The organism is Pseudomonas agarici, from assembly GCF_900109755.1.
GTDB classification, from domain to species: domain Bacteria; phylum Pseudomonadota; class Gammaproteobacteria; order Pseudomonadales; family Pseudomonadaceae; genus Aquipseudomonas; species Aquipseudomonas agarici.
This window is the reverse complement of record NZ_FOAR01000028.1, coordinates 1-57,671: the sequence shown is the minus strand read 5'-3', so window position 1 is coordinate 57,671 and position 57,671 is coordinate 1. Positions and strand designations below refer to the sequence as shown.

At 60.6% G+C, this 57,671-nt stretch carries 45 protein-coding genes, 1 rRNA gene and 2 pseudogenes (1 of these 48 running past the window's edge); 21 read left to right on the top strand and 27 right to left on the bottom strand.

Going from position 1 to position 57,671, the window contains the following annotated elements; all coding sequences use genetic code 11:
* A protein-coding gene (locus BMX68_RS21255; protein WP_017130395.1) for an HD domain-containing protein crosses the window boundary here: on the bottom strand, nt 1-86 show its beginning. Its footprint begins 574 nt before the window's first position; 86 of the gene's 660 nt are visible here — the first part of the coding sequence; it begins with the start codon at nt 84-86; its stop codon lies off the left edge, out of view.
* A gap of 693 nt (nt 87-779) precedes the next feature.
* On the opposite strand from BMX68_RS21255, the gene BMX68_RS21250 reads away from it, so the two are divergent.
* Nucleotides 780-2,132: a Fic family protein gene (locus BMX68_RS21250; RefSeq protein ID WP_026013009.1), complete on the top strand. Its 1,353-nt coding sequence runs from the start codon at nt 780-782 to the stop codon at nt 2,130-2,132.
* Nucleotides 2,133-2,318: 186 nt separating this feature from the next.
* On the opposite strand, the gene BMX68_RS21245 is transcribed toward BMX68_RS21250, so the two are convergent.
* Nucleotides 2,319-3,242, bottom strand: a complete 924-nt coding sequence (locus tag BMX68_RS21245; RefSeq protein ID WP_017130397.1) for a LysR family transcriptional regulator — start codon at nt 3,240-3,242, stop codon at nt 2,319-2,321.
* Nucleotides 3,243-3,451: 209 nt separating this feature from the next.
* Here BMX68_RS21245 and BMX68_RS21240 point away from each other — a divergent pair, with 209 nt between their 5' ends.
* The 8 genes from BMX68_RS21240 to BMX68_RS21205 all read left to right on the top strand — a co-directional run bounded on the left by BMX68_RS21240 (nt 3,452) and on the right by BMX68_RS21205 (nt 10,535).
* On the top strand, nt 3,452-4,720 hold the full coding sequence (locus BMX68_RS21240) for a 3-isopropylmalate dehydratase large subunit (protein WP_026013010.1): 1,269 nt from the start codon (nt 3,452-3,454) through the stop codon (nt 4,718-4,720).
* Complete coding sequence (locus BMX68_RS21235; RefSeq protein ID WP_017130399.1) at nt 4,717-5,232, top strand: LeuD/DmdB family oxidoreductase small subunit; 516 nt, start codon at nt 4,717-4,719, stop codon at nt 5,230-5,232. Before BMX68_RS21240 ends, BMX68_RS21235 begins: the two co-directional genes overlap by 4 nt.
* 49 nt (nt 5,233-5,281) lie before the next feature.
* Nucleotides 5,282-6,181, top strand: coding sequence for a transporter substrate-binding domain-containing protein (locus BMX68_RS21230; RefSeq protein ID WP_017130400.1), 900 nt, complete (start codon nt 5,282-5,284; stop codon nt 6,179-6,181).
* 136 nt (nt 6,182-6,317) lie between these two features.
* Nucleotides 6,318-7,523 (top strand): pyridoxal phosphate-dependent aminotransferase, encoded by a 1,206-nt coding sequence (locus tag BMX68_RS21225; RefSeq protein WP_017130401.1) that lies wholly within the window; start codon nt 6,318-6,320, stop codon nt 7,521-7,523.
* A gap of 115 nt (nt 7,524-7,638) precedes the next feature.
* The gene (locus BMX68_RS21220) at nt 7,639-8,382 is read left to right on the top strand and encodes an amino acid ABC transporter permease (RefSeq protein WP_017130402.1); all 744 of its coding nucleotides are present in this window, start codon (nt 7,639-7,641) and stop codon (nt 8,380-8,382) included.
* Nucleotides 8,382-9,065 (top strand): glutamate/aspartate ABC transporter permease GltK, encoded by a 684-nt coding sequence (gltK, locus tag BMX68_RS21215; RefSeq protein ID WP_017130403.1) that lies wholly within the window; start codon nt 8,382-8,384, stop codon nt 9,063-9,065. Before BMX68_RS21220 ends, gltK begins: the two co-directional genes overlap by 1 nt.
* Nucleotides 9,062-9,796: an amino acid ABC transporter ATP-binding protein gene (locus BMX68_RS21210; RefSeq protein WP_017130404.1), complete on the top strand. Its 735-nt coding sequence runs from the start codon at nt 9,062-9,064 to the stop codon at nt 9,794-9,796. Before gltK ends, BMX68_RS21210 begins: the two co-directional genes overlap by 4 nt.
* A 31-nt stretch (nt 9,797-9,827) precedes the next feature.
* Entirely contained in the window at nt 9,828-10,535 is a 708-nt protein-coding gene (locus BMX68_RS21205; protein ID WP_017130405.1) for an RraA family protein, read from the top strand.
* A 95-nt stretch (nt 10,536-10,630) separates the two neighbouring features.
* Here the strand turns inward: BMX68_RS21205 and BMX68_RS21200 are convergent, their stop codons facing one another.
* The 4 genes from BMX68_RS21200 to BMX68_RS21185 all read right to left on the bottom strand — a co-directional run bounded on the left by BMX68_RS21200 (nt 10,631) and on the right by BMX68_RS21185 (nt 16,482).
* Nucleotides 10,631-11,176, bottom strand: a complete 546-nt coding sequence (locus BMX68_RS21200; RefSeq protein WP_074862579.1) for a hypothetical protein — start codon at nt 11,174-11,176, stop codon at nt 10,631-10,633.
* A gap of 1,312 nt (nt 11,177-12,488) precedes the next feature.
* Nucleotides 12,489-14,897, bottom strand: coding sequence for a CHASE2 domain-containing protein (locus BMX68_RS21195; RefSeq protein WP_017130407.1), 2,409 nt, complete (start codon nt 14,895-14,897; stop codon nt 12,489-12,491).
* A gap of 35 nt (nt 14,898-14,932) precedes the next feature.
* Entirely contained in the window at nt 14,933-15,910 is a 978-nt protein-coding gene (locus tag BMX68_RS21190) for a FecR family protein (RefSeq protein ID WP_017130408.1), read from the bottom strand.
* 302 nt (nt 15,911-16,212) lie between these two features.
* A complete protein-coding gene (locus BMX68_RS21185) occupies nt 16,213-16,482 on the bottom strand; it encodes a hypothetical protein (RefSeq protein ID WP_017130409.1) in 270 nt (89 codons plus the stop codon).
* Nucleotides 16,483-16,677: 195 nt separating this feature from the next.
* Between BMX68_RS21185 and BMX68_RS21180 the strand changes: the two genes are divergently transcribed.
* Complete coding sequence (locus BMX68_RS21180) at nt 16,678-17,397, top strand: response regulator transcription factor (protein ID WP_017130410.1); 720 nt, start codon at nt 16,678-16,680, stop codon at nt 17,395-17,397.
* 85 nt (nt 17,398-17,482) lie between these two features.
* On the opposite strand, the gene BMX68_RS21175 is transcribed toward BMX68_RS21180, so the two are convergent.
* Complete coding sequence (locus BMX68_RS21175) at nt 17,483-18,994, bottom strand: YdgA family protein (protein ID WP_026013012.1); 1,512 nt, start codon at nt 18,992-18,994, stop codon at nt 17,483-17,485.
* Between the two features lie 366 nt (nt 18,995-19,360).
* On the opposite strand from BMX68_RS21175, the pseudogene BMX68_RS26675 reads away from it, so the two are divergent.
* The 4 genes and pseudogenes from BMX68_RS26675 (at nt 19,361) to BMX68_RS21155 (ending at nt 25,977) form a co-directional block, all read left to right on the top strand.
* Nucleotides 19,361-22,009, top strand: a pseudogene (locus BMX68_RS26675) (type VI secretion system Vgr family protein).
* Nucleotides 22,006-24,026, top strand: a pseudogene (locus tag BMX68_RS21165) (T6SS effector phospholipase Tle3 domain-containing protein). Before BMX68_RS26675 ends, BMX68_RS21165 begins: the two co-directional pseudogenes overlap by 4 nt.
* Nucleotides 24,023-25,699 (top strand): type VI lipase adapter Tla3 domain-containing protein, encoded by a 1,677-nt coding sequence (locus BMX68_RS21160; protein WP_017130415.1) that lies wholly within the window; start codon nt 24,023-24,025, stop codon nt 25,697-25,699. Before BMX68_RS21165 ends, BMX68_RS21160 begins: the two are co-directional and overlap by 4 nt.
* A gap of 8 nt (nt 25,700-25,707) precedes the next feature.
* A complete protein-coding gene (locus BMX68_RS21155) occupies nt 25,708-25,977 on the top strand; it encodes a PAAR domain-containing protein (RefSeq protein WP_017130416.1) in 270 nt (89 codons plus the stop codon).
* A 44-nt stretch (nt 25,978-26,021) separates the two neighbouring features.
* On the opposite strand, the gene BMX68_RS21150 is transcribed toward BMX68_RS21155, so the two are convergent.
* From BMX68_RS21150 to BMX68_RS21080, 15 genes are all read right to left on the bottom strand, one after another.
* Complete coding sequence (locus BMX68_RS21150) at nt 26,022-26,657, bottom strand: NADH:ubiquinone oxidoreductase subunit 2 (protein ID WP_017130417.1); 636 nt, start codon at nt 26,655-26,657, stop codon at nt 26,022-26,024.
* Nucleotides 26,658-26,759: 102 nt separating this feature from the next.
* Entirely contained in the window at nt 26,760-28,208 is a 1,449-nt protein-coding gene (locus BMX68_RS21145; RefSeq protein WP_017130418.1) for an efflux transporter outer membrane subunit, read from the bottom strand.
* Complete coding sequence (locus tag BMX68_RS21140; RefSeq protein WP_017130419.1) at nt 28,205-29,104, bottom strand: efflux RND transporter periplasmic adaptor subunit; 900 nt, start codon at nt 29,102-29,104, stop codon at nt 28,205-28,207. The genes BMX68_RS21145 and BMX68_RS21140 overlap by 4 nt, the downstream gene beginning before the upstream one ends.
* On the bottom strand, nt 29,101-29,310 hold the full coding sequence (locus tag BMX68_RS21135; protein ID WP_017130420.1) for a DUF1656 domain-containing protein: 210 nt from the start codon (nt 29,308-29,310) through the stop codon (nt 29,101-29,103). The genes BMX68_RS21140 and BMX68_RS21135 overlap by 4 nt, the downstream gene beginning before the upstream one ends.
* Nucleotides 29,307-31,391 (bottom strand): FUSC family protein, encoded by a 2,085-nt coding sequence (locus BMX68_RS21130; protein WP_026013014.1) that lies wholly within the window; start codon nt 31,389-31,391, stop codon nt 29,307-29,309. The genes BMX68_RS21135 and BMX68_RS21130 overlap by 4 nt, the downstream gene beginning before the upstream one ends.
* The gene (locus BMX68_RS21125) at nt 31,388-31,801 is read right to left on the bottom strand and encodes a MarR family winged helix-turn-helix transcriptional regulator (protein ID WP_039792164.1); all 414 of its coding nucleotides are present in this window, start codon (nt 31,799-31,801) and stop codon (nt 31,388-31,390) included. Before BMX68_RS21125 ends, BMX68_RS21130 begins: the two co-directional genes overlap by 4 nt.
* A gap of 419 nt (nt 31,802-32,220) precedes the next feature.
* On the bottom strand, nt 32,221-32,466 hold the full coding sequence (locus tag BMX68_RS21120; protein ID WP_017130423.1) for a DUF2789 domain-containing protein: 246 nt from the start codon (nt 32,464-32,466) through the stop codon (nt 32,221-32,223).
* 189 nt (nt 32,467-32,655) lie between these two features.
* Nucleotides 32,656-33,630, bottom strand: coding sequence for an aspartyl beta-hydroxylase (locus tag BMX68_RS21115; RefSeq protein ID WP_060783258.1), 975 nt, complete (start codon nt 33,628-33,630; stop codon nt 32,656-32,658).
* Nucleotides 33,618-34,406, bottom strand: coding sequence for an aspartyl/asparaginyl beta-hydroxylase domain-containing protein (locus BMX68_RS21110; protein WP_026013015.1), 789 nt, complete (start codon nt 34,404-34,406; stop codon nt 33,618-33,620). Before BMX68_RS21110 ends, BMX68_RS21115 begins: the two co-directional genes overlap by 13 nt.
* Nucleotides 34,403-35,002: an adenylyl-sulfate kinase gene (cysC, locus tag BMX68_RS21105; protein ID WP_017130425.1), complete on the bottom strand. Its 600-nt coding sequence runs from the start codon at nt 35,000-35,002 to the stop codon at nt 34,403-34,405. The genes BMX68_RS21110 and cysC overlap by 4 nt, the downstream gene beginning before the upstream one ends.
* Nucleotides 34,986-36,500 carry a TolC family protein gene (locus BMX68_RS21100; protein WP_039792160.1) on the bottom strand — a complete coding sequence of 505 codons (1,515 nt, stop codon included), beginning with the start codon at nt 36,498-36,500 and terminating at the stop codon, nt 34,986-34,988. Before BMX68_RS21100 ends, cysC begins: the two co-directional genes overlap by 17 nt.
* 78 nt (nt 36,501-36,578) lie before the next feature.
* A complete protein-coding gene (locus BMX68_RS21095; RefSeq protein ID WP_017130427.1) occupies nt 36,579-42,566 on the bottom strand; it encodes an Ig-like domain-containing protein in 5,988 nt (1,995 codons plus the stop codon).
* 121 nt (nt 42,567-42,687) lie between these two features.
* A complete protein-coding gene (locus tag BMX68_RS21090; RefSeq protein WP_026013016.1) occupies nt 42,688-43,533 on the bottom strand; it encodes a sulfotransferase family protein in 846 nt (281 codons plus the stop codon).
* Between the two features lie 125 nt (nt 43,534-43,658).
* On the bottom strand, nt 43,659-43,904 hold the full coding sequence (locus BMX68_RS21085) for a hypothetical protein (RefSeq protein WP_026013017.1): 246 nt from the start codon (nt 43,902-43,904) through the stop codon (nt 43,659-43,661).
* On the bottom strand, nt 43,901-44,080 hold the full coding sequence (locus BMX68_RS21080) for a hypothetical protein (protein WP_017130429.1): 180 nt from the start codon (nt 44,078-44,080) through the stop codon (nt 43,901-43,903). Before BMX68_RS21080 ends, BMX68_RS21085 begins: the two co-directional genes overlap by 4 nt.
* A 184-nt stretch (nt 44,081-44,264) precedes the next feature.
* On the opposite strand from BMX68_RS21080, the gene BMX68_RS21075 reads away from it, so the two are divergent.
* A complete protein-coding gene (locus tag BMX68_RS21075) occupies nt 44,265-44,855 on the top strand; it encodes a phage tail protein (protein WP_017130430.1) in 591 nt (196 codons plus the stop codon).
* Nucleotides 44,856-44,932: 77 nt separating this feature from the next.
* The gene (locus BMX68_RS21070) at nt 44,933-45,244 is read left to right on the top strand and encodes a DUF6916 family protein (protein ID WP_017130431.1); all 312 of its coding nucleotides are present in this window, start codon (nt 44,933-44,935) and stop codon (nt 45,242-45,244) included.
* Here the strand turns inward: BMX68_RS21070 and BMX68_RS21065 are convergent.
* From BMX68_RS21065 to BMX68_RS21050, 4 genes are read right to left on the bottom strand one after another with little or no spacing between them, the layout of a single operon-like run.
* The gene (locus BMX68_RS21065; protein WP_017130432.1) at nt 45,237-45,731 is read right to left on the bottom strand and encodes a GNAT family N-acetyltransferase; all 495 of its coding nucleotides are present in this window, start codon (nt 45,729-45,731) and stop codon (nt 45,237-45,239) included. The genes BMX68_RS21070 and BMX68_RS21065 overlap by 8 nt on opposite strands.
* Before the next feature lie 29 nt (nt 45,732-45,760).
* Nucleotides 45,761-47,857: a site-2 protease family protein gene (locus BMX68_RS21060; RefSeq protein WP_017130433.1), complete on the bottom strand. Its 2,097-nt coding sequence runs from the start codon at nt 47,855-47,857 to the stop codon at nt 45,761-45,763.
* Nucleotides 47,857-49,179: an efflux RND transporter periplasmic adaptor subunit gene (locus BMX68_RS21055; RefSeq protein ID WP_017130434.1), complete on the bottom strand. Its 1,323-nt coding sequence runs from the start codon at nt 49,177-49,179 to the stop codon at nt 47,857-47,859. Before BMX68_RS21055 ends, BMX68_RS21060 begins: the two co-directional genes overlap by 1 nt.
* The gene (locus BMX68_RS21050; protein ID WP_017130435.1) at nt 49,176-49,958 is read right to left on the bottom strand and encodes an efflux RND transporter periplasmic adaptor subunit; all 783 of its coding nucleotides are present in this window, start codon (nt 49,956-49,958) and stop codon (nt 49,176-49,178) included. Before BMX68_RS21050 ends, BMX68_RS21055 begins: the two co-directional genes overlap by 4 nt.
* A 411-nt stretch (nt 49,959-50,369) precedes the next feature.
* Between BMX68_RS21050 and BMX68_RS21045 the strand changes: the two genes are divergently transcribed.
* The 5 genes from BMX68_RS21045 to BMX68_RS21025 all read left to right on the top strand — a co-directional run bounded on the left by BMX68_RS21045 (nt 50,370) and on the right by BMX68_RS21025 (nt 57,465).
* Nucleotides 50,370-51,053: a GntR family transcriptional regulator gene (locus tag BMX68_RS21045; RefSeq protein ID WP_017130436.1), complete on the top strand. Its 684-nt coding sequence runs from the start codon at nt 50,370-50,372 to the stop codon at nt 51,051-51,053.
* Nucleotides 51,054-51,822: 769 nt separating this feature from the next.
* Nucleotides 51,823-52,599, top strand: coding sequence for a DUF3050 domain-containing protein (locus tag BMX68_RS21040; protein ID WP_026013018.1), 777 nt, complete (start codon nt 51,823-51,825; stop codon nt 52,597-52,599).
* Nucleotides 52,596-53,525 (top strand): diiron oxygenase, encoded by a 930-nt coding sequence (locus BMX68_RS21035; RefSeq protein ID WP_017130438.1) that lies wholly within the window; start codon nt 52,596-52,598, stop codon nt 53,523-53,525. The genes BMX68_RS21040 and BMX68_RS21035 overlap by 4 nt, the downstream gene beginning before the upstream one ends.
* A gap of 14 nt (nt 53,526-53,539) precedes the next feature.
* Nucleotides 53,540-56,974: an amino acid adenylation domain-containing protein gene (locus BMX68_RS21030; RefSeq protein WP_017130439.1), complete on the top strand. Its 3,435-nt coding sequence runs from the start codon at nt 53,540-53,542 to the stop codon at nt 56,972-56,974.
* A 23-nt stretch (nt 56,975-56,997) separates the two neighbouring features.
* Nucleotides 56,998-57,465, top strand: a complete 468-nt coding sequence (locus BMX68_RS21025; protein WP_017130440.1) for an SRPBCC family protein — start codon at nt 56,998-57,000, stop codon at nt 57,463-57,465.
* A gap of 122 nt (nt 57,466-57,587) precedes the next feature.
* Here BMX68_RS21025 and rrf read toward each other — a convergent pair.
* Nucleotides 57,588-57,671, bottom strand: a 5S ribosomal RNA gene (gene rrf / locus BMX68_RS26780); the annotation flags it as partial.

Here is a 57,671-nt window from a genome sequence, read left to right as displayed (position 1 = left end):
TGCGAGCCATCTCCACTGTCCTCAGGAAGATGCGTCAGCAGATCGGTGGCCAGGCTTTGATACGGAAAAAACAGGTTATCAGTCACTTTTACCTCTCTCGGCGAGTGGCGAGAACGTAAGGTTGTTGGCGCTTATTGAAAACTGCCCCCCTGCCGATTGAAAATTGACCCAGGGGGGATTGCTGATTTTTGCCCCAGCAATTGTGGATAAGCGTAGCAGCAGTGTACCGGTTGAAGACGCATCAAGCCCCATCGCATGGATGCATGCAGCAGGGCGCTTATGGCACGGATCAAAACGGCTCATCGTCCTCGATATCATCTCCGTCCTTACGTGCGTATATCGGCCCACCGTGACCGCCTATTTCGGTAGGGGCGTGACCGATTTCCGCCTGTTCCGAAACAGCCGGTCACGCCCTTACCGAAATGACCAATCACGTGGTTAGCGAAATACCCTCCACTGCGTTGCGCATGACTTGACGCGCGGCCACCCTCAGTCCCATTTCGGGGAATCGAAGGATGGCGGTGCCGCGAGTAGCCATGCGTAATATCAAAGTGAAGTGCTGGGTATTCCAAGCCCGCGAGTTGCCTCAGTGAATTGCCTCGCTGACCTTCGAAGTCATTTCGGCGGTTAGCGGAGTTAGGGTTCAGTGAGATCGCCTCACACCGCTGGCCTTTCGAGGCGCTTATGAACCGTCGAGCTCACCATTTCAAAATCTACAAAAATTGAAATGCATGGAATGTAGATGTATGCTCATTTCAAATTCAGGGAAAATTGAAATCATGATCAAGTCGCCGCCAAAAGCGATCCTTAATCCCTTCGGCCGCATCATCAAGGAGCATACCGATCAGATTGGAGCCTATCTGGAGGTCGGTCAGGTCTTAGACGGCCAAGGCCGCTATCTGCCTTTCGACAAAATGCGCTTTCGATTTCCAAAGGAGCTGGACCAGGCACTTGCGTGGTCGGTAGTAAAAAGCGCGAGAAACAAGCAACTGGCTTCTGTGATTAGCCTGGGGCAGCCGCCACAAGTGTGTAACTTCCTCTATACCCCAGCAATGCATATTGCCGTATCGGCTTGTGACCAGAATACGACTACAGCAGCGTTAGAGTGGATGTGCTCCAGCATTGGAGAAACGAAACAGTTGCAATATTTGCTCAATGATCTGGTTGAGGATGAAGCTATTAGCAGCAGCCAATTAGAGGGTGCTGCCACTACCACGAAAGTCGCCAAGGATTTATTGAGCAGAAAGCGTGGCCCAAGAACGCCCGATGAAAAAATGATCATCGGAAACTTTAAAATGATGCAACATGCCTGGGAATGCCGTAACAAAGACTTATCGCTAAAACTAATTACTGACCTACATCAAGTCGGGGTAGAAGGTATAGATGATGAGCGGTATTATCCGGGCGTATTTCGTAGCGATGACAACGTAGTCGTGGAAGACGGAGAAGGAAACGTAGTTCACCAGCCTCCTCCTGCCGAACATTTGAAGGCGCGACTACAAAAGATTATTGAATGGGTTAACACTAACCATACCGATATCAGCAACCAGAATTACATCCACCCGATGATAAAGGCGATCATATTGCATTTTATCGTAGGCTACGAGCACCCCTTCCACGATGGGAATGGCCGGGTAGCAAGGTCGCTGTTCTACTGGTACCTGTTTAAAAAGGGGTTTGGCGGCTTTCGGTACATCGCTATTAGTACGCTGTTGAAAATTGCACCTATAAAATACGGGAAGAGCTATCTGTACACCGAAACTGATGAGATGGACTTGACGTATTTTATCGATTATCAGTGTCGCGTGATTGCTAGAGCGATTAGGCAATTCAAGAAAAATTATGACGATGCTGTGGCATCAATCGATGCCTTTAACACATTCTTGTACGAGTCCGGCCTGTTTGGAAAATTGTCAGAAAAGCAACGAGTCGTTTTTAACGTTGCTAGATCTGGTAATAATAGATTATTTACAGTTAACAACGTTAAAGAAAACCTCAACTGCGCGTACAATACAGCTGCGACGGTATTGAATGGTTTGGTTGGTCTGAAACTGTTCCGCAAGGCCAAACAAGGAAACGAATGGGTCTATTCAATGATTGAGCCTAAGCAGATCCTAAAATCTTGGACCTGAGTCGGCCAGATAACTACACCTCCTCTTAATTTTTTGTGTGTGGTACACAACCAAACGTCCTCCTGCAAGCCTCAAATACACACAACACATAACAACGCTTGAAATTTGAGCGGCAAAGGAAGAAACGTACTTTCTTCCCGGCCAGTGACTTGATACACCCATCGATATTGTCGTTGGATCCCGGCTTCACTGGCTGAGCCCCATGGGGTCGAAGCTGGGCTTGGAAAAGTCGCAGTGCAGGATGCAGAGTTGGGCGATCTGCGCGCTAAAGCCGGCAATGCTGTCTTCGCCCAGGTACACCGCGTTGTACTGAATCAGTGGGCTGGGTTCGTCCAGGGTGATCTCACGCAGTAGGTTCTTGCGCGCTAAATCGCTGAAATACAGCGATGGCAAGTAGCTGACACCGAAGCCGAGTATGGTCAGGGTCGCCAGGGAGATCAGGCTGTTACCGGCGTACACCTTGCGAATTCGGGCGGTTTTCTCCTTAAACCAGGCGTCGTAGACCACGTCCACACCGGAACGACCGGTCTGCGTCAGGATCGGGTACTGCGCCAACTCATCGAAACTCAGGCGCTCGCCCTGGTTGTCGATCAGGTCGGGACGGCACATCCACGACAACCGCATTTCCTGAAGCGGCACCGCCACCACTCGATCTGCCGAGAACACCTTGGGCACTATCACCAGGTCGACTTGGCCAGCCTGGAGTTTTTCGACCAGGTTGATGCTCAGGTCGATCTCCGGTTCGAAAGAGATATCCGGGTAGCGCTCACGAAACGCCTGTACCAGTTGTGGTAGCCAGGTCAGGGCGATCAGCTCGGTGACGCCGACTCGGAAGCGTTTGACCTGGGCCGATTCCTTGCCCATGCGCGCGAGCAGGCGGTCGCGGTTGCGCAACATTTCCTCTGCTTGCTCGACGAATTCGAGGCCGTCGTGGGTCAGCTTCACCCGTCGTTTGGAGCGGTCGAACAAGGCCTTGCCGAGGAAGATTTCCAGCTCCGAAACCCGTTTGGAAATGGCCGACTCGCTGGTGTGCAGGCGCTCTGCCGCGGCGGCGAAGGTCCCCAGGCGCGCGCCCCAGAATACCGCTTCCAGTTGTTTGAAACTGAGCATGGCAGAGCGTCCTGAAGCATAGAGAAGGGATGACTCTAACATGAATAAAAGTAGTCATTCATGCTGATATTTAATCACTTTTACTCTTTGCCAGTAAAATCCATACTCCACCTCGTACTCACCGTTTGGTCTCGGCCAAGGGTGTATTGAGTCAGTGAGTGGCCTTAGGCGCTCCTTGTATTACTGCTATCGCTTGAAGGGGCTGGTCCTTGAACGGATTGACTATCGCCGAAAAAATTCTCTCACGCTCTCTGGGCCGAACGGTCGAAGCGGGCGAATTAGTGATCTGCCAGCCCGACTTTGCCATGGGCACCGATGGGTCGATTCCCATGGCCCTGGATTACCTCAAGCAAATGACTGGCGGGCTACTGCGCAAGCCCCGTTACCCCGAGCGCCTGCTGTTTGCCCTGGATCATTACGGCGCAGCCTCGGGCACCAAGGCTTTGGGCTTGCAGGAGCTGGCCCGGGACTATGCCAAGGCCCATTGTGTGGCGGTGGCCGATGTTGGACAGGGCATTGGGCATCAACTGGTCATGGAGTTGGGCCACGCCCGGCCAGGGCGGATAATGGTCGGTGCCGACTCTCACAGTACTTCCTATGGTGCCTTTAACGCCTTCGCCACCGGCATAGGCTCCTCCGACCTGGCGGGCATCCTGCTCTGTGGCCAGGTTTGGTTCAAAGTGCCGGCGAGCATTCGTGTGGTGCTGCACGGGCGGCTCACACCAGGGGTTGCGGCCAAGGATCTGGCTCTGCATCTTGCTCGTCACTTGCGCGCCGACGGCGCCAACTATTGTGCTCTGGAGTTTGCCGGGGTCGGGGTCGGCAGCCTGGATATGGACGACCGCATTGTGCTCGCCAACATGGCGGTGGAGATGGGCGCCAAGGTCGGCCTGTTCCCCTGTGATCAGTTGACTCACCAGTGGCTGGCTGCCCTGGGTGTGACCGATTACCAACCCGTCGAGGCCGACGCCGATGCTCGCTACCTGAGCAGTCTGGAGGTCGATCTGGGCCAGGTGCGAGCACAGGTCGCGCTGCCGCATAGGGTCGATAATGTAATCGATGTGCGCGATGTCAGCGCCACCAAGGTGGATATGGTCTACCTGGGCACCTGCACCGGTGGCCGGGTGAAGGACTACCGCGAGGCGCTGGTCGAATTGCAGGCCAGGGGTGGTATCGCTAAAGGTGTGCAACTGGTGGTCACCCCGGCCTCCGAGGCGGTGCGTGCGCAATTGGCCAGCGAGGGCCTGTTGGCGGCCTTCGAGCAAATGGGCGCGACCATACAGCCGCCCGGTTGTGGTTCCTGTTGCGGTACCTGCGGGGTCATTCCGGCCTCGCAAAGCACGGTGCTGTCCACCGCCAACCGTAATTTCAAGGGCCGCATGGGCAACGCCGAGGCCGCTATCTATCTGGCGTCACCACGGGTCTGTGCCATCGCTGCGGCCACGGGTGAGCTGAATGCCGAGGGAGTCCCTGTATGAGTTTGTTACCCATCAATGGCCGAGCCCGAGTCTTCGCCGACGACATCAACACCGACTACATCATCTCCTCCCATCGTAAGAAGGAGACCATCGATCCTCAGGTGCTTAAACAGTACCTGCTTGAGGACGCCCAGCCAGGTTTCGCCCGGACCCTGGGTAAAAGCGACATTTTGGTGGCAGGCAAGAACTTCGGTTGTGGCTCGGCCATGGAGGTGGCGGTCACGGTGGTGCTGGCGGCGGGTATTCGCGCAGTGGTGGCCCAGAGCTTTTCCCGTACCTATCTGCGTAATGCCCTGAACAATGGACTGATGCCGGTAGTGGCTGACACCCGGACGATTGTCGAAGGTTCGCCGCTGAGTTTAAGACTGGATGAGCAGGGCCGTTTGCTGCTGGAGCATGGCCAGGCTGAACCGATTGTTTGTGAGCCGTTGCCCGCCTTCGTGCTGAGCATGCTCCAGGCCGGTGGGCTGGTGGCCTACCTGAAAGACCAAGGGAGTTTGCTAGCTTCGTAAAGGGATAGATTGTGGTGCATGACCAATAATTAAAACAAAGGTGATCAAGATGATGCGCAATGCAATAGCCGTTTCCCTCGCCATGCTCTGTAGCTTCGGCGTCGCGGCCGAGGAAATTGGCAGTACCCTGAGCAAGATCAAGACCGATGGCGTGATGGTGTTGGGCTATCGTGAATCGTCGGTACCCTGGTCCTATATCGACAGTAACAGCAATCAGGTAGTGGGCTACGCCCGAGACATCAGCCTGCAGGTGGTGGAGGCAATCAAGAAGAAGCTCAACTTGCCGGAGTTGCAATTACGCTCGATCCCGATTAACGCGCAAAATCGTATTTCCTTGATGCAGAATGGCACTCTGGACTTGGAGTGTAACGCCACCACCAACAATGCCGAGCGACGCCGCCAGGTAGCGTTCTCCACCACCATTGCAATCACCGAAACCCAGTTGCTGACGCGCAAGGACTCGGGGATCAAATCCCTTAAAGACCTCGATGGCAAGTCCGTGGTGGTTACTGCGGGCAGCACCTCGGAGCGTTTCATGCGCCTCTATGTGCAAGAGCACAACATGAAGACCAACGTGATCAGCGCCCGGGACCATTCGCAGTCGTTCGTCATGCTGCAAACCAACCGTGCAGCGGCCTTCTTTATGGACCGTGACGTGCTCGCGGCGCTGTTGAGCAAGGCCAAGGACTCCGATCAATACGCCCTGACAGGTGAGATGCCGACCAAGGAAACCCTGGCCTGCATGATGCGCAAGGACGACCCGCAGTTTAAGGCGCTGGTCGATGCCACCATCACGCAATTGCACCTCAGTGGCGAGACCGAGCGCCTGTACCACAAATGGTTCCTCGAACCCATCGCGCCGGACGGCATAGTGCTCAACACGCCGGAGAGCGACGCGATGAAAGCGCTGTTCGCTCACCCCAGCGACAAGACCTTCGAAGACGAGTAACACCACGCTTTGCCCTGGCTAGCGACCGCGTTAGCCATCGATTCCATCCGAGCCTTGCCCGGCGCCCTGCCTTTGTCGCGCGCCATGGCTTCGCTCGGTCTGTAAAAGCCAATGGGCTGTCCCTGGAGCATGCATTATGTTGAAAATTGCCGACCGCATTAATCGAATCAAACCCTCGCCCAGCTCCATGGCTGGCCAGTACGCCCGCGAGCTGAAGGCTGCCGGTAAGGACATTCTCGGGCTGCTTTCCGGCGAGCCGGACTTCGACACCCCGGACAATATCAAGCAAGCTGCCTCCCGCGCCCTGGCCGAGGGCAAGACCAAGTACACCGACGTGGCTGGCACCCCCGAGCTGCGTGCGGCCATCACCAGCAAGTTCAAGCGCGAGAACCAGCTTGAGTACACTGCCAACGAAATCATCGTCAGCACCGGCGGCAAGCAGGTCATTTTCAACGCGCTGATGTGCACGGTGCAGGCTGGTGATGAAGTACTGATCCCGTCACCTTATTGGGTGTCCTACCCGGATATGACGCTATTGGCAGAGGGCACGCCGAAGTTCGTTGCCTGCCACGCGGAGAATGCCTTCAAGCTGCGCGCCAAAGACCTGGAGGCAAGCATCACGGAGCGTACCCGGTGGTTGATCCTCAATGCACCGAACAACCCCAGTGGCGCCCTGTACACCGAAGAGGAGATGCGTGAACTGACCGATGTGTTGCTGCGTCATCCCCACGTATGGGTGATGACTGACGATATATACGAGCATCTCGTCTATGACCAGCGCCGCTTCGTTACCCCGGCCCAGGTCGAACCCCGGCTCAAGGATCGCACCCTGACCATCAACGGGGTTTCCAAGGCCTATGCCATGACCGGTTGGCGAATCGGCTATGCCGGCGGCCCCGCGGCCCTGATCAAGGCCATGGTCAAGCTGCAGTCGCAGAGCACCTCCAACCCGTCCACCGGCGCCCAAGCCGGCGCCCTCGAAGCCCTGACAGGCCCACAGGACTTCCCCCGCGCATCGCGTATTGAGTTCCAGGCGCGGCGTGACTATGTGGTCGCGCGGCTCAATGCGATCCCCGGCATCCGTTGCCACAGTCCGGAAGGGGCCTTCTATGTGTTCCCTCGTTGCAGCGCCTTGTTCGGCTCTAAAACCCCAGCGGGCAAGGTCATTAACAATAGCGATGACTTCGTTATCTACCTGCTCGAAGAAGTTGGGTTGGCGGTGTTGCAGGGCTCGGCCTATGGTGTTGACGAGCACTTTCGCATCTCCTTCGCCACCTCCATGGAGGCCCTGCGCGAAGGCTGCGATCGCTTGGAGAAGGCTTGTTCGCGACTTATATATTGAGGGGCAGAGCCGCTTCGCCTGATATCCACTTGGGCCTGTGTTGATCCCGCCCAAAGCTCATTAGCGACAGATACGTCCGAGTCCTGTGTAGTACCCGGGCGCGCAGAGAACAGCGATGAATTATAACTGGCACTGGGGCGTTTTTTTCAATGAGGCCTGGCCCGGCCAAACCTATCTCGATTGGGTGCTTTCCGGTCTGGCGGTGACCGTATCCGTAGGCTTGCTAGCCTGGTGCATCGGCCTGCTGCTGGGGATTGTAATGGGTGTGTTACGCACCGTGCCCAATCGCTGGGTATCTGCCGTAGCGGCTGCCTATGTGGAGCTGTTTCGCAACATTCCACTGCTGGTGCAGCTGTTTATCTGGTACTTCGTGGTGCCGGAGCTGTTGCCCCTGAGTTGGGGAACGCAGATCAAGAGCATCGACCCCTTCCTGCAGCAGTTTTTTGCTGCGGTATTGTGCCTGGGTATGTACACCTCGGCGCGTATCTGTGAGCAGGTGCGCGCCGGCATCGAGTCCCTGCCTCCCGGCCAGCGTAATGCCGGCCTGGCCCTGGGCATGACGCTGCCACAAACCTATCGCTATGTGCTGTTGCCGGTGTCGTTGCGGGTGATTGTGCCGCCGCTGACCTCCGAGTGTATGACGGTGTTCAAGAACTCGGCCGTGGCCTCGATGATCGGCCTGCTGGACCTCACCGCCCAGGGCCGGCAGTTGGTGGATTACACCTCCCAGCCCTATGAGACCTTCACCATGGTCACCGTGCTTTACATCATGGTCAGCGGCTCGGCGATGCTGGTGATGCGCGCGGTCGAGAAGCGCACGCGTATTCCCTCCCACGTTCGCTCGCAGGAGCGCAGCTGATGAGCTATCAGTTCGATTTTTCGTTTCTTGTCGGCAACAACCTGAACTACCTGGCACAAGGCCTCTGGGTGTCGTTGCAGATCACCATAGTAGCCTTACTGGCTGGTTTGGTCTGGGGCACCGTACTGGCGCTGATGCGCCTGTCGAGCTCGCGCCTGATCTCTGGTTTCGCCACGTTGTATATCAACCTGTTCCGCTCGGTGCCACTGGTGATGGTGCTGCTGTGGTTTTTCCTGGTGGTGCCACAACTGCTACAGAGCGTATTGGGCCTGTCGCCCTCCACCGACGTGAGGATGATCTCGGCGCTCGTGGCCTTCTCGCTGTTCGAGGCGGCTTACTACGCGGAAATCATTCGTTCGGGCATCCAAAGCGTCTCCAAGGGCCAATTGGCTGCGGCCTACGCGTTGGGCATGACCCATCGCCAAGCGATGCAGCTGGTGATACTGCCCCAGGCGTTTCGCAATATGGTGCCGATGCTGCTGACCCAGGCCATTGTGCTGTTTCAAGACACGGCCCTGGTGTATGTCAGCGCCCTGTCGGACTTCTTCGGTACCGCTTACAGCATTGGCGAGCGTGGTGGACGCATCGTCGAAGCGCTGCTATTGGCCGGCGCGGTGTATTTCGTCTTGTGCTTCTGCGCCTCGCTATTGGTTAAATTTTGCCGCAAGAGAACCGCGCTATGATCGAATTAACAAATATCAGCAAATGGTACGGCCCCTTTCAGGTGCTCAAGGATTGTTCCACTCGCGTCAATAAGGGCGAGGTGGTGGTCGTCTGCGGGCCTTCAGGTTCCGGCAAGTCAACCCTGATCAAGTGCGTCAACGGCCTGGAGGCGTTCCAGCAGGGCGATATCCTGGTCGACGGCACCTCGGTGGCGAAAACCGGCTCGGACCTGCCCAAGCTACGGGCACGCGTGGGCATGGTGTTTCAGAACTTCGAGTTGTTCCCTCATCTGAGCGTGCGTGACAACCTGTCTCTGGCGCAAATCAAGGTGCTCGGCCGTTCTCGCGACGAGGCCATGGAGCATGGCCTGGCCTATCTCGACCGTGTTGGGCTGCGCGCTCACGCCGAGAAATTCCCTGGGCAACTGTCCGGTGGCCAGCAGCAGCGCGTGGCCATTGCCAGGGCGCTATCCATGGACCCGATCTGCATGCTGTTCGATGAGCCCACCTCGGCCCTGGACCCGGAAATGGTCAACGAGGTGCTGGATGTAATGGTCGGTCTCGCCAAGGAAGGCATGACCATGATGTGCGTCACCCACGAAATGGGGTTCGCCCGCCAGGTCGCCGACCGTGTGGTGTTTATGGACGCCGGCAGCATCATCGAGGACTGCGAGACGGAAACCTTCTTCGGCGATATCGATACGCGCTGTGAACGCGCCCGGCATTTTCTTTCCCGCATTCTGCCCCACTAGTGGCCTATTTGAATAAGTAGCCGGAGATCTCATGAACGATAACAACGTAACCAGCAATGACTGGCCCGCCGGCTGGCGAATCAACCCACGGCCCGAGTCGTTGAGCCCTGAGCTGGTGGCCGCTTTTGGCGAGATGCCCGTTGCGGCGGTGGGCGATGCCATGAGCCGCAATGTCGGCGCCATGGGCCTGAACCGCTATCACGGGCAGATCGATACCCTGATGTGCGGCCCAGCGCTGACCGTGCGCGTGCGCCCAGGTGACAACCTGATGATCCACAAGGCCCTGATGATGGCCAAGCCCGGCGACGTACTGGTAGTCGATGGCGGCGGCGATCTGAGCCAGGCGCTGGTCGGCGGCTTGATTCGCACCACCTGCGTGACCCGCCGTCTGGCCGGTTTGGTGATTAACGGGGCAATCCGCGACCTCGCGGAGTGGGCCGAGCCAGGCATGCCGATCTTCGCCAAGGGCCACACCCATCGTGGCCCGAGCAAGGACGGTCCGGGGGAGGTCAATGTGGTGATTTCCTGCGCCGGCTTGGTGGTCAATCCCGGCGACCTGATTATTGGCGATGCCGACGGCGTGATCGCCGTACCGGCCGCCGAAGCCGAGTCAGTGTTGCAGCGCACCCGTGCGCACTTGGCCAAGGAAGAGGCGATCCGCGTGGTCAATCAGTCGGACAACCCCGACACCGAGCGGTTTGACTCTATTCTGCGCGGTAAAGGCCTGCCCATTCCGTGACGTCGGCAGCAACGCCCCACGATTGCGGGGCGTTGCTGCTCAGATCTGGCCGCACCCAATGAGCATAGCCGCCGGACCGCCCCAAGTGGAACCAGTCAGTGCCGCAAAACGGCTGTACGCTCGTCGATAGGGTCAAGAAAGCCAGGGATGCTCACCGCCAGCAATGGCAACAGCGTGGGCAGCAGCAATGTGTGGTGGAAGGCACCAAAGAGAATACTTGAGCGGTATAGCTTGTTGCTGAAAATACCCCGGGTGGGTTGCTCCAGATCCGGCCCCAGGATAGCGGCAGCGATGACATAGACGACACCCAACAACATGATCAACTCAAGGTAGCTGTCCTTGTAGTTGGCTATCCTGAAAAACCCGAGAAAGCTCACGCGTAGCGAAAACCGACAGAACAGCGCGCCCCAGGCAAGCATGAGCGCCAGCAGCAGCAGATCCTTTTCGTAAATCCAGGCGGTTTTCTTCAGGTAGTCCAGTTGTCCCTGGGCAATGAAGTAGCCTTCTGCCCGTGCGATGACTGGCAGCCAGCGATGCAGGTCGCTGCCAAGGATGATATCACTGTAGAAAATGCCAAGGCTGCTCAACCACGACACAACCAAATAGGTACCCCACCCGTACACAAGCGCTTTCACCGCCATTTTCCGAATCCCTTGTGTTGTGATTGTCAATCACCCGCATAGCTCCTGACCGACAGCGATTGCGCTGCATCAAACCTCGCCAGCAAAGCACATTTTTAATTTATGGTAACAATAATCATTATTTATAGAGCGCCAGCATTTTGGCATAACCGCACGTTTTTGGCTGCTGATTCCTTCTTCTGATATGGCTTACCCTTTCAGGGGATTGGGTCTGGATCGACCGGCATCTGCGTGCCGACGATGGGAAAAGGCGGCTAGCTGCTCCGGGAAGGCCGCCTGCTGGCGGGCAGGGTTGGTGGTTGTGCGCGAAATGTATCTGCGCTCACTCATGCGGCGTTGAAAGCTGGCTCGTCATGCTCAATGACCAGTCCTCAACCGCGCTTGCTCGCCTGCTTTCGCCTGGCCGGCCTTCGCTTGCAAATACTTCCAACAGTCTCTACGAAGCAACGAAATTATGTGCCGGCGTACAAATTGTCCGAATAAGCTTTGAGCGAATGTAAGAAAAGCAAATAACATAATTAGCAAAACAGTCTAAAGATCCGACCACTGGAAATCATCACCTATCAAAACAACCGCCAAAACTCACAACCGTATAGCAAAACCGTATAACCCACTGTCAACATTGACAGTAGACAACACCCACTTGTCTTTTAAAATATTATCTAGCTGATGAATTCCATGAGTCACTTCTGCTTTTTCATTGATCAGCTATTTAAAAACACCCAATGGAGAAACATCATGACTGTCTCGGCACCTGTATTTACCTATCCCCCAGACCGCTCACCAGGCATGGGCCCTACTCCGACGATTTTTGGAACTGGGACCCCGAATAGTACGGTCACTATCTATGAAACCAATACATGGAATGCGCTGGGCTCTACCATAGTAGGGGCTGATGGAGCATGGGCCATCGGAGTTACTGTTCCAAAACAAAACCCTGGAGCATTCAATGCGTTCGGTGCCCAGGCGACCTTTCAAGGTGAGACATCCGGTTGGGCCACTGATTTGACCCTGTACGTCTAAAACAGAGCGGCTTTATTAACTGGTTGTACTTCTCATCATGCACCAGAAGTCTGATTTATCTTTTTTCCAGGTAAATCAGACTTCCAATAAAGCAATAAGCATTGTTCTCCAGGACAAACAAAGCCAGTGATTACCTCACCATCGAGCCACGGTAATCAGTCGCACTTGCACAGACAAATGGCTTGTCAAATGGCTGATCAAACATAATCGTTGTAATATCATTTGAGAAACCGCATCGTACTTTCCTGGATCGGCGTATTCGGACGGATACTCGATATGTCGCGATAAGTCATCGATGTTTGCGCACGTCATTGTTATATCTTCCAGTGACCGCGTGATCCTGTCGAGTTTCGCCTTTCGTCTCAGCAACCTCTCCAGGATTTTGATCGGCAGCATCAACCCAAAGCGGCAGGCAAAGCGTGAAGGTTGTCCCCCGGCCTTCGAGGCTGTCACAACGAATGCAACCGTCATGTCGGTCGATCACCGCCTTGACCATCGCCATTCCCAGGCCCAACCCTTCGGTGTCGTGAGCCGAGGTAAAGCGTCTGTAGGGGTCGAAGATGCACGGCAACTCGACGGCGCTGATACCTGAGCCCTGATCGCTGATACTGCAGGCCAACTGATTGTCCGTCACCTTCAGGTCGAGGCTGACGAACGTGCCGGAAGGGCTGTACTTGATGGCGTTTTCAAGCAGGTTGAACAGCGCTCTGGTGAGCAGCGCGGCATCGGCGCACACCAGACTTTCATCGGCCTCGCCGAGCTGATGACGCAGTTCGATACCCTTGAGCTGCGCCAACGGCGCCACCTGGTCGAAGGCATCCAGGACCAACATGGCGAACAGCACCGGCTGGAACCGATAGGCTTCCGACTCGGCTTTGGCCAGGTGCACGAAGGCCTCGGTCAGGCCCAGGGCCCGGCGGACCTGTTGTTCAATCTGTCGATGCAGCGGCGTATCGCAGTGCTGCTCGCGCTGCACATCCAACAGCGCCAGGATCGCCGAATGCGGCGCACGAAGGTCATGGGACAGAAAGCGCAGCAGCGCCGCCCGCTGCTGCTCGGCCTCGCGCTCCAAGGTCAGGTCCGCCAGACTGAACAGCCAGCCGATAGCGACTTCATCTTGCGCCGACCGCAGCGGCGCAAGGTCCAGGTGCAGGGTACGTTGGCGGCTGTCACGAAACTCCTGGCTGACCAGCGCGGACAATACCGGGCTCTCTGGCCCGTTCATGCCGGGGAAGCCGAGACGCGCCAGCACATCGATCCAATCCTCGCCGACCAACGCCGACCCCAGCAGCTTGCGGGCGCTGCGGTTGGCCAGGAGCACCTGGCCGCGGATGTCGCTGATCAGTGTTGCGACAGGTAGGCATTCCAGGCCATCGGCGATGAATCGGCGGGTATCGCGGGTGCGCCCGAGGGCCTGCTCCAGCGCAGCGATGCGGCCTTGCAAGACATCGCCCTTGGGCATGCTCGACCGGTGGCGTTCAGGCAAGATCACCGGCTCCTCATTCAGGCGGGCCAGCTCCCAGCCGAAGTAGGCCAGCACCGCACTCAGGCGCCGCCAGTTCCAGATCAGATACGCCAGCAGAAAACCGCTCAAACTCGCTGCCGGCGACCACCACAAGCCAAGGCGCAACAGGCCCCAGGCACCTGCCAGCACCGTGACCATGCAGGCCAGCGTCAGCCACAACGCATGACGCGCACATAACAATAGACCGCCCAACAGCAGCGCCACCGCCGACACGGACAACAGCAGGCTCGACAGCGCTGTCAGTTCGACAATGCTGCGCTGCTGCAACAGGCCATTGAGCAGGTTGGCCTGAATCTCCACCCCAGCGGTGGTTCCGGCCTGCTCGGAGACCGGTGTGACATAACGATCCCCCAGGCCCGGCGCGGTGGCGCCCACCAGGATCAGCCGGTCACGCAACAACTGCGGTGGTACCTCACCGCGCAACACACTGATATAGGGCACGCTGGGGAAGCTGCCGGCAGCGCCGACAAAGGGCAGCAGGATTTCATTCTGGCGCTGCCAGCCGTGGGCTTCGACGGGCCCCGCGACACCCGGCATCGATTGCCGCTCGCCCACCGGCAGCGCCATCTGATAAGCCAGCCAGGCCAACTGCCCACGAGGTTGCCCGACCGGCCCTTCGCGCAGGAAAACCCCACGCACTACACCATCGCTATCCGCCTCGACGTTGATATGACCAACGGCCCGAGCACAGCGCCGTAACGGTTCGATCGGCCCGATTTCCCGCAACTGCGTGGCAAATCGCGGCACGCCTTCGCGCAACAGCGGCAAGACCACGTTACCGGCGCCACACAACGCCTTTGCCAGGCGTTCGTCGCCCTCGCCGGAACGCTCCGGCTCATCGAAGATGACATCGAACAGCACACCCAGGGGAGGCGCCTCGGCCAGGCGATCCAGCAATTTTGCATGCACCTCGCGAGGCCAAGGCCAGCGGCCCAGCGCCTCCAGACTGCGGTCATCGATGGTGACCAGCAGGATCCGTGGATCGACCGCAAGTACATTCAACCGGCTCAGACGATCATAGAGAAAATGGCTGAACGCCAGGTTCCGACTCAGGGAAAGCACAGCAGTCAGCGACAGCAACAGCAATCCCACCACCAGCCATTCGCGCAGCAGACCGCGAAACAGCCGCTGTGCCTGCGTCGGGTCGCGTCCCTCGATCCGCCAGAATCTCATGGATACGAGACGCTCATGAAGGTGCAACACCGCGACTATTGCGCATCAAACGTCCTGGGCCAGTAGTAGATATCGTAGACCCCAGTCTGGCCCTCAAGTCCCTGTTCGTCGAATGCTGATAATCGTACATGGTAGAACGCCGCCCGCAAGCCGCTGAAGCGGATCTGCGGCGTGCTGGAGAAGCGTTCCTGCTTGATATTGAGGAAGCCGACATCAGTCGCGACCTGGGCCCGGTAGCGACGGGCGCCCTCCAGCGGCTGGAGAAACAGTTGCCAGACCGGTGTGTCGCCACGCTGGCCGTCCTGCCCGACCAAGCGCGGCGCCGGTAGCAGATCGCTGGGTTTCAGCTCGCCGCTGTTGCGGATCTTCAGGCCCTGCCGGGCATTCACCGATACCGTCGCCTCAGCAACCGGCAGCCTCTTCGAGCCGGCCTTGCCCGGCAACTTCGACGCGGAGATACGATTAACCGCCACCCGCCCGTCCAGCACTTCGACCAGCACCTCGCCGTCTTGGTTACGGGTGCGGAAATGGGTGCCACGCACACCGAGGACACCCACCGGGGTTTGGATCCGAAAGCGGTCGTGATCACTGGCCCGTTTGATCACATAGGACTCGACCTGGCCCTGCTCAAGAATCACCTGCGGCACCGCCAGCACTTCATCCAGCTGCAAGCGCACCTGGGAGCTGGACGGCAGGACAATCCGCGAGCCGTCCCCCAGCCCAAGGCTGACAAAGGCATCGGGTGCCGTTCGCACCGCCTCCTGCTCATCCACGCCCATGCCCTCTTCCAGGCGACTCTCCTGCCCTTTGGCGTCGAGCTTCCAGGCCTCGCCGGCCAGATGCAGGACGACAGCCGGAAACGGCTGCGGACGGCATTGTTGTTCACGATCGAGATAGGGCGCGCGGGACACGGGGGCCGCCGTCGACATGCCCGAACAGAGCAGGCCGATAACGGTGCTGATCAGCCACGGCGCCGTGGTTCGAAGCAGGGAGAAGGAGGGAAGCTCGGTCATGGGCTCGGTCGCTCGGACAAAGAGCAAGGATAAGGACTACGGCACAGAGCCAGCTTTCTCAATCATGCCACAGCGCTGCGCAACCAACGGCTCGCACTGTATGTCTTGATATGAAAGGAGTGCAAAAAAAATGGTCAAGGAAAGGCATCCCAACCTTCCCTTGACAACGATTCGTGTGGATCCGAATCGCTACCCATCCATGGGTCGGACTTGCTCCAATTGCCCCTGTGCTACGGAGCTTACTGTAGAGGCAAATCCATCAATGGCGGACAATCTGTCAGAATTGTTCAGAATTGCCCGATTCAGAAAATCCAGCGTTGCTGCTTGTGCTCCGTCGCCTGCTCCTTGATCCACCGCGACAGCTCGGGGCGGCAGGAACCTGGCCATTCAGAGGGTGTGGACAGCTCGCTGGCCGCGAGCATGGACAAGCGCACGGAGACAATCGTCACCTCACGTGGGGTCGAATAGAACATTCCGATGGCAAAGCCGAGTCCCAGGCATACCGTCAGCCCGGCGATCACTGCCAAGATAGCCCAGGGTTGCAAGCGAGTGACGTGAAGGGGAATACTCATTGTTCCTTCTCCTTGTACCAGCGAACCGGTACCCTGCAACCAGGCAACTTGAGCCTCGGACAACAGGAACCGGCAATTTGACATCAGCCTAACCGGCCAGTACCGAAGCTTGCGGGATTCGCCAGAATTGTTCAGATTTCGCTGGCGGCGATCCTGCAGAATCGAGCTCATCAGACAAGGGGAAAGGACTAGGTCATGCGTGTCGCCATACTCGATGACGAACCCGCCGAATTGCGCCGGCTCGAACAGACCCTGAGGCAAATGTCCCAGGCAGGCGAGCCGCCTTGGGCCGTGCACAGCTTCGAGCGCGGCGAAGACCTGTTGCGACAGTTACGCCGCGAAACCTTCGACCTGCTGATCCTCGACTGGCAGTTACCGGACCTCAGCGGCCTGGCGCTCCTGCGCTGGACCCGCGAGCATATGCAGGTGCCGCCGCCGGCCATCATGCTCACCAGTCGCGACGCCGAGAACGATATTGTCCTGGCCCTGAGCAGCGGTGCCGACGACTACGTCAGCAAGCCGTTTCGCGCCAATGAGCTCAAGGCGCGGATCAACGCGGTGCTGCGGCGCCACGGCGTGCAGCGTCATGCCGCCGACCAAACCGTGACCTTCAATGACCTGAGCTTCGACGATGGCGAACTGCTCGTTAGCCGCGGCGGCCAGCCGATCAACCTGACAGAACGCGAATACCGCCTGGCCCGCTGCCTGTTCGCCAACCTGGGCCGGCCACTATCGCGCGAGTACCTCTACGAGCGCTTCTGGCCCCACGAGGAAGTGCTTTCCTCGCGCCCCCTCGATACCCATATCTATCGCCTGCGCAATAAGCTCGGGCTGACCGCCGAGCGCGGCTGGCAATTGCAGACCGTCTACGGTTATGGCTATCGCCTGGAAAGTGTCCTGTCAGAGACCAAGTAAGGCCGCGTCGCTTCCAGGGAGCAGACAGCAAAACGCCCGAGCGGCTCGCTGTGGCGAATCGCTCGGGCGTCGACGAAGAACGGTCTTACTCGGCGGCTTCGGCACCGCTCAGACCACCAATTTTAGACATCATCAGCACGATAAAATTTTCCACCGGCATCTTCTGCCCGTTGAAATCCACCTGGCCCGCGGCGTAGTGCAGCTTGGAGACGATATCCGTGCCTTCGAGGGTCGCCATCTCAGTGGACACCGCCAGGGTGCCGGCCATCTCGCTGGTGATCGAGGCTTGCTGGGCGATAACCTTCGGATCGGTCTGGCCATCGACCTGCGCCTGCACGCTGGCAAGATCGGCGATCATTGGTTTGGACAGCGACAACTTGGCCTCCAGTTGCGCGATCAGTTGCTTGCCCAACTCCAGCGGCGGCAAGCGAGTGGACGACGGATTGGTCAGGTCCAACAGCAGGTTGAAACGGCTTTCGCCATTGGCGGTCTTGAACGACAGGTTTTCCACGGCGATCTGCGGCTTGCCAGCCAGAAGTTGCTTGATGTCGGCCTGGGCCTTGAGTTGCTGTTCAGCGGTCAGTTCCGGCATCGCCGGTGTTTCTCGGCCCTGCGCCGCAGCCTGCTGCATGGCCTGCAATTGGGCCTGGTAGGTCTGGGTCAGAGACCTTACCGCGGGAATATCAAGGTTCTTCGCGGCCAGGCTCATTTGCGCGCTGCCCACCGATTTGCCGTTGTAACCGATATCGCCGATGGTGTAGGCCAGGTGTCCGGCGAGAATGTTGCCGGTGGCGTCCAGGGCGTCCTTCTGCTCGAAGTCCTTGATCGTCACCACCGCCGGTTTCACCCCGTAGGTCACCTTGGCGTTGCTCAGTTCCAGGGTGTTGCCCCCCAGGTAGAAACCGAAATCGCTCCTGGCCAGGTCGCTGACCAGGGTCAGACCGCCCAACTCGACCGATACCGGACCATCCTCCGCGGATTGGCCGGCAATCTTCAGGCTGTCCATGTAGCCGTTGAGCTTGAGTTTCGCCCCACGGTCGCTGCCGCTCAGGTTCAGGTTCAGCCCGGAAAACTTCACCGAGCTCCCGGCATCCGGCGCGAAGTCCAATGGGATCAGTTCAACGTTGCCGTCGATCGAGTGGTTGTAGCCCAGCGCGACCACGCCCTTGAGCGGCGCGGCGCCGTTGGCGGCGTCGAACCACCTGGCGGTGACGTCGTTCTTCTCCAGCGCGTAGTTGCTGTTGACCAGGACCGGTGCCAGCTTCAATGCCTTAAGGCGCGACCACGGCAATGGCCCGTGCTCGATATGGTCGACGAACAGCAGTTCGACATCGCGGTTTTCTTCACTGAGCTGCAAGTTCTGCAGCTTGACCCGGTAATGCGCGGTGCTGGTGAACAGGTTGCGATCCAACGAAACCAGCTCAATGCTGGCATTGCCGCCGCCACTGCTCAGGGCGGTCTTCAATTGAGCGTTAGCCTCCTCGATCGAGGTCTTCAACACCCCTTCCAACTGATTACCGGTGTACCAAGCGCCAGTGGTGCTCAAGGCACCCACCACCACGACAAGCCCTAACAGTACACCTGCTGATTTATTCATGAGTTGACCCGATCAATGTCCGTTGTGTTGAAAATGCGGGTCTTCCCTGAACCCTTGGTCGGATTCGGCTCGACGGCGCCCGAAGGGGCGAAGAGTAGCATTTGCGCGAAGACGGACGCACCTGTTCAGGCTTTTGCGTGGTGCTGCAAGGCGCAAACCCACAGAGCAGCGTCTACGGCACATCCGGGCCACCCGCGAATTCGCCACTCGCCTGCCGCCCTTAAGCCCGCAAGCAACAAGGACATATCCCACGAGCCTTGAGTCCTTGTCCGATACGCTCGACGCATCAGGTCATGCTCTGATCTGCGCTCTTCGTTTACAAAAAACGCTCGGCTTTCTTATCTCATTACCTGTCGGGAGGCTTCCATGCAAAAGGATTTTGCGCGTCAGTGTTCTGCCCAGCACAAACGCCTGATCAAGCTCACGGTTGACGTCGAACTCCGCAGCGAACTGCTCGTCGAGAGTTTCACCGGCACTGAAGCCATTTGCGAGCCTTTCAGTTTCGAGCTGTCGCTGCTGAGCCAGGATAACCACCTGGAACTCAAGACTTTGATCGGTCGGCCCGCGCTGCTGGAAATCGAGTTGTTCGACGGTGATCGGCGCTTGATTCACGGACATATCAGCCGCTTCGCCCACGTGGACCACGACGCGGGCGCCGCCCGCTACTCGGCGACGCTGAGCTCTTGGCTATGGATGCTTGGCCAGCGCAAAGACTCGCGGATCTTCCAGGAACAGACAGTTATCGATGTCGCTCGCCTGGTCTTCGATCATTACACCTGGATGGCCCGTTATCGAATCGACGTTGGCAACCCGCCGCAATCCCATAGTTACCTGACCCAGTTCAACGAAACCGACGAGCAATTCATTCGCCGGTTGTTCGAGGAGGAAGGTTGGCTGTTCTTTTTCGAGCACAGTGCCGAAGGTCACACCCTGGTGATCACCGATGACAGCAGTTACTTCAAGCCATTGGCGCAGCAACCGAGCATTGGCTTTCAGCCGCCGTCGGGGCCAAACACCCGCGATCATGTGACGCACTGGTGTGCCGAACGACAGTTGCAAGCGGCGGCGGTCACGCTTTGCAGCTTCGATTACAAGCGACCTGGGTACGGTGATTGCGTCATGACTGTGCCTACCGGAATCCGCCAAGGCCAGGTGCCCGTCTACGAACGCTACGAGTTCACCGGCTACTACAGCCACAAGGGCTATGACAGCGTCAGGCCGCTGGCGCGAAGACACGCGCAGGCCTTGAAAGCCCAGGGCAAGACCTTTCGGGGTGCCAGCAATTGCCGGGCGCTGGTGCCGGGGTACAGCTTCCGGCTCACCGGCCACCGCCGACATGATTACGAGCCGCCGGGACGGCAACAGGAGTACTCACCCGAAGACTACCCCTTCGACCGTCGCGACTTCCTGCTGTTGAGCGTGCAACATGTGGCCCACAACGACTACCTTCCAGGGCAGCAAGCGAACTACAGCAACACCTTCACCTGTATTCGCCGGAAGATCGCCTATCGCCCCGAATGCAAGATACCGCGCCCGCGCATTGGCGGCCCATTGATCGCGATTGTCGTCGGCCCTGAAGGCGTGGAGGAGGTTCACACCGACGAGTTGGCACGGGTCAAGGTCCGTTTTCACTGGCAACGGGAGCAGGACGCGCAGGTTCCAGACTACGAACGCCACGCCCGGGACACTACCTGGGTGCGAGTGGCCCAGCCCAGTGCGGGGGCCGGTTTCGGTCATCAGTTCCTGCCGCGCATCGGCCAGGAAGTGCTGGTGAGTTTCCTCGGTGGGGACATTTGCCGTCCGGTGATCACAGGGGTGTTGTACAACGCCCGGTAGACGCCGCCCCACTTCAGCAATGTCCAACGCCTTCCGGGCAGCCGCCTGCTGTCGGGGATCAAGAGCCGTGAACAGGCCGGGCGCGGCTATAACGAATTGCTGTTCGACGATACCAGCGGCTCACTGCGGGCACATCTTGTCAGCACGCACCAGGCTTCTGCCCTGAACCTGGGACGCCTGGTTCACCCGGCGCAGGGGAGCTGCAGCCCACCCAAGGGCCAGGGCGCCGAGTTGCGTACCGACGCAGCCATTGCCCTGCGCGCAGCCCAAGGCTTGCTGCTGACCACCCAGGCGGGGCATCGGGCGCAAAACGATCAACTGGAACGCGAAGCCTTGCTCGACCTGTTGAGCCAATGCGCCGAGCTGTTCCGGTCCCTGGGCCGCAGTGCCAGCGAGCGCGGCGCCCCGGCCATCGACTACGCCGAACTGGAAGGTTTGCGCAATGCCCTGGATCGCTGGCCGGCAGCCGATAGCCAGGCCCAGGGTGAACCGTTGCTGGCCATGACCGGGGAGGCAGGCATCGTCAGCGCCACGCCTGCGTCACAGGTGCATTACGCCGGGAAGAACCACGACACCACCGCCCAGGATCATCTGCACCTGAGCAGCGGCGGTGCCACGCGGATGCAGGCTGGGCGGGGGATTTCGGTCTTCGCCCAGGACGACGGCATCAGCGCCATCGCCCAGCGCGGCAAAGTGCGTGTGCAAGCGCAGGACGACGACATTCTTTTCAATGCCCAAAAGAGCTTCCACGTGTCCGCTGGCGAAGGCGAGGTGCTGATCAGCGCACCGACGATCCGCCTGGTGGCCGACGATGGTAGCTACATCAGGATCGGCGGCGGCGTGGAGATCGGTACCTCGGGCAAGGCCATCGTCCATGCCAGTGACCACGACTGGCTGGAGCCGAAAACCCAAAGCACCGAAAAAATGACCTTTGCCGGCAGCTCGGCGGACCAGCGCCTGGTGTTTCACTACCCCGGCCATCAAGACTTGTGCCCGCGACCGGCGGCTGAGCAGCCCTACGCGATCGAACTGGACGACGGCAGCTCATTGAAAGGCCTGACCGATGCCGCCGGACGCACCCCGGTCGTCGAGCGCGAGGCCATGCGCAAAGCCGCCTTCAGCGCACGTCGCGAGGTTCCGCCCCAAAGCGCAGGACAGTCGAAAGGAGACGACTCATGACGGCTTCCGACCCTTATGTCATTGCGCAAAAAACACCCGCCTGAGGCCCAATCGCGCCGCCGACGGCAAACTGGAGATTCCCGGCGACATGCCCGGCGTGGTGATTTTCCTGCACGGGGTCAACGATCCCGGTGCTGCCTACCAGGCCGTGGAAAGCGGCTTGTGCCAGGGATTGAACGAGCGGCTGGATCGGCCGGATTTATGGCCGGGAGTGTATGGCGCCGACTATACAAGGGCAAAGTCCACGCCGCCGGAAAAATGGTTGAATCGAGAACGGGATGTGCTGGACGACCCTGACACCTACCTTTACCAACGTAGCGTCGATCAAGCCCGGACCCGTAGCTTTTTCATTCCGTTCTATTGGGGTTATCGCGCCGCGCCGGATGAAATCAAACGTGATGAAAACGGCGATCCGGCCACTTATCGCACCCAGTTCCAAGACATCTTCGGTAATCGGCTCGACCGGCATTTCGCCAAGGGCGGCGGTTTCTTTGCCAATGCCACCAATAATCTGGCCGATATGTATGTGCAAGGGTTCGCCGATTGGTATCGGGCAGTGCCCCAGGCGTTCCTGCCCAACACGCTCTATATGGGCCAGGCGCCCCATCGCCGCTATTTCGTGCTGGCCGCGCATCGGCTGGCCATGCTGGTCCGGGAAATCCGCAGGGTCTCGCCCGACGACACCATCACCATCATGGGCCATAGCCAGGGCACGCTGATTACCCTGCTGGCCCAGGCGCTGTTGGTCGATCGCGGTGAGCGCTGTGCCGACTGCGCGATCATGGTCGCCTCGCCCTACTCGGTGTTGCCGGCAAGCACACCCAAGGATTCCCAGACCCTGCAGACCCTGCTCGACATCGTTCAGAAGGTTACGCAAAGCCCCCACCCACAACCGCCGCTCGACGCGCTCGTGTGTGGGCGACCGGGCTATGGCGGCCGAACCGGCCCGAAGTGGTCAGCCGAACAAGGTCAACGGCTGGGGACCGACCAACAGACACAGGTGTTCCCCGAGCGGGACAATCGCGGCAAGGTCTATCTGTATTTCAGCCACGACGACACCACGGTGGCGCTACGGGACATGGGCACCTTTGGCGTGCCGGATACCTTGCCGGATGGCACCCCGGCGATGAACCACCTGAAAGAGCGGCGCTTCTTCCAGCGTTTGTGGAGCAAACGCCGGCGCGATGGACAACCGATTCTGCTGGGGACCGCGCCGGGGCCACTGGCTTTGCGAGGCCAGGATGAGCGCCGTAGCGCAGGGCACAATTGGGGGGTGTCGGTCCTCACTCAAGCCGGCATGGATGAAGGCGAAAAGCGCCTGATCAATGGCGAGGCGTTGTTTCCGCCTTATGCGCCACAGATGTTCGGCGCAGAGGCGCGGGTGGGCACGCCGGACGTTCCCGGCAAGGACCGCCCGGATGCCGTTTCACAGCACAATGGGCTGGGCAATATCGAAGCGCGATTCAAATGGGTCGAAATCGGCACCAGCCCTCAACGCGTCAATCTCGACGTCGTGCGCGCCCAGTGGAACCAGGGCCGCGAACCGGATAACCAGACCCAGGCCGTGCGCCAGACGCCAGTCTCGGGCAACCCCATGCTCAATCGCGAGGATCACTACCGTATCGAGCGCGAGGAAACCGCCAATGAAGTGCGCGCACGGATGCACGTCGATGAATCGGAGTGGGATGACAACAGCTACCACTCGGCAGTGTTGCGCAGCCCGGAAAACCACCGCTGGGTCACGGCCATGGACGTGGCATTGGGACAGGCGCATTGCCTGGACGATCCGGTGATGCGGGAGGTGTTGGTGGCGATTGCGGATTGGAGAATGGATGAAAAACGCTGGGACAAACTCAACGAATTGCCTGGCTGGCAGCGACTAAGCACCAGTTCAAGGGATTTGGTACGTGCCAATTACCTGTATTACGACAAAGGTAAGTTCCCTCCCGTCGAGTTGGTGCCATTGACTCCACCCCCCCTGGTCAGGAATCCGTACAACAAAGGAACGGGGCCATGACCGATCCCGTGCAAATCAAACCCGGCAGACGCCCCCAGCTCAAACCGTATTTCCAGGTGGGTTATTTCCTGCTGTTGATCTGGCTCCTTTCAACCGGCGGGTATTTGGAACTGCAAAGCGGAGTGGTCGACATGAACGTCAAGGCTGCCCTTTTTTTGAAAAGTTCGTTGGCAGGGCTTGGGGTAATTTTCGTTGGGATGACGCTGGTCTATGCCGTGGTTTGGGTAGGCAAGACCACCGTTGCCGAACACGACGAACGGCAAGCGCTGCTCGATGCGGCCCGACAAACTCAGGAGAAAGTCGAGGATCCACAGACCTTCACCCTGGAGATTCGCGGAGCAGGGTTGGCGGTGGAGGGTTGGCAGCAGTCGAATATCTGGCGGCTGATTCAGGAAAAGAACGACAACTTTGTCTCGATCTACTCGCAAAACCCCGAGGACTATCCGGACAACGCCCATAGTCGAACTATTACTGCCAAGATCAATGTACGCGCGGCCTCCCGACATTCCGCCGGAGAGGCGGTGGCCTATTGGCCGATACCGACATTTGCATTGGGCCCCCCGAAACAACCGGAAGATACGGGAGCGGCCACTAATATTCTCGGCGCACGAAACGGGGCAACCTTGGGGGTAACGTTATTCCTTTGGCAAGACGCAGATAACACGACTCACGCGCAAACCATGATCGAGCGGCTATTCAGCTTTTTTGATGAAAATCAGCAAGTACCACAAGCGCTGATTATAAGCCGCGATGGTGATGTCACCCGCAGTGGTTACCGGGTTGCTGGCACGCCGGGTGTGCCCAATGGACATTACGTCCCCACGATCTTCGAAAGCATGACCGGCTTGCTGGTCAGTCGCACGGATCGAGTCGACCGCTATATCCGCCCTTATGCACTCGATGAAAAAGCCAATAACCAGGACAAATCCAGCAGCCTGGGCATGCTGTGGGCCTTCTACTGGCAACAATCCTATGCGTTCCCAGCAGTCTACAAGAAAGCGAAGCAAGCCGAAGGTATCGAACATTCTTATTCCCCTGGCACCATGTCCACCGCCTACTGGCAGGCCCAACTGCCGGTCCTGCAGTACAAACTCGGCAATCAATACGGTCCGGGTGGCCGCTTCCAGGCTTCGTCCTGGCTGCCGATCCGCTGGACCAAGGGCCAATTGAAAGAATTCGACACTGCGCCGATGCTCGGTTATCTGCACCGCCCGATCAAGGTCCCGATGACCGATACAAACGGCCAATTGCTCAAGCCCGCCCTTCAGGCCCTGGCGTTGCAAGCCGGCTGGGAGCGCGCCTTGGCCACCCTGCCCGAAGGTGAAAAACCGGTTCGGGTGTTCTATGACAGTACCGACAATATTGATGGCGTCATCGCCCTGCATGTGGCGCTGAGCCACTTGAACCTCGACGGCACGGGCCTGGCCCCGAGCAATGTCAACGAGGGCTACGACATCGGTCGGCGTCTGGGCAATACCGGCGTCAGCAGCGCACTGGTACAGATCAACCTCGCCACCATCGCCAGCTACCACAGCGGCGGCATCAGCGCAGTGGTCTATTCCGGTAGCGACGCCAGCGCGACCATCCAGATGGTGCGTCCTCCCGACGAAACCAGCAAAGCCCGCAATACGCAATGGCGCGGTAAGGATCCCTTCAAATATGGTGCTCCATGAGGTGATAAATGACCCATCCTGTCTGCCTGGGCGATAGCCTCAACAACGGCGGCAACGTCATCCAATGCCAATTGGCTGCTACTCACCGGATCAATGGCAGGCCAATCGCGGTCGTTGGTGATCAAGCCTGTTGCGAGTTGCACCAGGGCACCTTTGCCTTTGTCGAAGGCCACCCCAAACGGCGCATGAACAATAAGAAGGTGGTCATGGAGGGCCATCGCCTGGCCTGCGGTTGCCATGCCCTGGCCGGTAGCGGCAAACAGATAAGGGTCGAGTGATCCCCCCGGCGAACGGCCAGCACTTATGAGCACAACCCAGCGACTCACGAATACTGCGACTCCATCTCGTCCAGTTGATGGTCGAAGGTCTTCAACCGCGCCGTCCAGGTGTAGACCAGCACCTCGAAATCACGGTTGATCACCACGCCGTCCGGTGAGTCGTTGCGCGGGTCGCACACGTCCAGTTGATAACGCTCGCGGGCCATGGCAATGGCCACGTCCGCCAGCTCACGGGCATCGCTCAGCCAATGGCGCTCCTCGTGGGCCACCTCGTGATCAAGTTTCAGGCATTGGCTCTTGAGGGTTTCGAGACTTTTTTCCAGGGGCGTGCCGGTCAGCTCGCCCATGACCTCCTGGAAGGTCCGGCCCGGTTGCCAGTAACTGCCCCAGAAATAGCGGTCGAACACGGTTTCGACTCGGCGCAGGGCAACCTTGGTGTCCCAGACCAGGACCAGGGTCTTGCTCTGGACCAACTGACGCTTTTTTACCTGCTGGCTCTGATAGCTGGCCCAGGCCACCACCACAATGGACATCACGGCAATCAGGGCGCTGGCGCTGTCGAGGAAGATCAGTGCCTTGTCGATCTGGTGAGCAAGCATCACGCCGTAGAAATACGTGGCCGAAAGCAACACCAGGGCCACCACCGCACACCAAAAACCGGGAGCATAAGGGTTTTTCATTATTAGAATCCCCATCAAGCCACGCCGACCGACCCTGCGAGGATTCACCCGAAACCCCGAACCAACGACGGCCAGCCGATAGTTCAGAGCATAGCAACGGACTCAGGGTTTTGCGTGCTGCGCAGGTGGCGTTCGTCCGCTTTCCCAACCACCGCCCAGCGCCAGGAACAGATCGATCTGACCCATCGCCACCTGGGTGTTGGCCGACGCCAGTTGAGCACGCACATCGGTGTAGGTACGGGTGGCTTGCAGGTCGGCGAGGAACGAGGCGCGACCGGCCTTGAAGAAGCGATGCGTCTGGTCCGCCGCGAGCGCGGCCGACTGCTCGGCATCGGCCAGGGCGTCGCGGCGAGCGAGCTGCGCGGTGTACTGGGCAAGGCTGGTCTGGGTCTCGCGGATGGCATTGAGCACCACGCCGTCGAAATGCGCCAGAACACCCTGGGTGGTGGCCTCGGCCTCACGGATTCGCGCCCGCGCACCGTTGGTCGGCACGGTCCAACTGATCGCCGGGCCAAAGCCCCAGCGATTGGTCGACGGGTCGCCCAGATCCTCTAGCAGCCCCACGGTGCCGATGGTCGCACCGATGCTGACATTCGGGTACAGCTCGCCGGTGGCGACGCCGATGCTCGCGGTGGCCGCCGCCAGCCGACGTTCGGCCTGGCGGATATCCGGACGGCGCTTGAGCAGCTCGGCGCCATCGCCCACCGGTAGCAACTGGGCGATATGCGGCAGCGCAGCGCAATCGGCCACCCCAGCGGGCAGTTGATCCAACGGCTGGCCCAGCAACATCGACAACCGGTACAACCCACTCTGGCGCAACGCCGTATAGCGCGGCAACTCGGCGCGCAAGGATTTGAATTGGGTCTGGGAGCGCGTGACTTGGGTTTCGTCGCCACGTCCGGCGTCGCGCAGGCGCTTGGTTAACTCGGTGCTCTGGGCTTGCAGGTCGAGGGATCGCTGGGCAATCTCGCGCTCCTCGTTGGCCGCGCAGATCTGCGTGTAGGAGCGCACCACATCCGCCACCAGAGTGATCCGGGCGACATCGGCCGCCGCCTGGGTCGCATCGGCATTGGCCTTGGCCGCCTCGATACCGCGTTGCAAGGTACCCCACAGATCGAACTGATAGGACGCGGAAAACGCGATATCGGCGATGTTCGCCACGGGCACCTTTTCCGTCAGCAGGAAGGCTTGGCCGGACTCCTGCAAACGCTGCGCCCCCGCCTTCGCCCCGGCACTGAAACCGCCAGCGGCTTCGGCCTCTTCGACCTGGGCACGGGCGCGCGACAGGCTCGCCGCCGCTACACGCAGGTCGGTGTTGGATGCCAGTGCCTGGCGCACCAACTCATCCAGGCGCGGGTCCTGGTACAGCCGCCACCAGTCCATCGGTACGGGCGCCGAAACGACATTGTCGCCACTGCCGGCAATCTCGCCTTGCAGGTCCTTGCGCAGCAGAGCCGAATCGCCCGGCAGATGATAATCCGGACCGACCATGGAACAGGCCGACAGCAGCAGGCCCAGGCCGAGCGCGGTGACTTTCACCGGCGCGGTCATTTCACGGCCTCTTTTTTCGCTGCGTCCTTGGCGTCATCAATGATTGAAACGGTCGCCGTGCGCCCGGCGATCATACGGAAGTCCTCCGGCACATCCACAAAGGCGATCCGCACGGGAATCCGCTGGGCCAGGCGCACCCAACTGAAAGCCGGATTGACGTTGGGCAACAGATTCGAGCCGCTGCTGCGGTCACGGTCCTCGATCCCGGCGACAATGCTTTCGACACGACCGCGCAGGCGGGCGTTGTCGCCGATCACCCGGATATCCACGCTCTGGCCGACATGGATACCCTCCAGCTTGGTTTCCTCGAAATAACCGTCGATATGGAACGACCCGCTGTCCACCACCGACAGCACCGGGCGGCCCGCCGTGACGAACTCCTGCTCACGCGGTGCGCGGTCGTTGACATAGCCGTCCACCGGGCTGCGGATCACCGAACGTTCGAGGTTCAGTTGCGCGGCATCCACCGCCACCTGGGCTTCGGCCAGGGCTGACTCAGCACGGGCGACCTTCGACTGGCTTTCCTCCAGTTGCTCACCCGCCACCAGATTGCCCAGGCCACGGTTGCGCTTGTTTTCGCGCTGGGCCTGGGCCAGGGTTTCCCGGCGATCGGCGACAGCGGCCTGGGCCTGGCGCAGCGCCAGCTTGAAGCGATCCTGGTCAATGCTGAACAGCACCTGCCCACGCACCACCGGCTGGTTGTCGCGCACCTGCACCTGTTGGATCAGTCCGGACACGTCCGGGGCGATTTGCACGATATCGGCACGGATATGGCCGTCCCGGGTCCAGGGCGCAAACATGTAGTACATCACCATGCGCCAGACCACGAGGCAGGCGAAGATCACCACCAACAAGGTCAGGACCACACGGCCAATGGTCAAGATAGGTTTTTTCATATCATCAGGTATCGACTGAGCGAATCCACAACGCCCAGTAGCAAAGCGTAGAGACCGACGTTGAACAATGCCCGGTGCCAGACCAGGCGATAGAAATGTAAATGCGTCAACACCCCGTGCACCACCAGGTACAACGCGTAGGTAATCGCCATCAGCACCAGCAACGTGGGCAGGAACACCCCGCTGATATCCACGTCACCGATCATAGAGGCACTCCATTGATGCCATACGGCACGCTTTCGGGCGGCTCGCCGTTGTCGACGAACTCGACTCCCGGCAACAGCGCCAGGCGCAGGCCACTCAAGGCGTGCAGCAGGTGCAGGCGAGTCTCGCCATCGTCCAGGCCTTGGGAACTAAGGGCTCGGCGCGTGCGGTCCAGGGTCATCAGCAAGGGAGCCGGGGCCGGCAGCCGTTCGCGGGCCGTGAGGCAGGCACGAAAGTACGCGCCGACCTCTTCCACCACTTGCCTGAGCAGCCCATTGGCCACGCCCAGTACACGCGGGGTATAGGCCAACAGGTCGAGCAGATTCAGCGCCACCCGCAATTCGCGCAGTGCCGAACCGGTGTCCTGGCCGGTCATGGCCAGGCGCGGCAAGTGCTGCATCAGCCGATCGAGCATCTGCGCGCCCATGTGTCGGTGCTCGGCCAGGGTCGCAGGCTCAGTCAGCCGGACGATATCGCGCCAACTGAAACGGGTCAGGCGCTTGGCCGCCAGCTCGGCACCGAAGGGCCGCGCCACCAGCGTCCAGATAAAGGCGAACAGTAGCCCCAACGGCCCGGCCAGATTGGCGTTGGTGAAATTCAGGAAGTCCGCGTCATAGGCTCCCGAGATGCTGATAAAGGATGAGGTGTTGACGATGGTCAGCAAGGTGCCAAGGTAGAAACGCGGCTGCACGGTGAGGGTGCCGATGCAGATAAACGGCACGGCAAACGCCAGCACCAGCATCGGGAAATCGTGCAGGTTGGGCAGCACGACGAAAAGGTAAAGGCTGGCCAGGAGCACCGCCATCGCGGTCCAGAAAAAGAACCGATAGATCTGCGGCGCCGGGTCGTCCATCGCCGCGAAAAAGCTGCAGGCGACCGCCGCGAGGATTACCCCGCTGGCGCCGTCGGTCCAGCCGAGCAGGATCCACAGCGCCGAGGCGACAATGATTGCCAGGACCGTGGAGCCGACCGAATACAGCATCAGACCACGATCCAGAAACGGTGTCAGGCGACTCAGGCGCCAGTGACGGTAGACCGCGCGCCAGTTGTCCTGGCTTTCGCACTGGATGGCATATTGCAGGCTGCGCAGGTCCTGCCACAGATCGATCCACTCCCCAAGGCGATAGAGGGCGTTGGAGAACAACAACTGGCGTCGCTCATCCAGCTCGACCGGACTCGGTTGCAGGCTTTCGACCTGTGCCCGCAGGGCCTGCCAGCGCTCGACCGACGCTTCCCGTGCGGTGTTTTCCAGCCATTGGCGGGTGGCAACGAGTAACGGCTCGAAGCGCGTCACCAGTTCCGGTGTGCGCCGCGCCATGGCATACAGGGCGTCGTCCAGGGCGTCGACCACCGGCAGCAGGTGAATCATCCGCCCACGCAACTCCTGGGTGTTGCGCACGGTCTGGGGCCGGGCACCCTCGTGAGGTAACTGGCCGATCATCAGTTCGAAGCTATTGAAGGTCGCCACCATGGCCGAACGCAGGCCGCTGATTTCATCGGCCCGCACATCGCGTGCGAGGAATCGCAGACTGTAGGTCGAAGCATCGCCGAACCAATTGGCCACCGCTTCGATAAACACCGGGGCCAGGCGCCGGGGCCAGAACATGCTGCCGACCACCGCGGCGACGACGATGCCGAGAAAAATTTCCTCGGTCCGCGACACAGCGATATCGAACACGTTCAGCGGATTGTCCACCACTGGCAGGGCAATCATCGGCATGGTGTAGCCGGCCAGCATCAACGCATAGCTATTGGCGGTGCGCAGGTGCAGCGAGAGAAACAGCAGGATGCCAGTCCACAGCGCGACCGCCACCACCAGCAAAAACGGCGTCTGCACCAACAACGGCACCAACAGCACTGCTGCCGAGGCACCGAGGAATGTGCCGACCGCCCGGTACAGCGCCTTGGAGCTGGTGGGGCCGACAAAGGGGCTGGAAACGATGTACACGGTCGCCATCGCCCAATAGGGGCGCGGCAGCTCCATCAACAGGGCGATATACAGCGCGATCATCGAAGCTGCGAAGGTACGCACACCGTAAAACCAGTCGCGGGCGGGCGGCATGCCTGTCCAGAAACCGTTCAAGAGCCGACCGCTCCCGATACTCGCCCGGCGGCCTCAAAGGCCCGGATCACCCGCAGTGCCGCTTCCAGGTCGGCGGGCGCGATGCCGTCCAGTACCTGGCGACGCAAGCGCACCAATTGGCTTTCGATGGCATGGAACAGGCCATGGCCGGTCTCAGTCAGACTCAGGGTCTTGGCCCGGCGATCACTGGCGTCTTCGGTGCGCTGCACATAGCCGGCATTGCACAACTGATCGAGCAGGCGTACCAGCGACGGGCTTTCCATCCCGGCCACCTGGGCCACCGTGACCTGCCGTACCCCCGGTCCCATGCGCCCGATGATCAACAACGGCATGGCGCAGGCTTCGGAGATGCCATAGTTGGCCAGCGTGGCCTGGCAAGCCCGCCGCCAATGACGCGAGGCCAGCACCATGCCCGTGCTGATGTTCTGCTGGAGCTGTTCGAGAGGCTTGGACACGAGAGAATTCACATAATGTTAGTTTGCTAACTATTAATATTGCGTATCGATAGAGATTTCGTCAAGTTTTGAAACAATCTGCTACTGTCCATTCGCTCAAGCGCAGAGGGGCCCTGGCCGTCAGCTTGAGCCTAGCTCTTGGGGGATAGGGGGATTGGCGTCACGGGCTTGATCATTGCCGAGCGTTTCAAGGCCAAAGCTTTCAGGCTCAACGCTTGGCGAAAATAGGCGTAACCGACAACGTGCCTGTTTGATATCCACAGAAAAAGCTCACTTGGGCGATTAAAGCCTAGATTTTTTTTGTCCTTCCACCGTTTTTTACATTTCAGGGTTTTTCGGCATCTTTTTACATGCCGCCCATACGCAAGTCTGTTTCAGCCCAGGCGCCCCTTCCTCAACAACACATTCAACTGATCCACTACCTCGGCCCAGTCCGCATCTTTAAGCACTTCGTTGCGCAGGAAATCCGCCTGGCTCCTGCTCCAGAAAAACGCATCCGCCAGGTGCAATGCCGGTTTGAGCGGCGAGTGGATGGCGACAAATTTTTCAATGCTCTCGGAGTCATCGGGCAAGCCCAGTTGCTTGAACAACGACGGGAGGTTATGGGTAGGTGATTGCATTGGCTGCTCCAGTGATCTTATGGACAGACGGGATCCGATCGCTCCTCCACAGTGGAGGGCGCGGGCAGGCCAAAGGTTCAATGACAGGCTTCGCACACTTGGGCATGGGGCATCATTCTCCGGTATGCGTCTAGTGGCCTGTGTGGTTAGACCTGTTAGTCAATGTCGGCGCCGGGGCGTCGGTCCGGCTCAATCACCGTTATCGCTATTGCCGGATCTGGGTAGTCGACTGGGTGCTAAACGCAGGCGCTCCAACGCTTCGTAAGGCCCCTGGGCCCAGGCTGACACCTGCACCCTGAGCCATTCGCAGGCTTCGCGGCGCTTGTCCTGGCTATCAGGCACAAACACCTGGGCAGGCTGTTTGGCGTGTTGTCCGACTGTCGCGAAAACGCGGTTGCGCTGTCCGGCATCCAGACCGAAAAAGTCCGCCAGATGCCCGTCCATGGCCACCGGTAATTCACTGTAGTTCACCGGCACGCCAGCGAATGCCTGGCAATGCTCCAGTCCCTGCCGGAGGATCCGTCCCAGCCGCCGGGCGATATAGTCCTCCCGCGAATTGTCCTGCCCCGGCGCGTCCAGCGAGCTGGCACCGATCATTCCAGGCACCATGTGCATGCCCGCCCGCCGCCAATGGGACACGGCGATTTCCAACGGATCGCGGTACACGAACAACCACGGTGTAGCGGGAAAACACTCGCGCAACACCGCCAGCTCACCGATATTCCAGGCATCGAGCTTGATCACCAACTTCTGTTCACTACCGCGCCGGATTTGGCCGTATGCCGCCAGCAGGCCGCGCAACGCCGCCTGCCGCTCTTGCGGCTCGAATGCGCCGCGCAGCAAGCTATCCAGCGGTGGCGGTTCGCAAATGACAATCGCCTCGTCGAGCTGTGCCAACATCTGGCAGATCAAGGTCGAGCCACAGCGCGAAGCGTGGTAGATAAAGGCCGTCGGGGCGAGCGCCGGAGCGCGCCATTCACGGAGACTCGCCAAGGCGGTTTCACGGCGAAAGGCCTGGTTGAAAGGCAATCGCAAGGCATCCTCCACCGCCTCGCGAAAGAACGGTTGGTCGAGCTTGCGCCCGCCGAACCAGCACCAGTCCACTCGCCACTCCCCGGCCTGCTGCCAGAGACGGATCGGCAACCAGTCCTTCAAGCCGTCCATTGCTGGTTCCAGCGGCTACGGCCCTGGCGCATCGCCGAGCGGATATCTTCGCGGCCAAAGCGCAAGCCGCGCTCGGTGGCCAGTTGCAGCGTGCGGGCGATAAAGGCGTCGCTGTCCTCCAGGGCCTGCAAGGATGCGCATAACCATGGATCGCTCGCCAACAAGGCCCGAAACCGCGCCAGATCCTCGGCGGCCCGCCCAATGCCAGGCGCTGGCGTAGTCGCCAGACCACCGGCGATCTGCTGTTCCAGCCAGCGGTTCGGACGGCAATCGAGCACCAGGTGAATCCGCTCGCCCTCGCCCCAGTTATCGACGCTGTGGGGCCGCGACAGATCGAGAAACCAGCATTCGCCGGCCTGCATCGGGATACGTTGTCCATCGACCATGAAATCCACATCCGGCGAACTGAGCAAGGGTAGGTGCAGGCGACGGTCTGCGTCCGGCGCGCCGAGGTCGTAATCGCGATGTTCATGAATCCGCCCGCCCGGCCCCAGGCGCAGCAGGCGCGCCGAACGAATCTCCAGGGGCAGGTCCAAGGCCGTCGCCCACGCCGTATCCAACAGCCAGGGTGCGCGCTCGGTCGCCGGGGCAGTCCCCGGCGCCAGTTCGCTCAAGGCATCCGCCGCCGAAATCAGCGCGACGCCACTCCAGTCACCGTCGTAGTAATCGACATTGAAGTGGGCCTTCCAGGCAGGTTCGGCAATGCGCGAAAGGGCCTGCAGCAACAGCGGCAACGCCACTGCGACAGGCAAACGGGAAAAGGCCGGCAGGCTCAGGGAATCACCCCGGCTGATTGCAGATGGCCCAGCAGTTGTTCGACACAAGCGCCGACAGAGAGGCGCCCAGTATCGAGGATCAAATCGGCGGCTCGCGGCACGTCATAAGGCGCCGAGATCCCGGTGAAACTCGCCAACTCGCCACGCCGGGCCTGCGCATAATGCCCTTTCGGATCGCGCTCTTCACAGATCGGCAACGACGCGCTACACCAGACCTCACGATAATCTTCACCCAGGCGTCGGGCGAACAGTTCGCGCTGTTCGGCTTGCGGCGCAATCATGGCGAGGATGACGATCTGGCCGTTTTCCACCAGCAACCGGGCCAGCTCGCTGGCGCGCCGGATATTTTCCCGGCGATCGCTCTCGGCAAATCCAAGATCACGGTTCAATCCACCGCGCAGGGCATCGCCGTCCAGTACCAGACATTGCAATCCACGTTCGAACAACGCCGCCTGCAGCGCCTGGGCCACGGTCGACTTGCCCGCCGCCGGCAAGCCGGTCAATAAGATCGCGCCGCCGCGATGACCGTTGCGGGCCTCGCGCTGGCCGCGGCTGACGCTCGCCCGCGGCGCCAACAGGTTACTGCCCTTGGGCATGGCTGACGGCTACGCCGATATTGCCGGACGCCCACTGCAACTCGCGTGTCGCCATGGCATCGGCAATCGCCGCGACCTTGGTCGAGGGGACCTCCGACGGCAACGGGTCCAAACCGGCGCTGGCGAAGATCTGGCCGTAGGCGTTGCGTAGGTCGGCATAAGCCAGGTCGCGGCGCAGGTCGGCTTGCAGGGTGTTGAGTTCGCCTTGAATCAGGTCCAACTCGCCCAGCCCGGCAGCCTGGTAGCGGTTACGCAGTTGGCCGAGAATCTGTCCGTCGATATTCGACAGTTGCTGGCTGGTCTTGAACTGGCGCAGCGCCTCGCGGTAGTTGGCATTGGCCACGTAGAGTTGCGCCAGCACGGCGATCGACATCGCCTGGCGCCGCGCGGTCGCCACTTCTTCACCGGCTTTGGCCACGTCGATGGCCGCCGGGGCGGAGATCACGTTGAACAGGTTCCAGGTGACCTTGACGCCATAATCGGCCCACTTGTCATTGACCAGGAACGAGTTGCTGTCGTAATGGCCGCCCGCCGAGAACTCCAGCCCCGGCAGCAGACGCAACATGGCCTTACGGGTTTCGGCGGCACTGATACGGCTCTGGTAATCCTGTTCGCGCAATTCCGGACGACTGGCCAGCGCTTCGTGCTCCAACTGGGCCATATCGACCTTGAGCTGCGGAATCGCATAATCATCCGGAGTCGCCAGGGTCAGCTCGGTGCCCATGGGCAGGTTGATCAGGGTCGCCAGTTCGGTCTTGGCCAGGGACAGCGCCTTGCGCTGTTCTTCCAGTTGACGAGTGGCCTCGATCAGCGAGCGCTGATAACCCAAGGCCTGGATCGGGTCGCCGATACGCTGTTCACTCATCTTCTCGCTGTTGCCCTGCGCCGCCTCGACCCGCGCCATCAGGCTGTCGATCTGCTTGAGCAGGCGTTCGGCCGCCACGGCCCGCCAATAGGCAGAGCGCACGTCCTGGACGATGGTGTTGATCACCTTACGCCGACGCTCCTGGACGATCAGGCGCTGGTCGCCCTGTTGCTTGGCGCTGATATAACTGACGCCGAAGTCGAGCACGTTCCAAACCATGGTCAGATCAGCGACGCGCCGGTCGCGGTCCTGGGAGGTCGAAGGTTCCAGCGACTGAGTGCCGGTCTGCACACTCTGGCTACTGGAGGCGCTGACATTGCTACGCCCCGCATAGCCCGCCGAAAGCGCCATGCGTGGCAGCATATCGAAACTGGCAAGGTCCAGTTGGCGTTTGGCCAGGGCCTCTTCCATGATCTTCAGGCGCCCTTCGAGGTTGTATTTCACCGCACGGGCCATGGCTTCGTGCAAGGTGAGCGGGCCGCTGAGAGCTTCCTGACCCTGGTACATGGTCTGTAGATCGCTTTTGGCGCGTTGCTCACTGACGCTACGATCGATCGGCTGGCTGGTCACGGCACAACCGCTGACCACCAGCGCCAGCAAGCTGACGCTGAACAACTTCTGATTTCTTCTCATTCCCTGGCACCGCCCCTGACTACTGCTCTTTATTTTTATAGGTGCCGACAACCGTCGGCGCAGATCTCAGATCATCGTTCAGGCCGGCATTTCGCTGACACTGACCTGCTCCAGCGCCCAGGCTAGTTCATGCAGCTGTTTCTGCTCGGAATCTTTGAGCTGCTGCAATTGCTGGCCGAGGGTCGGCGCGCCAAAAATCCCGCGAAGGCCCTGGGACGGATCGCCCAGGCTCTTACTGTCCTTGTGGTCGAACGCATTGAATCCAGCGCCATCGCCGGTCGACGAGTCGCGATTGAACAGGCCGGACAAGGTGCTGCTACCGAACACCCCACCATCGCCGCCACCAAAGCCGAGGAAGCCGCTGCCATTGCCGTCGCCACCGCTGTCGGTGCTGAACACCTGGGCAAGAAAGCTCGGGGCCAGGGCACCGTTCCTGATGAAGATATTGCCAATCGGCGGCAGGCCACCGCCCACATCACGCGGTTCGAACAACGGTGGGAAGCCAATAGGCGAACCGAGGTTGCCATTCGGTGGACCAAAGACAACCGGCTGCAACGGCACGTTCGGCAGGTCCGGCGCCGGTGGCGGCTCGCCGATCCGAAATTGCGGGTCACCGTCCAGCGCCACGGTGGTGATTGCATAGTTATTGGAGTTGGCAAAGCCACTACCGGCGTTGCCCGCCAGGTCAGTGACCAGGCGGGTGTCGAGGGTGATGAAGTTGCTCGGGTCGGTGATGTTCGCTGTCGGCGTCAGGGTCGCGGTCCAGGTCTTGCCGCTGTCGCTGCTGTGCAAGTTGGATAGGATGCCGTTGGCCACGCTGAGGTCCGACAGGTCAAAACCGCTGACCGCTTCGCTGAAGGTGAACGTCACCGTGGTGGTCTGGCCGGCAGTCAGGTTCGGGTTGGCAACCACGATGGTCGCTGTCGGCAGATCGGCGTCAACTCCGTAGTTGTTGGAGATGGCGATAGCCGATCCGCTGTTGCCGGCCCCATCGCTGACCAAGCTGGTATCGAGCACCACCAGGTTGGTGGCGTCGGTGACACCGACCGTCGGTGTCAGGGTGGCGGTCCAGTGGATATTGTCGCTGGTGGTCAGGTTGGACAGCACGCCATTGGCCACGCTCAGGTCCGACAGGTCGAAACCGCTGACCGCCTCGTTGAAGGTGATGGTCACCGTGGTGGTCTGGCCGATCCCGACATGCTCATTGGCCACCGCGATGGTCGCGCCTGGCCGCTGGGTATCAATGCTGTAGTTGTTGGAGTCGGTGGTGCCGCTGCCAGCGTTGCCCGAGGCATTGGCGACACCGCTGTTATTCAAGGTGATGACGTTACTGGTATCGGTGATGTTGTTGGTCGGGGTGAGGGTCGCGGTCCAGGTGATACCGCCGTCGCTGGAAGCCAGGTTGGTCAGGACACCGTTGGCCGGGGTCAGGTCCGCCAGGTCAAAGCCGCTGACCGCCTCACTGAAGGTAATGGTCACCGTCGAGGTTTCGCCGGCCTTGAGGGCCGTGTCCGCCACCACGATAGTCGCGGTCGGCACTACCGTGTCGATGGTGAAGTTGCCTGAGTTGGTCACTCCGCTGCCGGTGTTGCCGGCCAGGTCGGTATAACCGCTATTGTTCAGACTGATCAGGTTGCTGGTGTCGTTGACATTGACGGTCGGGGTGAAGGTCGCGGTCCAGGTCAAACCACCGTCGCTGCTGGTCAAGGTGCTCAGGGTGCCGTTGGGTACGCTCAAGTCGCTGTTGTCGAAACCAGTTACCGCCTCGCTGAAGGTAATGGTCACCGTCGAGGTTTCACCGATAACGAGTGCCGAATCACTGACAACGATAGTGGCGCTCGGGCGTTGGCTGTCGATGGCGTAGGTGTTGGAGTCGGTGGTGCCGGTCCCCATGTTACCGGCGCCGTCGATCACGCCACTGTTAGCCAGGGTTATGTGATTGTTGCCCTGGTCGATACCGGCCACCGGAGTCAGGGTGGCGGTGTAGGTGATGTTATCGCTGGTGCTCAGGTTGCTCAGGGTGCCGTTGTCAACGGTCAGGTCGGCCAGGCTGAAACCGGTCACGGCTTCATTGAAGGTGATGGTCACCACGGACGTGCCACCTACACCCAAATGATCGGTCTCGACCACTACGGTGGCGGTCGGCCGTTGGGTATCGATGGCGTAGTTGTTGGAAACGCTGTTGCCGGTACCGACATTGCCGGAAGCCAGCGCCTGGACGCCGCTGTTATCCAGGGTGATCTGGTTACTGGCGTCGGTGAGATCGGAGCTTGGGGTGAAGGAGGCGGTCCAGGTGATGCCACCGTCGCTGCTGGTCACCACACCCAGGCTGCCGTTGGCAACGGTCAGGTCGGCATTGCTGAAACCGCTGACGGCCTCGTTGAAGGTAATGGTCACCAGGGACGTGCCACCGATATTCAACGCCGGATTCGCCACCACGATGCTCGCCGTGGGCAGCACCGTGTCGATGGTGAAGTTCGCCGAGTTGGTGGTGCCGGCGCCAACGTTGCCCGCCGCATCCTGCACGCCGGTGTTGTCCAGAGTGATGAGGTTGGTGGTGTCGCTGATGTTCGTGTCCGGGGTGAGCGTCGCGGTCCAGGTTATACCGCCGTCGCTGCTGCTCAACCCGCTCAGAGTGCCGTGACTGGTGCTCAGATCGGCCAGGGTGAACGCCGTCACCGCTTCGCTGAAGGTGACGGTGATCAGCGAAGTTTCTCCCGCCGTGAGCGTCGGATCGGCAACGACGACGGTTGCCGTCGGCCGTTGGGTGTCGATTGCATAGTTGTTGGAGTCACTGGTGCCGCTGCCGCTGTTACCGCTGGTGTCGGTATAGGCGGTATTGTCCAGGGTGATCAGGTTGCTGGTGTCGGTGATGTTCGTCGTCGGGGTGAAGGTCGCGGTCCAGGTGATGCCGCCATCACTGCTGGTTATTGCCGTCAATGTCCCGTTGGCGATGGTCAGGTCGGTGTTGCTGAAACCCACCACGGCTTCCGAGAAGGTCACCGTCACCAGTGAGGTCTGGCCAATAGCAAGGGTGCTGTTGGCCACCACCACGGTCGCGGTCGGACGCACGCCGTCGATGGATACGTTGTTGGAATCGGTGGTGCCGCTGCCCACGTTGCCCGCCGCGTCCTGTACGCCCGTATTGTTCAGAGTGATGTGGTTGCTTGGGCTGACGATACTCGCCGTCGGGGTAAAGGTTGCGGTCCAGGTGATGCCACCGTCGCCGCTGCTCAGTCCGCTGAGGGTACCGTTGCTCACGGTCAGGTCGGCCAGGGTCAAACCGCTCACGGCTTCGCTGAAGGTGATGGTCACCGGCGAAGTCTGACCGATCCCCAAGTTGGTGTTGCCGAACACGACGCTCGCGGTGGGCCGCTGGGTGTCGATGGCATAGGCATTGGACGTGGTCGTGCCGCTGCCGGCGTTGCTCGCGGCGTCGGTGACCCCGGTATTGCTCAGGGTGATGACATCGCCGCTATGGCTGACCCCGGCGTTCGGCGTCAGGGTCGCGGTCCAGTGCGTGCCATCGACTTGAACGAGGTTGCTCAAGCTACCGTTGGAGGCCGACAGGTCGGCCAGGGTGAAATCGTTCACCGCTTCGCTGAAGGTGATGCTCACCGTCGCCGTGCCGCCGATGTTCAGTGCCGTATTGTCGACCACGATACTCGCCGTCGGGCGCACGGTGTCCACCGCATAGCTGTTGGATGTGCTCGTACCACTGCCGGCGTTGGTCGCGGTATCGGTATAAAGGGTGTTATCCAGGGTAATGACGTTGCCGCTGCTGTTATTGCCGGCGTTGGGCGTCAGGGTCGCGGTCCAATGGGTGGCGTCGACCTGGACCAGGTTGCTCAGGGTGCCATTGGAGGCCGACAGGTCCGCGAGGCTGAAGTTGCTCACTGCTTCGCTGAACGTAATGTTCACCGTCGCGTTGGTCGTGGTACTCAGCGTGGAGCCGACAACCGCAACGGTCGCGGTCGGCCGTACAGTATCGACGCTGTAGTTGTTGGACGAGGTGGTGCCGATCCCTGCCGTGCCGGTCGACAGGCTGTTGACCCCGGTGTTGTCCAGGATGATCAGGTTGGTGGCACTGCTGACACTTGAGTTCGGGGTAAGGGTCGCGGTCCAGGTGGTGCCACCGTCGCTGGTGCTCAAGTTGCTCAGCACACCGTTGGAGGCCGTCAGGTCGGCCAGGGCAAAGTTGTTCACCGCCTGGTTGAAGGTAATGGTCACCGTTGACGTGCTGCCGATGTGTTGGGCAGGAGTGGTGACCACGATGGTCGCGGTCGGTGCCGGGTTGTAAGCAGTGTTCAGCGTTCCGCCGTCGTTGAAGATGGTGTTCAGGGCCGCCGGCTGAGTCCCCGTTGAGCCGCCGCCCGACGACAGGCCACCGGAGCCACTGACGCCAAGGTTATTACCGCTACTCAAGGCCGCGAAGTTGGCGGCGGTAATCAACAACGTACCCTTGTTCCAGATCGCACCGACGCCTTTGCCCCCCGCACCACCCGAATCGCCGGAACCACCACTGCCGCCGCCACCACCACCACCGCCGCCGGCAGCGATGTTATTGGAGATCACCGAGGTGCCGACAACGGTCAGGGTACCGGTGCTGGCATTGTAGATACCGCCGCTTGCCGCGGCACCGGCCCTACCGGGCTGATCCCAACCCGAGCCGCCACCACCACCGCCAATGGACAGAGTGCCGTTGTTAGACGTGGCGCCCGCGCCGCCGCTACTGTAGCCGAAAGACCCCTGGCCGCCCGCGCCGCCGCTGCTACTGCCGCCAAGCCCCCCCATGGAAGCGTAGCCGCCACCGGTACCGCCTTGGTTGGCGCTACCGGCGAGGCCCGCATAAACCCCTGTGCCGAAGCCCGAATCACCGCCGCTTCCACCGTTTTGCCCACCAATACCACCGCCACCGCCACCGCCACCGCCCACCGCGCCGCCGAGGTAGGGTGCAATCACCCCGCCACCGCCACCGCCACCCGAGGCCGCGTTGCCGGTCACGGTGACATTGTTCAGGGTCAGGTTGCCGGCGTTGACAATGCCGCCGCCCATTGCCGCCAGGCCGTCGGTACCCGCCGCCGCGCCGTCGCCCGCTGCCAGGCCCTGGGTGATGATCAGGCCGTCGAGTGTCGCGGTGACTCCCGCATTGACCTTGAGCACCTGGGTCTTGTACTGCCCGCTGATGGTCACATCAGCGCTACCGTTGTTGTCCAGGTCGCCGTCGACGGTCAGGTTCTTGGCGATCACCAGTTGCGAGTTCAGGTTGACCGTCATACCTGGGGTGGTGAAAGTAACGATGTCGCCCGCCACCGCATCGCTCAGGGCCTGGCGCAGGCTGCCGGCGCCAGTGTCGGCGCCACTGCTTACGGTAATGGTGGCCAAGCCGTACTGGTACGCGGCCATGGCGTCGGCCGACAGCACGTTGTGGCTTTCGATGCTGCCGGAGGCGATTTCCAGGCTCCAGTCGCCGCCCAGGCCCGTGCGGTTGGTCGAGGCCGCGATATCGCGCCCGGTGTATTGCGCCAGGGCATCGACAAATCCGCTGCCCTTGTCGCCCGAGGCGGTATTGCAGGCATAAATCAGGATATCGCCGCCGACATTCATGTCATTGCCGATCCGTGCCAGCACATCGGCCCGCGCCGCGACGTTATCGGAAGAGAGATAGGTGTTGCCCAGCCACAAGTCGCCCGAATTGCCGTGGGCGATGATTTCCACGCTACTCACGCCCGAGTGGGAGCCCAGGTAATCGGCGATCTGCTGCAGGCCGTCTTTGCCGGCCTCGAGTACCACCACCTGAGTGCCGGGTGCGGCGCCCTTGAGCAGACTGTCGAAATCTTTCACCCGCGAGTCGATGAACACCACCGACTCGCCCGGTACGGCAACCGGTGCCGGAGTCGAAGGGGCATCGGATAGCGGGTGCGCTTCGGCGGGGGCGAGCGCGTGATCGCTAGTCGGCGCCTGCGCTGCATCAGCGGCGGGGTGACTGGCCGGCTGCGCGGCCTCGGCCACGGTGGCCGCCACGGCACCGTCGAACAGCATGCGTGGTTCCAGCGCAATGATCATGGGTGAAACCAGGCTTCTCACGCCTTCGGCCCGCGCTTTCGGTTTGCTCCACCACATGCTTCACCTGCACTCGAACGCTCATGCGCTCAATGGTTTTTTTTGTCGGCATAAAAAACCGCGATCAGCTGACCGCGGCGTTGGTTTTCAAACGAATGACATTCGCGGCACTGGCCGAGCCATCGTTCCAGAACGATAGCTCGGCATACTTTTCGAACAAATCCGGCGGCAGGATGGTGCGCCGCGACGTCAGCGCGACCTTGGGCTTGACCTTGTGCAGACCGGCGACCCCGAGGGCCTGGTCGAATTCCGGGGCGTCATAGGCCAGATGGTCGAAATCATGCTCGAACCAGGGTTCGCCGATAAAATCGTAGACCAGCCGCAACACCCGCTCCGGGGCCTGGGCCAGGAGATCGTAATCCACCAGCAGCACGGAACCGGCGTGTTCGCTGTAGTAGGCTTCCTTGAGCGCGGTCCAAGCAAAACCCACCAGGCGATTGCGCTGGGCAAGGGTTTCACAGCGGCTGTAGACCGTGTTGCGCTCCACCTCGTCGTTGAACAACTTGGTGTTCTCGAAGGGATTGGCGCGGTACAGCCGCTCCAGGCTGTCCATCACCCAGGCGACGTTACGCACGCAGGCGATAACCTTGGATTGCGCAAACATATCCATCAACGCCGGCAAGCGCGCGGACCACTGGCGATTGGTATCGAAGATAACCGACTGTTCGCCCTTGTCGGCGTAATAGGACTCGAACAGCCCACGCAGCAGGCGGCGACGCCTATCGGTACCAATCACCGCGCCGAACTCGCTGCCAGCGCTACACTGTTCCAACACGCTGTTAAACAGGCCGCCAACCGGGCTGCTCATGCCAGCATGAAAACGTGGGTTCTGCAGGAGAATAGCGGACAGCAGAGTGGACCCTGAGCGCGGCAATCCGGAGATAAAGTGAAAACTGCGCAATCCATTCACCGTGACGTTAAGTCCTTTGTAGGACAAAGCGTAGCGTAAGGAATTGTTGCGCACTAGTAGTATTTTGACATCAATCGCAGCGACTTTACGCCGCAAAAGGCCCATAAACACGGGAGTTATGGCCCTCAAATACGACCGGGAAGCTCTATATCAAGTGTCCGGTAGTGAGTGCCGGCTACCCGAAGGGTGGCAGGTTTCATATAAAACCGCTTGGGTATCTCCCCCGCATGCTGGTCGATTTTCCGCCAGCCGGTCGGAATTGACGGAAACTCGTCCGGTGCCACCCGACTCATCAGCAGCCAGACCCTGCCGTTAGCCGATGGCAGATCTTTCAGATGATCGAAGTAGACCCCGGCATTTTCATCGATCAAGGTGCCGAAACCGTAGCCGGTAGCAGGCCAGGACCGTCGCTCGACGACCGACGATCAAGTGGGTTAGCCAATACCGAGGAGAGCGTGATCACCCCAGGCTGCGCGCTCATCGTCTGGATCGACAGGTTGGCATCGCCAAACAGACCGATCCAACCACGCAATTCGTCGCCCCACATCGCCGCCGCCGTCCGTTTATAGGCTAGAACGACATCGGCTTGCCTGACTGTTCCAATCGCGACCTCTATCCCGCAAAGAACCGGCGCAAGCCAAGCCAGCGTCTACGCTTCGGGACGGTGCACAAAAAAGCCCGGACACCACGGGCACGGCACCTCTCCCAACACGGCTGAAGGATAACGATCCATGGAAGTATTTCTCGGCACCATCCAGATGTTTGGCTTCAACTTCGCACCCTCGGGCTGGGCGCTCTGCGGCGGGCAACTGCTGCCTCTCTCGCAATACCAGGCACTGTTCGCGTTGATGGGTACGACCTATGGCGGTAACGGCCAACAGACCTTCGGCCTGCCCAACCTCCAAGGCCGGCTGCCGGTTTGCCAGGGCAATGGGCCGGGCTTGACGTCGCGGGTCATGGGCGAAGCCAGCGGTACTGAAAACGTATCGATCCTGACCAGTAACCTGCCCACCCAGGTGATTCCGACCTCTGGCTTGACCGTCGACACCACCATCAACCTGGCGAGCACCCCCAGCAATCCGGTCACGGCACCGACCAGCACCAACGCCTATATCGGCGCGTCCAACCCTGCCGGGCCGCCCTCGGCGGCGATCTATTCCGATGCACAGGGCGCCTCGCCGGTAGCCCTCAAAGGTGCCGCCAGCACCATCGCCGGCAACCTGACCCTACCAGGTGGCAACCTACCGCTGGGGACGATGAACCCGTTCCTGGTGGTGAACTTCAGCATCGCACTGGAAGGGATCTTCCCGTCGCGTAACTGACACACCGCAACGCCTGTAGCAGCCGGCTTGCCGGCTCCTACCGGGGCCTGAGCCCACTCTGCATACGGAGAACATCGATGCTGCAACAGGTTTCCAACGAACATTTCCAGCCGCTGGTCAACCAGCGCTGCCCGCTGCACCTGCCCGACGGCAGCCTGCTGGCGGTCCAGGTCGAATCGATCCAGTTGCACCCGCGAGCGCAACTGTCGGAGAGCTCTCGCCTACCCTTCAACGTGATGCTGCGCAGCCTCGAGCCGACGGATTTCGTCGACGGCCTGTGCGCCCTGGAGCTGCCGCAACTGGGACGCCTCGATGCAGTGTTCGTCTCTCGCGAGCCGCCGCTGGGACGCGACCCGACCCTGGGCTACTTCAATATCGTCTTCAATTGAGGCCTGGGTACCACACCAGCCGCTCGGCCGCCGGCGAGCTTTCCTCGACCCGAAACCCCAGCGCCAGGTAATGCTGGCGCGCCTGCGGATTGCTGGCCCAGACCACCGTCGCCACTGGGCAGCGCACCTGTTCGGCGGCCTTCTGCACGCCTTGCAGCACAATACGTCCGAACCCCTTGCCACGGGCCGCCGGAATGAACGCCAGGTACAGCACGCGGATTTCATTGGGACCGAAGTCGGCACTCAGCACGCCAATGGGCGTATCGAGCTTCTCCACCACATAGTGCATCGCATCCGGGTAATGATCGCCAACCCCCTGTTCCTGCACCTGGAACTGCTGGGCAATCACCTGTTCGATCAGTTCGGGCTCGGCATCGATCCATTGCAACTCCGGGCGGGCCGACTGATAAAGGCTGCGCAGAAAAGGCCCATCGGTGGCCCGCGATGGGCGCATGGACAACCCTGCGGCGGACGAGCTGTTCAACATGGGTGGTACTCCCTGAACCGTTGTAATGACTAGAAACCACTCTCGCGCACGCCCAGCGCTATCAGGCGCCGCCAGGCGGTACCCAGCAATGATTCGTGGCGCCCTTGCAACACCGCCACGCCGCGCAGCGGATGGCTCGGTGTCGGCACTTCTTCCAGCAGCTTGAGCCGCACGCCGTATTGGGCTTGCACTGGCTCCGGACGGCGGTTTTCGTCGCGCCGCACGGCAATCGGCCCGTGGTGGTCGGAGGTCAAGGCTTCCTGGTCGATGGCCGCAACACCGTTGGCGTCGATATCCAACAACTGCACCGGCCAAGCCGGGCGCATCGGGTCGTCGGCGACAAAGCGCCCGTTCGACCCCGGCGCGACGCGCCACAAATCCTCTTCGGCCAGATAACCGCGCACACGGGTACCATCCTCGACAACTCGCGCCAGCGGTTCCTGAGTCGAAACCCAGCGTCCGGCGACCAGTTGCGGCAGCAGATCGCGGACCTGGCCGGCCTGGGGTGCCCGTAGCAATAAGCGCTCACGACGGGCCTGCAATCCCCGGTATTCGGCCACCGCCTCCGCCAGCCGCTGTTCGAGGACACCGACATCCGCCGCCGTCTCGCTGCGCCCGGCCTGGCGACGCATCTGCAACTGCAAAATATCGATTTCACGGCGCACGATGAACAGTCGCGAGTCGACATCCGGTGACTCCAACTCCACCAACACCGTGCCTTGCTCCACCCGCTGGCCATCGCGCACATTAACTTGTTTGACCCGTGCGGCCACCGGAGCATGCAGCGCCGTGACCCGCCCGGCCTCGAGCATCACCGGTATTTCCACGCTGCTACGCCAGGGCAGCACCACCAGCAACAGCAGCGCCAGCAGGCCCAGGCCACTGAGCAGCACACGCGGAGTATGCGCCTGCTCGCGCCGCGACCACCATTCGCGGGCTTCCTTGAAAATCGGCAGGAAGATGAACCAACCCAGTTCCACCAGCATCAGGCAGATGCCCAGCAACTTGAAGAACAGGTGATAGACCGCCAGGGCGATCCCGAAAAACAATACCGCCCGCCACAACCAGGAAAGGAATCCCCACCACAGCAGTCGGCGGCGCATGGCCGGTGGCCAGGGCTCCGGTGCCGGCGTGTCGTAGCCGAACAGGGCCTCGCGCAAACGCCAGCGGCACAGGGCAAAGGCACGGCCCTGGAGGTTGTCGATTTCCCAGAAGTCGCTGAGCAGAAAGTAACCGTCGAAGCGCATGAACGGGTTGAGGTTCACCGCCAGAGTGGTCAGCCAGGTGGCACTGGCGAGCATGAACGCCGCCGTGCGCGCCGGCCCGTCTGGCAGCAGCGACCAGGCCAACAGGGCGATACAGGCCAACACCAGCTCCGCCAGGACCCCGCCGGCACCGATCAGCAACCGCGCCTTGCGGTCGTTAATCCGCCAGGCATCGCTGACATCGGTATAGAACAACGGCAGCAGGACCATGAACGCCACCCCCATGCTCTGCACCCGACAGCCGGCGCGCTTGGCCATGAAAGCATGGCCGAACTCATGACAGAGCTTGGCGAAGAATAGCGCGATGCCAAAGGCCATGGCCCCACCGAGGCTGAACAGGTGGGGAAAGGTTGAGAGAAAGCGCTCCCAGTCCCGCGAGACCAGGAACACTCCCAGCCCCAGGGTGATCGGCAAGCCGTAGCGCAACAGGCGCGGGCCGAAACGTCGCAGCCATGGCCAGGCGCGATTGAGGAAGGCATCCGGGCGCCACAGCGGGATGCGGAAAAACAGGTATTGGTGCAGTGCCATCTGCCACAGGCTCTGGCGCGACGCGGCGGCTTTCCACGCATAGCTGGCGCGCTGTTGCGGGTCCAGCGCGGCGATCAGGTCATGGGCGCGCAAAAAACCCAGCAACTGCTCCAGTTCCGGATCGCCCAACGGCAGGCCCGGCTCACGGTTCGCCGCCTGCAGCACCTGCTCGGGATCACCCAGCGACCAATGCCGCAGCAAGCGGATGGCCTGGACGCCCAGCTTGAAATAACGCCCACGAACCGGGTCGGCCAACGTCCAACGCGGTGAGCCGTCCAACGCCGCCGAGGCCGGCGTGAGCTGCAGATCCGCTCGCAGGCTCGGCAGGTTCATTACAGGCCTACGCTCTGGCGCAACCCGGCCAGTGGTCGGCGCAGCAGGTACAAGGCCAGCGGTGCGCGCTGGCCGAAGATTTTCGCGGTGCCGCGCAAGCCGATGCGCGGCACCGGGGTGTCGATGAAGCTGGCATCCAGCCGATACGCCAACTGCCCGGCCGCAGTGGATTGCGCCTCGTAGGCCACTCGCTCCAGTTTCGCCGGGTAACGCTGCAATGGGTCGCTGTCGAGGAACAGGGCAACCTCGGCATCGGGAGCCAGGACGATGGCATCGCCGACCGCCAGTTCGATACGTAGTTCGGCCTGGGTCGGGTCGGCGATTTCCATCAGCCGCTCACCGGTCTGGATCGGTTTACCGGTCCAGCGTTCAGCGTCGGCGAACACCGCAATACCGTCGCGCTCGGCACGCACTTCGCTGCGCTTGAGCAATTCACTGGCGTAATCGCGTTCGGCGCGCTTCTGCTCGACTCGCGCCGCCAGCAAGTCGATCTTCGAACTCGACTCGGCATCGGCAAACGCACGCTGGGCATTGGCCTTCAATTCAGCCTCGGCCACTCCGAGAGTGCGCTGGGCCACATCGGCCTGGGCCTTGAGGGTGGTGCTTTCGAAACGTACCAGCAGGTCGCCGCTGCGCACCACTTGGTTGGGCTTAACCAGAAACTCGGCAATCACCCCATCCAGCGGCGCCGCCACCACCCGGCCAGCCAGCGGCACGACCTCCGCAGGGGCCAGCACCGACTGGCGGACTGGAATCAACAGGCTCAGCAACGCCAGCGCGCCGAGCAATGCCTGGCGCTTACGCGTCAGGCGTAAACGCCACGGCCGGCGCGGCTGCAAGGCCAGCCAGGCATGGCTATAGGTGTCGCCCAACTGCGCCAGCAACACCTGTTCGGAAGGGCTCCAGGGGTTGTCGCGAGCCAGCCAGATGCCGCCAAAGACTTCGCCCTTGTGATCGAGCAGCGGCAACCAGAACACCTGGAGCGCCGACAGGCTCTGCCAGTCCTCGCGCACCGAGGCGCTGAACGCCGCCATCGGCACCACGCTCGCAGGCGTCGCCCGCTTCAGCTTGACGAGCTGCGCCACGGCGTGTTCGACAAAGGCGACAAACGGCGCATTCGGCTCCACCGCGCTGACCCCGGTCACGGCCCGCACCTTACCAGCGATCAGCAGGGCAGCATGGCGAAAGCCGAACAGCGCCTGGCCATCATTGACCAAACTATAAGCAAGCTGTTCGGTGGTGCGGGCGGCACGGGTCAAGCGTTCGAGGTCGAGGAACTGGGCAAACACCCGCTCGGTTGCGCCCGCCACCGGGGCGTTCACTTCAGTGCCTCGAAGCGCGCGGTGCCGCTCATGCCTGCCAACAGGCCATCGGCCTTGGGCAGACTGGCCACCAGCAACAGAGTCTGGCTGCCCTCATCGATCTGCGCCCCCAGCCGCTTGATAGTGGCGGTCAGCGGCTGGCCGGTTTCGTCCGGGACGAAACTGAAGGTCTGCCCCGGCTTGAGTTTGCTCATCCAGTGCGAGGGCACTAGCAAATGAATTTCCAGGGTGCGGTTGTCGACAATTTCCAGCAGCGGCGAACCGATCGAGACGCTTTCGTAGCGCTGCACTTTGCGCTGCACGACCTGACCGTCATAAGGAGCAATCACGCTGCAACGCTTGACCTGTACCTGATAGACCTGGGCCTGGGCCTGGGCTTCGGCAACCTTGGCCTCGGCGCGAGCCACCTCGAAGCGGCCTACCGAGTTGAGCGACGCGAGCTGGCGGTTATGGGCCAGTTCCTCATTGGCGCCACGCCCGGCGGCCAGGGCCGCATTGAGCTGGGCCTGGAACGCCGAACAGTCGAAACGCGCCAGGGTATCGCCCTTGTTGAAGGCTTCGCCTTCGCTGAAGGGCAGCTCGATGATCCGCCCTGACAATTCACTGGCGAGCATCGCCTGGTTGCGCGCGCGCAACACGCCACGGGCCTCGCTGGCCGAGGTCACCCGGGCGCTCGACGTGGCACTGTCCAACAACGGGTCACCCTCGGCGGCCGCTTGCGCCTGGACCAGGCACGCAACACAGGACAATCCGAAAACCCAACCGTACAAACGCTGCATAACAGTGACTCCTTGTCGGACAATCGCGAGTCTACGACAGCCGTATCGAGCGTCAAGCAAATTGCCAGCATGCTGATCGAAAACCGAGTGACCGCCGATGGGTCGGTGGGTACGCAGGAGGATGACCATATCGTCATAGGAGAAACAATTTAAATATCATTTATGAGTAAACATAGGGCCACAGCGCCGCCCACCACCGTCGTTTCAGATCCGCCCGCAAAACCGACCTATCGCTGACAAGTAAAACGTACTGACAAAATGACTGGTCCCTACACTCATTTAAGAAACGATTGATGGTTAAGCGGCGTGCATGGGAAGAAAATGGCACCTTGCAATCATCGCCGTTGAAAAGTCTCGATCATGAGCCGCGGCCAATTTGAATTCTGTTCTCGAGCAGCAGGTAGTTTTAGCGTGGCAGAAAAACCGAACCCTTTGAGCAGCATTCTCGTCAACGCTCCCATCCCCGCTCACTTCGCGCGGGCGGTGATCGAGGAAACCTTGCGCGGCGCCATTCTGGATGGACGACTGCCCTGCGGCATGGCTCTTCGCCAGCAAGAGTTGGCAACGTTATTCGGCGTCAGTCGCATGCCGGTCCGTGAGGCGTTGCGCCAACTCGAGGCACAGGAACTGCTGCACGTCGTCCAGCACAAGGGCGCCGTGGTTGCTCCGTTGATCGACGATACCTCGACCGAAAATTACAACCTGCGCATCCTACTGGAGTCCGAAGCCTTGCGCCTGTCGGTCCCCCTGCTCACCGAAGAAGACCTCGCCCAAAGCGCCACCTATATCGACCAGCTTGAAACGAAGACCGACTACGCCCAGGTTGGCCGGCTCAACCGGCTGTTTCATATGAGCCTATACAGCAAGGCACCCAACCACAAACTGCTGAGCCTGATCGAACAGAGCCTGGTGGAGGAAGAACGCTTTTTGCGTTTCAACCTCTCGGCCATGGGTTTGGGAAAACTGTCCCAGGACGATCACCGGGAACTGCTCCAAGCCGCCCGTGACGGCCAGGTCGAGCTGTGCGTGGAGCATTTGCGTCACCACTTGCAACGCGGTATCGAGGTCATCCGACGCTACTTGGATAAGACTTGAACAATCCACCGACACACGCCATACCCGTGTCTTGAGCACAACGGCTCCGTAACCTCACAGGTGAAACGCAGCCATGCCGCCTCTGCCACGGCGGGATAACCGAGTCTGTTCGAAGCGTCGGACGCACTTCACATCCCTTGGTGATAGTCGAGCCGTGCATTTAGGCACACTCTGGTCAATCCAGGCAGCACGAGCGGATCGTGGACGAACTCGCACACAACGCACGGACAAGAGACAGATCAAAAGGAGAGCTTTGCCACAGACCAGGGGCACGGATGAACCGTGCCTCGGCCTCGCCTATCAAACAACCGGCCACCCTGTTCAAGAGTGCTCGAGTGAGGCATTCACTCAATATTTTTTATTCTGCTTGTTATCGAGCGGAAGAGCCGCTCTCATCCAAATAAAACAACTTAAAATTGTTTTATCGGCGCTGCTCAACCCTTATAAATAGGAAATTTTCAATATTTTAAAAACAACTTGATCACTACTTATTTTCTGTACTAGGTTTGAATAACCGCCAGGATGCGCTCCGCTGTGACAGCCCACAGTGTGGGGACACTTCCCCGGCAAAGCCAGACAAAATACGCTCACACAACCAACAGACACGATGACAGCGGCATGCACGCTGTTGGTTCAAGCTCCTGAGTTTTCAAACTCTTGGGCAAGGGCTTTGCTCGTCCGTCATTTTTCGGCGGCCATGGCACAGCATGACAAGCAACCGCGCAGAGGTGTTTGCCGTTACTCCATTTACCAACCGAAAAGGTGGCTAATGAATACTTGTAAAGAACATCTGGAACATAAAAAAACCCAACTGAGCGAACATTCTGTTTTCAGTGAAATACATTCACTGCCATTACTCAGATGCTTTATGGAAGTACATATCTTCGCGGTATGGGACTTCATGTCACTGGCCAAGCGATTGCAGCAGGAATTGACCAGCCTCGATCTCCCCTGGCTGCCGCCCAAGGATCCAAGGGCGGCACGAATGATCAACGAGATCGTGCTGGACGAGGAATCGGACGCACGCCATGGAGAAGGCCATTGCAGCCATTTCGAGCTGTATCTGGAGGCCATGCGCGAAATCGGTGCCGACACGCAGGTCATCGAGGGCTTTATCGAGCGGTTGCGCGAAGGTGTCGCCGTCGACAGTGCCCTGCAACAGTCTGGCGCCGACCCAGGCGCCAGCCGCTTTGTCCGCCAGACCCTGGATATCGCCCTGAACGCGGCTCCGCATTGCGTCGCCGCGGCCTTCCTGCATGGCCGGGAAAGCCTGATCCCACAGATGTTTCAGCGACTGCTCGAACAGTGGGGTATCGACCAGACCCAGGCTCCGACCCTGCACCACTACCTGCACCGGCATATCGAGGTGGACGCCGGCGATCATGGCCCGGCCGCCGGGCAACTGCTCGAACGCCTGATCGACGCCGACCCGCAACGGCAAAGCGAAGCTTATGCCGCCGCCCTGCTGGCCGTGGAAAGCCGTCTCGCGCTCTGGGACGCCATCCAACAGAAACTGCTCGCCAAGACTCATGAGGCCGCCGTATGAACACCGAGGACTACCGTTCGCTCGCTAATACCTGGGAAAGCCGCTCCAGCATCCGTACCCGTCCGCGGCGCCAGTTGGAAGACGATGACCAACTGATCTACCCCCTCAGCCGCCAACCGCTGGTCAACAGTGCGGCCTTTCTCACCCATTGCCCTGAGCAACGCGATTTCGTGTTGATCCAGAGCTTGTACAAGTTCATCAACGATGTGGTGATTTTCGAGACCGAAATCGTCGACCACACCGCCCGCCGCATTGCCAAGGACCGCTTCCCGATCCGCTTTCCGTTCGCTTGTCGCCATGACGCCATGACGGTGGTCGTGGACGAGGACTATCACGCCCTGGCGGCCATGGACTTTATGCAGCAAACCATTGTTCTGACCGGCGTCCAGCCGATTACCTTGCCCGATGAGATAGAGCTCAGCCGCGCCATACCGACAGCCCTGAGCATGGCGCCAGAGCATCTGCTAGGTGCTGTCGAGCTGATCTGTGTGGCGATCGCGGAAAACACCGTGACCAACGATGTCGCGGCCTTTGCCAAGGACAACACGATCAAGGCTTCGGTCAAGGGACTGATGGCCGACCACCTGCTCGACGAAGGACGACACGCTGTGTTCTGGACCCACCTGGTGCGTCTCTACTGGCAGAGCGCAAGCGAGGCCGATCGGGAACTGATCGCCGGAATCCTGCCGGTATTCATGGTCCATTACCTGACCAACGACATCCAGAAGGCCTTCGATTTCGCCGTGATCGAACACCTTTCGGTCAACGAACAGGTCCGACAGGCGCTCAGGTGCGAAACCTTGGGTCTGGCCTATCCGATCAACCGTCACCATCCGCTGGTTATCAATATCGTGCGGTTCCTGCGCAACAGCTCACTACTGGATTCGCCCGACGTCCGGGACACCCTGAGCGACTACCTGCTCTAGCCAAGGAGAACATCATGAGACGTCTCGAGATTCTGCTCGTCGGACACAGCCAGGTACTCGATGAGTTGATGCAGGAGCTGGAGCAGCAGGGCCATCTTGTTCGACGCCTAAATACCCCCCAAGCCATCGACGCGAGCCTACCGTCCGCGCCGGACCTGGTGATCGAGGATGGCAGCCTGGCGCCGCCGCCCCACATCGAGGGTGCGGCCCAACTGGGCCTACGCCTGGAGTACGGACCGTTGACGGTCGCCGGCCTGCCCGCATTGGCGCTGCACTTCTGTCTGGACAGCCGCCTGATCGAGCGCCGGCCTGTCGACCCGGGCGGCTCCGGTAATGGCCAGGTCCTGCGACAGGCGGCAACCGAGGCATTGCTGGAGCGGTGCACGCTGCTGATCAGTCGCTTTGCTCGTGACGCCGACTACTTTCTCGATATTCCATCGGTGGCGGTGTCGCCTTGCGCCGCACAACATCCGCTACCGGCGCTGGAGTCGCTGGCCTTCGAACATCGCTTCAACCACACGGCCCGCGCTGATCTACTGACCTTGGCGGCGGTACCGCTGCTCCTGCGCATCGAAGACCGCCTGCGCCGCTTCGCCGAGCGCCCGGCCTTGACCTTCAACGGCCACTCGTCGAACTATCGCCAGTTGCACGCCCACGGTCTGGCGATTCAGGAGAGCCTGCTGGCGGCATTCGCCGGGCTAGAGACTCTCCCGGGCGCATCGGTAGTCGGGGTCTGCCTGGACAAGACACCGGCCCTGTACGCAGCACTCCTGGCCATACTCGGTTGCGGTGCGATCTATCTGCCGCTGGACCCGGCTCATCCACTCCAGCGCCAGCGATCAATCCTGGAGGACGCCGGGGCGGTCCTGTTACTGCACGAGGGTCATCATCCTCTCGGCGACCACCTGCCCTCCCTGGATATCGGCACCGTGGCAATCGACCACGCAACCCTGGCCTCCTCCTCCCTGCAGCACCAGGTATCAGCTCCCGAAGCGCCCTGCCTGGCGCTCTACACTTCGGGCACCGGCGGTAAGCCCAAGGGGGTGCTGCTCAGCCACGCCAATCTTGCGCATTTCACCGCTTGGTACGCCGAGCATGTGCAGCTCACCGAACACAGCCGGGTCCTGCAGTTCTCGAGCTTGAGCTTCGACGCCTCGCTGATCGATATACTCCCCAGCCTGGTCCAGGGTGCCGAACTGGTGATCCCTAATGAAGACCAGCGACGCGATCCCTTGCAGTTGGTAGCGCTGATCCGTCAACAGCGCATCAGCCACGCTTTCCTCCCACCTATGTTGCTCGGCATCTTGCCCCTGGAGCCGCCATTGGGGCTGAGCCACGTGACCACCGGCGGCGATGTCTGCGAGCCCTGGGTCATCGAACAGCTCTCGCAACAGGCGCGTTTCTATAACCTCTATGGGCCCACCGAGGCCACGGTGCTGGTCACCGCGCAACGGTTCCGCAGGGGAACCGGCAACCGCAACCTGGGACGGCCTATCGCCAACAGCCAAGTGTTCATTCTTGACGAGCACGGCCAGCCGGTTGTCGAGCAGACGGTCGGCGAGCTGTATATCGCCGGACCGGGCGTGGGCCTGGGGTACCTGAACAATCCCGAGAAAACCGGCGAATGCTACCTCTCCCTGGATACGGGCAACGGATCGGCACGGCGAGTCTACCGCACCGGCGACTTGGCGAAATGGACCGAGGAAGGCATAGAGCTCTGCGGCCGTCGCGACCATCAGGTGAAGATTCGCGGCTTTCGGGTCGAACCCGAAGAAATCGAGCACTGCCTGCGCAACAGCCGCTTGTATCGCCAGGTGGCCGTGGTCATCGACAGCCGCCGTCGGATATTGGCCTATATGGCGCAACCAGCCACCGCCAGTAGCGACCGCGACGCCTTGCGCCAACACGTCGAGCGCTGCTTGCCGGACTACATGCACCCCGCCGCTTATGTCGAACTGGCCGGGCTGCCGTCTGCCAGCAGCGGCAAGGTCGACCGTCGGGCGCTGCTGGAGATGCCCGTCCACTTGCCCGGCGCGCCTCGCCTACGTCTGCCTGAAAATACCGATGAGGCCTGGTTGCTCGGACTCTGGGCCGAGCTATTGGAACTGCCGGATGAAGAGATTTCCACCGACGAGAGCTTTTTCAACCTCGGCGGCCATTCGATCCTGCTGTCCAAGCTGCTGCTGGGGATTCGCGAACACTACGGACACGGCATCTCCATCAACCGCTTTATCGAAGAGCCGACCCTGTGCCGACTGGCGGTATTGGTCAGGGGGGAATCGATTCGGGAGACCGTGAGCCCACGGGCATTCATCGACGCCGTGCGCGAACTGGATTTTTGGCCACTCCCGCCGACGCGCGCGGGCGACCTGGGCAAGGTGGTGCTGACCGGCGCCAACAGCTTTGTCGGCGTGCATATCGTCGAGGCCCTGCTGGCCGCTGGTGTGAGCGAGATCGCCTGCCTGGTACGCGACAGCACGGCGACCTCGGCAGCTGAGCGTTTCTCTCAGGCGTTACGCGACAACCGTCTGGAGCATCTGGACCTGACTCGCGTCCGGGTCTATTCGGCAGATATCCGCCAGCCACGCTTGGGGCTGACGATGCAGGTGCACGAACGGATCGACCGCGAGTTCGGCGTGCTGATCCACAACGCTGCTCACGTCAATCATGTGCTCGACTATGAGGCCCTGGCCGCCGACAACGTCGACCCGCTATTAGAATGCCTGCGGTTGTGCGAGGGCCGCAGTAAGAAGGTCTTCAATTTCATCTCCAGCCTGTCGGCCTGCAGCCGTATCGCCGACGACGGGCGAGTGCTGGAACAGCCGCCAGCGGACACGCCGCCGATCTACATCCGCAATGGCTACAACTTGTCCAAGTGGGTCGGTGAACGAATTCTGCAACGGGCACGCGAACAAGGTGCCTGGGTCAATCTCTACCGCCCCGGAAACATCAGCTTCAACAGCCGCAACGGCGTCTGCCAACCACATCGCAACCGCCTGCTGCTGATGCTCAAGGGCTCGCTGCAATTGGGCCATGTACCCGCCTTGGCGATGAACTTCGACCTGATGCCCGTGGATTTCCTCGCCCGCTTCATCGCCTCTGAAAGCCGCTGCGTGCCCAAAAGTCTCGGCGTGTTCAACCTGCATAACCCGCAACCGTTGAGCTGGAACGATTACGTCGCGGCGTTTCGCGAAATCGGCCATGACTTCCAACTGGTCAGCGTCGCCGATTGGCAAAAACGACTGCAACGAGTCGATCGCCATAACGCGCTGTTCGAAGTGCTGGGTTTCTACCTCAACGGTTTCGAAGAGGACATCGGCGATATCTCGGCCATCGAGCATGACCAGGCCGCAGCCGGTATCCGGCGCATGGCCGAAGCCTACCCACGCAAGACCCCGGCGTTGCTGCGAAAAGGCTGCAACTACCTCAGACAGATTCAATTCATCTGACCCATCATCACCAGGAGCACTCCATGCATACCTTGCAACCCGATACCCTGATCAGCAACCCTCAGGGCCAACCCATGGTTTCCTCGATTGAGATTTCCCGAGACGCCGCCAGCGTCTGGGCCGTAGTCGGCGACTTTGCTGGTTATGCTGCCTTCATCCCGGCGCTCTCGCAGATCGAGATGATCGGCAGTGGTCCAGGCGCACTGCGCAAAAAATTGTTCAAGGATGGCAATGTGGTAGTCGAGCAACTCAACAGCCACGACAACCTGACGATGTGCATGACCTGGACCACCCTCTACAACACCCTTGGGGTCGGCAAGCTCTGGGCGGCGATGCGCGTCGAAGCCCTGGCGGCGGATCGCTGCCGAGCGACCTGGACCATCATTGCCGAACCGGCGAATGACGATCCCGAGGACTTGCCGGGCTTTCGCCATTTCATCCAGGGCTTCACCGATGAGGCCATGGGCAATGTGCGCAACCTATTGGCCTGAATGACAGAGGCTGATCGTTCCCATGCTCTATTGCGACCGGTTGTAGCCAGGCTTCAGCTCAAGGTTTCACGCACAAAAACAAAACCCCTACCTGCTAAGCAGATAGGGGTCTCGGAATTCAATCTTGACGATGACCTACTCTCACATGGGGAAACCCCACACTACCATCGGCGATGCATCGTTTCACTGCTGAGTTCGGGATGGGA

Excerpts from the sequence above, each read along its gene's own strand:
- BMX68_RS21095 (WP_017130427.1), bottom strand. The coding sequence starts at position 42,566 with ATGATCATTGCGCTGGAACCACGCATGCTGTTCGACGGTGCCGTGGCG.
- BMX68_RS21030 (WP_017130439.1), top strand. The coding sequence starts at position 53,540 with ATGAGACGTCTCGAGATTCTGCTCGTCGGACACAGCCAGGTACTCGAT.
- BMX68_RS21140 (WP_017130419.1), bottom strand. The coding sequence starts at position 29,104 with ATGAAAAAACCTATCTTGACCATTGGCCGTGTGGTCCTGACCTTGTTG.
- BMX68_RS21075 (WP_017130430.1), top strand. The coding sequence starts at position 44,265 with ATGGAAGTATTTCTCGGCACCATCCAGATGTTTGGCTTCAACTTCGCA.
- BMX68_RS21050 (WP_017130435.1), bottom strand. The coding sequence starts at position 49,958 with ATGCAGCGTTTGTACGGTTGGGTTTTCGGATTGTCCTGTGTTGCGTGC.
- BMX68_RS21175 (WP_026013012.1), bottom strand. The coding sequence starts at position 18,994 with ATGAATAAATCAGCAGGTGTACTGTTAGGGCTTGTCGTGGTGGTGGGT.
- BMX68_RS21200 (WP_074862579.1), bottom strand. The coding sequence starts at position 11,176 with ATGGCGGTGAAAGCGCTTGTGTACGGGTGGGGTACCTATTTGGTTGTG.
- cysC (WP_017130425.1), bottom strand. The coding sequence starts at position 35,002 with ATGCCCAAGGGCAGTAACCTGTTGGCGCCGCGGGCGAGCGTCAGCCGC.
- BMX68_RS21035 (WP_017130438.1), top strand. The coding sequence starts at position 52,596 with ATGAACACCGAGGACTACCGTTCGCTCGCTAATACCTGGGAAAGCCGC.
- BMX68_RS21070 (WP_017130431.1), top strand. The coding sequence starts at position 44,933 with ATGCTGCAACAGGTTTCCAACGAACATTTCCAGCCGCTGGTCAACCAG.
- BMX68_RS21065 (WP_017130432.1), bottom strand. The coding sequence starts at position 45,731 with ATGTTGAACAGCTCGTCCGCCGCAGGGTTGTCCATGCGCCCATCGCGG.
- BMX68_RS21225 (WP_017130401.1), top strand. The coding sequence starts at position 6,318 with ATGTTGAAAATTGCCGACCGCATTAATCGAATCAAACCCTCGCCCAGC.
- BMX68_RS21100 (WP_039792160.1), bottom strand. The coding sequence starts at position 36,500 with ATGAGAAGAAATCAGAAGTTGTTCAGCGTCAGCTTGCTGGCGCTGGTG.
- BMX68_RS21195 (WP_017130407.1), bottom strand. The coding sequence starts at position 14,897 with ATGAGATTCTGGCGGATCGAGGGACGCGACCCGACGCAGGCACAGCGG.
- BMX68_RS21160 (WP_017130415.1), top strand. The coding sequence starts at position 24,023 with ATGACCGATCCCGTGCAAATCAAACCCGGCAGACGCCCCCAGCTCAAA.
- BMX68_RS21235 (WP_017130399.1), top strand. The coding sequence starts at position 4,717 with ATGAGTTTGTTACCCATCAATGGCCGAGCCCGAGTCTTCGCCGACGAC.
- BMX68_RS21125 (WP_039792164.1), bottom strand. The coding sequence starts at position 31,801 with ATGGTGCTGGCCTCGCGTCATTGGCGGCGGGCTTGCCAGGCCACGCTG.
- BMX68_RS21185 (WP_017130409.1), bottom strand. The coding sequence starts at position 16,482 with ATGAGTATTCCCCTTCACGTCACTCGCTTGCAACCCTGGGCTATCTTG.
- BMX68_RS21060 (WP_017130433.1), bottom strand. The coding sequence starts at position 47,857 with ATGAACCTGCCGAGCCTGCGAGCGGATCTGCAGCTCACGCCGGCCTCG.
- BMX68_RS21080 (WP_017130429.1), bottom strand. The coding sequence starts at position 44,080 with ATGTGGGGCGACGAATTGCGTGGTTGGATCGGTCTGTTTGGCGATGCC.
- BMX68_RS21210 (WP_017130404.1), top strand. The coding sequence starts at position 9,062 with ATGATCGAATTAACAAATATCAGCAAATGGTACGGCCCCTTTCAGGTG.
- BMX68_RS21145 (WP_017130418.1), bottom strand. The coding sequence starts at position 28,208 with ATGACCGCGCCGGTGAAAGTCACCGCGCTCGGCCTGGGCCTGCTGCTG.
- BMX68_RS21025 (WP_017130440.1), top strand. The coding sequence starts at position 56,998 with ATGCATACCTTGCAACCCGATACCCTGATCAGCAACCCTCAGGGCCAA.
- BMX68_RS21250 (WP_026013009.1), top strand. The coding sequence starts at position 780 with ATGATCAAGTCGCCGCCAAAAGCGATCCTTAATCCCTTCGGCCGCATC.
- gltK (WP_017130403.1), top strand. The coding sequence starts at position 8,382 with ATGAGCTATCAGTTCGATTTTTCGTTTCTTGTCGGCAACAACCTGAAC.
- BMX68_RS21120 (WP_017130423.1), bottom strand. The coding sequence starts at position 32,466 with ATGCAATCACCTACCCATAACCTCCCGTCGTTGTTCAAGCAACTGGGC.
- BMX68_RS21150 (WP_017130417.1), bottom strand. The coding sequence starts at position 26,657 with ATGAAAAACCCTTATGCTCCCGGTTTTTGGTGTGCGGTGGTGGCCCTG.
- BMX68_RS21205 (WP_017130405.1), top strand. The coding sequence starts at position 9,828 with ATGAACGATAACAACGTAACCAGCAATGACTGGCCCGCCGGCTGGCGA.
- BMX68_RS21230 (WP_017130400.1), top strand. The coding sequence starts at position 5,282 with ATGATGCGCAATGCAATAGCCGTTTCCCTCGCCATGCTCTGTAGCTTC.
- BMX68_RS21220 (WP_017130402.1), top strand. The coding sequence starts at position 7,639 with ATGAATTATAACTGGCACTGGGGCGTTTTTTTCAATGAGGCCTGGCCC.
- BMX68_RS21115 (WP_060783258.1), bottom strand. The coding sequence starts at position 33,630 with ATGGACGGCTTGAAGGACTGGTTGCCGATCCGTCTCTGGCAGCAGGCC.
- BMX68_RS21245 (WP_017130397.1), bottom strand. The coding sequence starts at position 3,242 with ATGCTCAGTTTCAAACAACTGGAAGCGGTATTCTGGGGCGCGCGCCTG.
- BMX68_RS21135 (WP_017130420.1), bottom strand. The coding sequence starts at position 29,310 with ATGATCGGTGACGTGGATATCAGCGGGGTGTTCCTGCCCACGTTGCTG.
- BMX68_RS21040 (WP_026013018.1), top strand. The coding sequence starts at position 51,823 with ATGAATACTTGTAAAGAACATCTGGAACATAAAAAAACCCAACTGAGC.
- BMX68_RS21180 (WP_017130410.1), top strand. The coding sequence starts at position 16,678 with ATGCGTGTCGCCATACTCGATGACGAACCCGCCGAATTGCGCCGGCTC.
- BMX68_RS21190 (WP_017130408.1), bottom strand. The coding sequence starts at position 15,910 with ATGACCGAGCTTCCCTCCTTCTCCCTGCTTCGAACCACGGCGCCGTGG.
- BMX68_RS21155 (WP_017130416.1), top strand. The coding sequence starts at position 25,708 with ATGACCCATCCTGTCTGCCTGGGCGATAGCCTCAACAACGGCGGCAAC.